Raw genomic sequence first — 57,671 nt, forward strand, 5'->3', positions numbered from 1 at the left:
CCTCCGAGCAGATCGCTCGGAGGGCGCCCCTCTCGGTGTCCCAGGCTGTCGGCCGGTCAGTGCGGGCCGGTCAGTGCGGGTCGGTCAGTGCCGGCCGCCGTTCCCATTCCCGTTGCCATTGCCATTGCCGTTCCCGCCGCCGATGATCCCCGGCGGGAAGGTGAAGCCGCCGCCGATCATCCCGCCGGCGTTGGTGGCGCCGCCGGGGTTGCCGCCCGGCTGGCCGCCGGGGTTCCCGCCCGGGGTGCCGCCACCGGCCGCGGCGGCGTCGCCCGCCGGCGGCGTGGCCGGCGCGGTCGCGTTCGGGTCGGGCTTGGGCGCCGGGTCCGGGATGTTGATGGTCTGGATCTGGTCCTTCGGCGAGCCCTTGAGCGCCTGGTTCATCGCCAGCTGCCAGATCGGGCCGGGGCCGTCGGCACCGAAGACCTCGGGGAAGTACTTGCCGCCGATGGTGATGTTCTTCATCTTCACGCCGCCGGCCGGGCCGCCGAGCCAGACCGAGGTGGCGAGGGACGGGGTGTAGCCGCTGAACCAGGCGGCCTTCTTCTCGTCGGTGGTACCGGTCTTGCCGGCGATCTGCCGGCCGTCCTCCAGGCCGAGGGCGGCCGCGGTGCCCTTCTCGGTCACGTTGAGCAGGACGGTGTTGAGGGCGTCCGCGGTCTGCTCGGAGAAGGCCTGGCTGCAGGTGGACTGCGGGACCTTGACGTCCTTGCCGTCGACCGTGCTGATCTTGTTGATCGCGATCGGGGTGCAGTACTTGCCGCGCGCGGCGAAGGTCGCGTAGACGTTCGCCATGGTCAGCGGCGAGAGCTCCTGGGTGCCGAGGACCATCGAGGGCACCTCCTGGAACGCGTCGCCCTTCGCGGACTGGGTGATGCCGAGCTTGTTGGCCATCTGCTTCATCGCGCAGAGGCCGACCTGCTGCTCCATCTGCACGAAGTAGGTGTTCACCGACAGTGCCATGGCCTGCTTGAGCTCGTACGGGCCGACCTCGGAGGTGGACTCGTTCTTCACCGTCGCCTTGGGCTTGTCGGTGTTCTTCCAGGTGCCCGCGCAGGTGGACATCGACGGGTAGTCGATCTTGTTCTCGGACGGGAACGGCTGGGTGGGGGACATCCCCGACTCCAGCGCGGCCGCGGCCAGGATCGGCTTGAAGGTCGATCCGGTCTGGAAGCCGTTGCCGCCGCCCATCGCCGCGTCGACGTTGAGGTTGACGACGGTCTGGTTCTTGTTCGGGTCCAGGCCGTAGGGGCGGGTCTGGGCCATCGCCAGGATCTTGCCGCTGCCCGGCTCCATCATGGTCGCGGCGGCCGACACCGAGTCGGTGACCTTGACCTTGGAGGTCACCGCGTTCTGGGCGGCGGCCTGCTTGTCCGGGTCCAGGGTGGTGTAGATGTTCAGGCCGCCCTGGTCCCAGAACTTCTTCCGGTCCGCGACGCTCTTGCCGAACGCCGGGTCCTGCTTGACCACGTGCCGGACGTAGTCGCAGAAGAAGCCCATGCCCGCCTGGGCGGTGATGCAGCCGTTCTGCGGGTCCTTGTACTTCAGGCCCAGCGGCGCGGCCTTGGCCTCCTTGGCCTGGTCCGCGGTGATGTGCTTGTTCTCGACCATCTTGTCGAGCACCACGTTCCGGCGTTTCACCGTGTTCTCGGGGTAGCGCACCGGGTCGTACTGCGACGGGTTCTGCACCATGCCGGCCAGCGTGGCGGCCTCGGCGACGGTGAGGTCCTTGTTGTTCTTGCTGAAGTAGCGCTGGGCCGCGGCCTCGACCCCGTAGGCCTGGTGGCCGTAGAAGGTGATGTTGAGGTAGTTGGTGAGGATCTGGTCCTTGGTCAGGTCCTCCTCCAACTTGATCGCGACCTTCAGCTCCTGGACCTTGCGCCCGAGCGTCTTGCGCTGTGCGTCGAGCACGGCGGCCTGGTCGTCGCCGGCCTTCTCCACGTTGACGTTCTTCACGTACTGCTGGGTCAGCGTCGAGGCGCCCTGGGAGGCGGTGCCGCTCTCCGCGTTCTTGCTGACCGCGCGCAGCACGCCCTTGAGGTCGACGGCGCCGTGCTCGTAGAAGCGCGCGTCCTCGATGTCGACCTGCGCCTGGCGCATGTAGGGGGACATCTGGTCCGCCGTGAGCACCGTGCGGTCGCGCTCGTAGACCTTGGCGATCAGCCCGCCCTTGGCGTCGAAGATCTGCGTGGCCTGCGTCAGCGGCGGGGTCTTGAAGTCGTCGGGGATGTCGTCGAAGCTCTCCGCCGTGCTCTTGGCGGTCAGCCCGAGCGCGCCGACGGCGGGCAGGGCCATGCCGGCCAGCAGTACTCCGGAGAGCACGCTGACCCCCAGGAACTTCACTCCGTGTCCCGCGAAGTCGAGCGGTGACCCGCGGCGCCGGCCGCTCGGAGCTCCGGGGTTGCCTGGGGGCTGGGGTGCCTGGGGGCGCTTCGGTGCCATGGGGAGAACCCTACGTCGCCGAATCCCGTACATAGGGGCAGGTGTTCGCCTAGGCTTGTCACAAGCTTGCGACAGCTTCGGTGCGTCAGCGTCACTCACTCTTGTGAGTGATGAGGATTGCCCGAATTGCCCCTCTATGGCCGGTTTTTGAGGCAGCTGTTGGCAGCTGTCCACCCCCTTTTGGTGGCTCTCCGTAACGGCTCGCGTGGCGAGAGTTCCCCCGGGTTTCTTGGCAAGGCTTGCGACCTGCGATCACTCCAACGAGTGAGCTGACCGATACCCATAGTCCGATCGGGTCATTCGAGATTGAGCCCGAAGGGGCTGTTGCAAGCTGTCGTTCTTCCGTAACGTCCTCAACTGGCAACGGTGAATATGCCGTTGCCGCCGTGGGGGAGCCTCGATTCGGGAGAGGACGGCGCCGGCATGGGCTGGGTAGACGACTGGAGTGCGCAGGCCGCCTGCCGCACTAGTGATCCGGACGAACTGTTCGTCCAGGGGGCGGCGCAGAACCGCGCCAAGGCGGTGTGCAGCGGGTGTCCCGTTCGCACGGAGTGCCTGGCGGACGCACTGGACAACCGGGTGGAGTTCGGGGTCTGGGGCGGGATGACGGAGCGCGAGCGGCGGGCGCTGCTGCGCCGGCGGCCGACCGTGATGTCGTGGCGGCGGCTGCTGGAGACGGCCCGCACCGAGTACGAGGAGTCCCTCGCCACCGGTGTGATACTGACGGACTACGCCCAGGCGGGCTGAGCGACCTACCCGGCGCTGAGCGACCTACCCGGCGCTGAGCGACCTACCCGGCGCTGAGCGACCTATCCGGCGCTGAGTGGCCGGCACGGTGCTGAGCGGCCCGCACGGCCGGGTGCGGAGCCGGCGCCCCACGGGGGCCGGCAGGTCACGGAGCCGACGGGCGCGACAGCCACCCGACGGCGGTTCACGAGCTGGACGGCAACGGTCCGGGAGCGACGCCACGGGGGAGCGGCGTCGCGGGGGCCGGTGCCGGAGCGCTACACGGCGCCGCTGAGGCGGTCGCCGATCGCGCGCAGCCCGTCCAGGTCGTGCACGTCCCCGGGCAGCGCGGCGACCTCGACGATCGGCACGTCCGGGTAGACCGAGACGAAGCGGTCACGGGTGCGGCGCTCCCGCGACATGATCTGCATCCGCTCGGCGTGCAGTCGCAGCAGTCCGGCCGCGAGCAGCTCCGCCTCGGGTGACGTGTGCTCCGAGCCGTTCTCCTCCAGGGCCTCGGCCGCCGCCAGCGCACGTTCGGCGGTGAGCTGCGGGGCGCCCGTGCGGTGCACCCGGTTGAGGACCAGCCCGGCCAGCGGCATCCGGTCGGCGGCCAGCCGGTCGACGAAGTAGGCCGCCTCGCGCAGCGCGTCCCGCTCCGGCGCGGCCACCACCAGGAACGCCGTCCCCGGCGCCTTGAGCAGCTGGTACGTCCGGTCGGCGCGCTCGCGGAAGCCGCCGAACATCGAGTCCATCGCACTGACGAAGGTCTGTACGTCGGTCAGCAGCTGGGCGCCGAAGATCTTGCCCAGGGTGCCGGTGAGCAGGCCCATCCCGACGTTGAGGAACTTCATCGCGCTGCGCCCGCCGACCTTGGCCGGGGCGGTCAGGATCCGGATCACCTTGCCGTCGAGGAAGGACCCGAGCCGGTTCGGCGCGTCCAGGAAGTCCAGCGCGGAGCGGGACGGCGGGGTGTCGACGATGATGAGGTCCCACTCCTCGGCAGCGCGGAGCTGGCCGAGCTTCTCCATCGCCATGTACTCCTGCGTACCCGCGAAGCCGGCCGACAGGGACTGGTAGAACGGGTTCTCCATGATCGCCCGGGCCCGCTCGGGCTCGGCGTGGGCCAGCACGACCTCGTCGAAGGTCCGCTTCATGTCGAGCATCATGGCCTGGAGTTCGCCCTCGCCCGTGACGCCCTTGACGACGCGGGGGGTGTTGTCCAGCTCGGTCAGGCCCATCGATTGGGCCAGCCGGCGGGCCGGGTCGATGGTCAGCACGACGACCTTGCGGCCGCGCTCGGCCGCCCGCAGTCCGAGCGCCGCGGCGGTGGTGGTCTTGCCGACGCCGCCCGAGCCGCAGCAGACGATGATCCTGGTCCCCGGGTCGTCGATCAGCCGGTCCATGTCGAGGTGGCTGCCCCGCTCGGTGCCGGTGTCCTGCCCGCTGCCCGCGCCCTGCTTGTCACCCACGCTCTGCCCGTCCTGCCCGTCCTGCCCGCCGTTCCCGCTCGCACCGCCGCTCGCACCGCCGCTCGCGCTCCCGCTCGCGCTCCCGCTCGCGCTCCCGCTCACGCCGCCCCCTGACGCTTCAGTTCGCCCGCCAGCCGGTACAGCCCGGCGAGGTCCACACCCTCGCCCAGCAGCGGGAGTTCGTAGCTCGGGAGCTTCAGCTGCTGCAGGTCGGCGCGCTGCTCGCGCTCCAGCTCCACCCGCTCGGCGTGCTCCCGGGCCTGTTCCAGCAGCGGGTCGAGCAGCGGGTCGACCGCCGCCCGGACGGTGTCCGGCTTGCGCGAGCGCCCGCCGAGGCCCGCCTCGCCGAGGGCCAGCGCGACCTCCTCGCGGTGGTCCCCGTCCACCGCGGCCACGGCCGCCGCGTCCAGCACCGGCGGCCGGACCATGTTCACCATCACCCCGCCGACCGGGAGGCCGGCCTCGCGCAGCTCGGTGAAGCCGTCGACGGTCTCCTGCACCGGCATCTCCTCCAGCAGGGTGACCAGGTGCACTGCGGTCTCCGGCGACTTCAGCACCCGCATCACGGCCTGCGCCTGGGTGTGGATCGGCCCGAACCGGGCCAGCCCGGCGACCTCGGAGTTCACGTTCAGGAAGCGGGTGAGCCGGCCGGTCGGCGGCGCGTCCATCACCACCGCGTCGTACGTGCGGCGCCCGTCCGGTGCCTTGCGCCGGGCCGCCTCGCAGGCCTTGCCGGTGAGCAGCACGTCCCGGACGCCGGGGGCGACGGTGGTGGCGAAGTCGACGAAGCCGACCTTCTGGAGCGCCTTCCCGGCCCGTCCGAGCTTGTAGAACATGTCGAGGTACTCCAGCAGCGCCTGCTCGGTGTCGATGGCCAGCGCGTACACCTCGCCGCTGCCGGACCCGGCGCCGCCCCTGCCGGGCAGCCCCAGCTGGGCGCGCGTGACGGACGCGATCCGGCGTTCCTCGTACGGCAGTGCGGCGATCCCGAACAGTTCGGCGATCCCCTGCCGGCCCTCCACTTCGATCAGCAGCGTCCGCCGCCCCTCGGCCGCGAGGGCCAGCGCCAACGCCGCGGCGAGGCTGGTCTTCCCGGTGCCGCCCTTGCCGCTGACCACGTGCAGCCGGACGCCCTCCCAGTCGGGATCACGCCGGGCCGCCTGGCCGGGGGTGCGTGCCACGCTCCGTCTCCGTCCGTCTCCGAGGGCCGAGGGGCCGTTCCGAGGGCCGCCACCGCGCAGGTGCCCTCCCGCGAGGGTAACCAGGGACCGCGCCGGATGCCGGGAGCATCGGGGAGGCCGGGCCTGAATCATGCCCGGATTGTGGGCCACCTCACACGCCGGTCCGCAGGCCGCCCCGTTCGCCCCCGCCGCTCGTCTAGAGTCTGGCCATGACCAAGTGGGAATACATGACGGCGCCCCTGCTCGTGCACGCCACCAAGCAGATCCTGGACAACTTCGGCGAGGACGGCTGGGAGCTCGTCCAGGTCGTGCCCGGCCCGAACCCGGAGCAGCTGGTGGCCTACTTCAAGCGGGAGAAGAACGCATGAGCAAGGTCGAGGAGAAGCTCGCCGAGCTCGGTCTGACCCTGCCGCCGGTGGCCGCGCCGGTCGCCGCCTACGTGCCGGCCCTGCGCTCGGGCGAGTTCGTCTTCACCTCCGGCCAGCTGCCGATGGTGGGCGGCAAGCTGCCGACCACCGGCAAGGTCGGCGCCGAGGTCACTCCGGAGGAGGCCAAGGAGCTCGCGCAGATCTGCGCGCTCAACGCGCTGGCCGCGGTGAAGTCGGTGGTCGGTGACCTGGACCTGATCGAGCGGGTCGTGAAGGTGGTCGGCTTCGTCGCCTCCGCCACCGACTTCACCGGCCAGCCCGGCGTCATCAACGGCGCCAGCGAGCTGCTCGGCCAGGTGCTCGGCGAGGCCGGTGTGCACGCCCGCAGCGCGGTCGGCGTCACCGTCCTGCCGCTGGACGCCCCGGTCGAGGTCGAGCTGCAGGTCCGGGTCAAGGCCTGAGACCGATCACGAGGGTGGGGTCGGCCCTGTCCAACCCCGCCCTCGTGCGCTTAGCATCCGGGCATGGACCAGCGAGCAACGACGCTCCCGATGCCGCCCGGCTGGCCTGCCCGGATCCGGGCGGTCGAGTCCGGCGAGGTGATCCCGCCGGAGCCCCGGCCCTCCGCCACCGTGGTGCTGCTGAGGGACACGGCGACCGGGCCGGAGGCCTATCTGCTGCGCAGGCGCAGCTCGATGGCGTTCGCGGCGGGCATGTACGCCTATCCGGGTGGCGGGGTGGACCCGCGCGACGCCGAGGCCGAGCTCGGCTGGGCCGGGCCCGGCCCGCAGGAGTGGGCCGAGCGGCTCGGTGTGGACGCCCGGACCGCGCAGGCGGTGGTCTGCGCCGCCGTCCGCGAGACGTTCGAGGAGGCCGGCGTCCTGCTGGCCGGCCCGGACGCCGACAGCACCGCCGAACCCCGGGACTGGAGCGCGGAGCGCGCCGCCCTGGAGGCCCACGAGCTCTCCTTCGCCGACTTCCTCCGTGAGCACGGCCTGCTGCTCCGCAGCGACCTACTGGCCGGCTGGGCCCGCTGGGTCACCCCGGCGTTCGAGGAGCGCCGGTACGACACCTGGTTCTTCGTCGCGGCCCTGCCGCCCGGTCAGCGGGCCGCGCTGGAGGTCGGCGAGGCCGACCGGGTCGCCTGGCTCTCTCCGGCCGAGGCCGTCCGGGGCCACGAGGACGGCGTGTTCGGGATGCTGCCGCCCACCGTGACCGTGCTGCGGGAGCTGCTGCCGGTGCGCAGCGCCGCGCAGGCGCTGGAGGCCGCGGCGGGGCGTTCGCTGCACCCGATCCTCGGCACCGCCGAGGTCCGGGGGGATCGAATGACGGTTCGATGGTCGGGGTATGAAGAGCTGACCATCGATGGAGACTTTCCCGAAGACCGCTGACGACCCGGCCTCGGGGCACCCGGGGCCCGGCCCCCGGCCTCCCGAACCTCCGAGCCGATGAACCGATGAACCGATACATCCGATGAACCGACACCGCCCGAGGAAGGATCGACGCCCGATGACCCACAACGACGTGGCTCGCCGGACGGCGCGCGCGATGCCCGCCCGCAGCCTGACCCCCCGCCCGCTCGCCTGCGAGGGCGCAGTCGTCGACGGCATACCAGGGCTGCGCGCCCTCGTCCGGGCACTGCCCGGACGCGTGCTCGACCGGACCTGCGAGGGCGGCCGACTCGGCGGGAGCGGCCGGTGAGCGGAATCCTCCCGGGTGACCCCGCCGCCGGCATCGGCGGCGAGGCCACCCCCCGGGCAGTCTGCGTGCTGGCGCCCAACCCGTCGCCGATGACGCTGGACGGCACCAACACCTGGCTGCTCTCCGAGCCCGGCTCGGACCTCGCGGTGGTCGTCGACCCGGGCCCGCTGCACGAGGGGCACCTGCGCCGGGTGATCGACACCGTGGAGCAGCAGGGCAAGCGCGTCGCGCTCACCCTGCTCACCCACGGCCACGCCGACCACTCCGAGGGCGCCGCGCGGTTCGCCGAGCTGACCGGTACCGACGTCCGCGCCCTGGACCCGGCGTACCGGCTCGGCTCCGAGGGCCTGACGCACGGCCAGCGGCTGGAGGTCGGCGGCCTCGACCTGCGGGTGGTCGCCACCCCCGGGCACACCTCGGACTCGCTGACCTTCCACCTGCCGGCCGACGGCGCGGTCCTCACCGGCGACACCGTCCTCGGCCGGGGCACCACGATGGTGGCCCACCCCGACGGCAGGCTCGGCGACTACCTGGACTCGCTGCGCCACCTGCAGAACATGGCGACCGAGCACGGCGTGCGCACGGTGCTGCCCGGCCACGGGCCGGTGCTCGCGGACGCGCTCGGCGCCGTCGAGTACTACCTGGCGCACCGGGCCGGGCGGCTCGCCCAGGTGGAGACCGCGGTCGAGGCCGGCTGCCGGACGGCGGACGAGGTGGTGGCCCGGGTCTACGCGGACGTGGACCGCGCGCTCTGGCCCGCGGCCGAGCTGTCGGTCCGGGCCCAGCTCCAGTACCTGGAGGACCACGGGCTGATCTGACCGCCGGCCGGGCCGACCGCCCGGAGCCGCACCGGACACGCGCGAGGGCCCGTCCACCGCATCGGTGGACGGGCCCTCGTCGTCGGTGGGACCGACGGCGCGCCGGGCGGGCCGGAGCGGAGGCTCCGGCCGGCCGGGTCAGCGCGAGCGGCGGGAGAGCCGCTCGACGTCCATCAGGACCACGGCGCGGGCCTCCAGCTTCAGCCAGCCGCGGCCGGCGAAGTCGGCGAGCGCCTTGTTGACCGTCTCGCGGGAGGCGCCGACCAGCTGGGCCAGCTCCTCCTGGGTGAGGTCGTGGGCGACGTGGATGCCCTCGTCGGACTGCACGCCGAAGCGGCGCGAGAGGTCCAGCAGGGCCTTGGCGACGCGCCCGGGCACGTCGGAGAAGACCAGGTCGGACATCACGTCGTTGGTCCGGCGCAGCCGGCGGGCGATGGCGCGCAGGAGTGCGATCGAGACCTCGGGGCGGGCGTGCAGCCAGGGCTGGAGGTCGCCGTGGCCGAGGCCCAGCAGCTTGACCTCGGTCAGCGCGCTCGCGGTGGCGGTGCGCGGGCCCGGGTCGAAGAGCGACAGCTCGCCGATCATCTCGCTGGGGCCGAGGACGGCGAGCATGTTCTCGCGGCCGTCCGGCGAGGCGCGGTGCAGCTTGACCTTGCCCTCGGCGACGACGTACAGCCGGTCGCCCGGGTCGCCCTCGTGGAACAGCGACTCACCGCGGGCGAGGGTCACCTCGGTCATGGAAGCGCGCAGCTCGCCGGCCTGTTCGTCGTCGAGTGCCGCGAAGAGTGCGGCGCGCCGCAGAACGTCGTCCACGTGCTTCCTCCTTCTCGGCCGCCCGGCGATCAAGCCGGTCGGCGCAAGTTCCGTACAGTGCTCTGCATCACCAAGCATGGCGCATGTCGCTCCGATCATATGAGGAGGGGGTGCGCCGAGGTGTGCTGCGCGGGGCCATTCGTACCGCCGGAGCGGCCTGCGGGCGGCACGCGCGGGCGCGCGGGGCGGCGTGGCGGGCGGTGCCGGCGGCGCGTGCGGCCGGTGTCCGGGGCCGGCGCGGTGTTCCCGCGGTGTTCGCAGGTCGGCCGGGGCGCGCGCGGTCCGGTGCGCGGGGGCGCCCGGGACGGGGGCGCCGAGGTCCATGAGGGGGTCGGGGCGGTCGCGGGCCGCCAGGATTCGGCTCCGGCTTAATCAGTGGAGCGCGGGCGGCCGGGGGCGCAGGATCCGGTCCTGACGAGTCCATGAGTCCACGAGTCCACGAGTCCACGGCCCGAAAGACGGTGACCCCGCATGTCCGCCTCCCAGTCCACCGGCACCACCACCCCCGAGCTTCGCGAGCGGGCCCTGCGGCTGCGGGCGCTCGTGGCCGACGGGGTGCTCGTCCTGCCGAACGCGTGGGACGCCGGCAGCGCCGCCGTGATCGCCTCCGCCGGGGCCGCGGCGATCGCCACCACCAGCGGCGGCGTCTCCTGGTCGCTCGGTCGCGGCGACGGCCAGCAGCTCGGCCGGGCGGACATGGCCGAGGCCGCCCGCCGGATCGCCTCCGTCGTCGACCTGCCGGTCACGGTCGATGCCGAGGGCGGCTACGGGGCGGCCCCCGCCGAGGTGGCCGAAACCGTGCGGGCGCTGGTCGGGGCCGGCGCGGCCGGGGTCAACCTGGAGGACTCGGCGGCGGCCGGCGGCCCGCTCTTCCCGGTGGCCGAGCAGGCCGCGCGGCTGGCCGCCGCCCGGGCGGCGGCCGCGGCGGCGGGCCTGCCCGAGCTGCTGGTCAACGCCCGGACGGACGTCTTCCTGTTCGGGATCGGCCCGGAGGAGGGCCGGCTGGACGAGGTGCTGGTTCGCGCGGCGGCGTACGCGCGGGCGGGTGCGGACGGCCTCTTCGTCCCCGGCCTGCTGGACCTCGACGTGCTGGCCCGGCTCTGCGCCGCGTCCCCGCTGCCGGTGAACGCGATGACGGGGCCGGGCGGGCCGACGGTCGCCGAACTCGCCGCCACCGGCGTCCGGCGGATCAGCGTCGGCACCGGGCTGGCCGAGGCCGCGTACAGCGCCGCCCACCGCGCCGCCGCCGAACTGCTCGGCACGGGCGCCGTGACCGGGGCGCCCGGCGCGCTGGGCTACGGGGAGCTGGACGCGCTGTACCGGCGCTGACCGGCAGGAGCTCACCGGCACGCACAGGGGAGGTGCCGGTGGCCCGGGCCGGGCGGCCTCAGTGGTCGTCCGGCTCCGGGAGCGGGGCCAGCTCGGGCGGCCCGTCGACCGCGGCGGGCAGCCCGAGCAGGCGCCGCATCGCCCGCCGGGTGCGGGCGGCCGCGGCCGCGTCCCGGTAGAGCCGGCGGGCGTGGTTGAGCGCCAGGACCTGCCCGGTCAGTTCGAAGACCACCTGCTCGGCGTCCGGCTCGGCGGGCAGCTGACCGGCGGCGATCGCCAGCTCGGTCTGCCGGCGCAGCTCGCGCTGCCAGACGGCGTTCCGGGCGGCCACCGCCGACCGGACCGGCCCGCGCTCCCGGTCGTCGAACTCGGAGGTCACGGCGGTGAAGAAGCACCCGCCGGGCAGCAGGTCGCGTTCCAGGTAGGAGACCCAGGCCTCGCACTGGACGAGCAGCCGCGGCAGCCCGGGCTCCGCGCCGGCGGCCGCCGCGCGCTGCACCACCTCGCGGACGAACAGGGCGACGGCCTCGTCGACCACGGCGAGCTGCAGGGTCTCCTTGGTGCCGAAGTGGCCGAGGACGCCGGACTTGCTCATCGACAGGTCGGTGGCGAGCCGGCCGATGGTCAGCCCCTCCAGGCCCTCGACCGAGGCGAGGTCCAGCCCCCGGCGCAGGATCGCGGTGCGGGTCCGGCGGGCGTCGGCGACGGATCTTCTCGGGCTCACCGGGCCAGTGTAGCCAGCCTCGGGCCTTTAGAGTCCGACCGTTCGGACGCTATAGTCCCGGCGTGACATCCCCTCACGGAGGAGCAGACATGTCGGGATCCCGGATCGCGGCCCTGGGCCACCACCAGCCCGCCCGAGTCCTCACCAACGACGACCTCGCCCGGCTGGTCGACACCAGCGACGCATGGATCCGGCAGCGCACCGGCATCGTCACCCGGCGCATCGCCGACACGGAGTCCGTCACCGACCTCGCCTCCGCCGCCGCCGGCAAGGCCCTCGCCTCGGCGGGCCTGGCGCCGGAGGAGATCGACATGGTGGTGGTCGCCACCTGCTCGGCCAGGGACCGCTGCCCGAGCATCGCCACCCAGGTCGCCGGCCAGCTGGGCATCCCCTCGGCCGTCGGCTTCGACGTCAACAACGGCTGCGCGGGCTTCTGCACCGCGCTGGCCACCGCCGACCACGCCGTCCGGGCCGGGGCCGCCCGGCACGCCCTGGTGATCGGCGCCGAGCGGATGAGCGACGTCACCGACTGGACGGACCGCTCCAGCTGCGTCCTGCTCGGCGACGGCGCCGGTGCGGCGGTCCTCAGCCACGATCCGACCGGTCGGGGCGTCGGGCCGGTGGTCTGGGGCTCCGACCCGACCCGGGGCCACGCCGTCCGGCTGGACGACGGCTGGCAGCCGAAGTTCCGTCAGGAGGGCCAGACCGTCTACCGCTGGGCCACCACCGCGCTGGCCCCGATCGCCGAGGAGGCCTGCCGGCGGGCCGGGATCACCCCCGCGGACCTCGGCGCGGTGGTCACCCACCAGGCCAACCTGCGCATCATCGAGGCGGTGGTGGACCGGCTCGGCGTGCCCGGCGCGGTGGTCGCCCGCGACGTCGTCGAGTCCGGCAACACCTCGGCCGCCTCCGTCCCGCTCGCGCTGTCCAAGCTGGTCGAGCGCGGCGAGGTGCCCGCGGGCACCCCCACCCTGCTGCTCGGTTTCGGCGGCGGCCTCTCCTGGGCCGGCCAGGTCGTCGGCTGCCCCTGACCGCGCCGGTGGCGGCCGTCCGGAGCGGCCGATACGGATCTTACGAACGGGCCGCCTCGGGCCTACGGTCCGTCATATGACCTCGACGGCACCCTCCCGGACCGCGCCCGGCACCCGCCCCCGGCTGGTCACCCGGCCGCTGCTGCTGCGCTTCGTGTCGATCCTCGGCGCTTCGACCGGGTTCAACCTGCTGCTCTCCGTCGTCCCGCTCTACGCCGAGGAGTCCACCGGGGGCGGCAACGCGGCCGGGCTCGCGACGGGCGCGCTGATGCTGACGACCGTTCTGGGCGAACTGGCCACACCCCGGCTGGTGGTCCGCTTCGGCTACCGCTCGGTGCTGGCGGTCGGCCTGTTGCTGCTCGGGGCGCCCGCGCTGGTGCTGACCGCCGTCGACGGCGGCCTCGTCTGGATCACGGCGGTCTGCCTGGTGCGCGGGCTGGGCTTCGCCTTCACCATCGTCGCCGGCGGCGCGCTGACGGCGGCCCTGATCCCGGCCGAGCGGCGCGGCGAGGGGCTGGCGCTGGTCGGCGTGGTCTCGGGCGTGCCCTCGCTGCTGGGCCTGCCGCTGGGCGTCTGGCTGGCGGCCCACGTGGGCTACACCCCGGTGGCCGTGACCGCCGGCGCCGTGGCGCTGGCCGCGATCGCCGCCGTCCCCGGGCTGCCGGACCGCGAACCGTCCGCCGAGCCGGCGGTGGGGGTGGTGGCCGGCTTCCGGTCGGCCGGGCTGCGCCGCCCGACCGTGGTCTTCGGCGCCACCGCGCTGGCCGCCGGGATCATCGTGACCTTCCTGCCGCTGGCCGTCCCGACCGGGTCCGCGGGCCTCGCCGCGGTGGCCCTGTTCGTCCAGCCGGCCTCGGCGACGGCGGCCCGCTGGGCGGCGGGCCGGTACGGCGACCGGCACGGACCGGAGCGGCTCGTGCTGCCCGCGCTGCTGCTCTGCGCCGCGGGCACCCTGCTGATCGCGCTGACCGGCAGCGCGGTCGCCGTGGTGGCCGGCGCGGCGGTGTTCGGCATCGGCTTCGGCGCGGCCCAGAACGCCACCCTGACCCTGATGTACGCGAGGGTCTCCAAGGCCGGCTTCGGCGCCGTCACGGCGTTGTGGAACGTCGCCTTCGACGCGGGGATGGGCGTCGGCGCAGTGGCCTTCGGCGTCCTCGCCGGTCCGCTGGGCTACCCGTCCGCCTTCGCCGTGACGGCCGCGGTGATGCTCGGCGCCCTCGCCCCTGCCCGCCGCGACCGCCGCGCCGCACCGGCCGTGGCGGCCGCACCGGCGGGGCCCGCGGTGCCTCCCGCGCCCACGGCGTCGCCGGCGCCGCGCACGCCGGCGGACCAGCCCTGCGGGCCGTCCTGACCGGGCGCCGCGCAGGGGGCGTCGGAACCGTCCGCGGCCCCGCGTCGATGGCTGATCGCCCGCGGGGTCAGGGCTGTTCGGCGTAGCCTTCCTGCATGGCAGAGAGCAAGGTCCGGAAGGCCGCAGCCAAGCCGGCGGTGAAGGTGGCTGTGAAGCCGAGGAAGCCGGAGTCGCAGCTGGCGATGGTGCGGCGGGCCCGGAGGATCAACCGGGAACTGGCGGAGCTGTACCCCTACGCGCACCCCGAGCTGGACTTCGACAACCCGTTCGAGCTGCTGGTGGCCACCGTGCTGTCGGCGCAGACGACGGACCTGCGGGTGAACCAGACGACGCCCGCGCTGTTCGCGAAGTACCCGACGCCGGAGGACATGGCGGCGGCGGTGCCGGAGGAGCTGGAGGAGGTCATCCGGCCGACCGGGTTCTTCCGCAACAAGGCGAAGTCGCTGATCGGGCTCTCGATCGCGCTGCGGGACGAGTTCGGCGGCGAGGTCCCGGGCCGGCTGGCCGACCTGGTCACCCTCCCCGGCGTGGGGCGCAAGACGGCGAACGTGGTGCTCGGCAACGCGTTCGGCGTGCCCGGGATCACCGTGGACACCCACTTCGGGCGGCTGGCCCGGCGGTTCGGGTGGACGGCGGAGGAGGACCCGGTCAAGGTCGAGGCGGCCGTCGCGGAGATCTTCCCGAAGTCGGAGTGGACGATGCTCTCGCACCGGGTGGTCTTCCACGGGCGGCGGATCTGCCACTCCCAGAAGCCGGCCTGCGGGGCCTGCCCGATCGCGCCGCTCTGCCCCTCCTACGGGGAGGGCGAGACGGATCCGGAGAAGGCGAAGAAGCTGCTCAAGTACGAGATGGGCGGCCACCCCGGCCAGCGGCTGAGGCCGCCCGCGGACTACCCGGGCGAGGCGGCGGCACGGGCCGACGCCGCCGCCCACCAGGGCAAGGTCGCGGACCTGGCGGTGGCCGAGTGACGGCGCACGGCCACGACCGGGGGCCCGGGCAGGCCCTGCCGGGACGGATCGAGCGGGACGGCCTGCCGTCCTGGCTGGAGCCGGTCCGGGACGCCGCCGAGCGGGTGCTGCCCGAGCAGCTGAGCCGCTTCCTGCCGCCCGCCGAGGGCGGTCGCGCCGCGGCCGTCCTGATGCTCTTCGGCGAGGGCGGGACCGGCCCCGACGTGCTGCTGATCGAACGGGCCCGGTCGCTGCGCTCGCACGCCGGGCAGCCTTCCTTCCCCGGGGGCGCGCTGGACCCGGAGGACGGCGACCCCGAGGGCTCCGGCCCGGTCGTGGCGGCGCTGCGGGAGGCCTGGGAGGAGACCGGCCTGGACCCGTCCGGGGTGCAGGTCTTCGCCGCCCTGCCCGCCCTCTACATCCCGGTCAGCCGCTTCGTGGTCACCCCCGTGCTCGGCTGGTGGCGCGAGGAGTCACCGGTCCGTCCGGTGGACGCGGGCGAGACCGGCGCGGTGTTCCGGGTGCCGATCGCCGAGCTGACCGACCCGGCCAACCGGGTCCGGCTGCGCCACCCGTCCGGACACCTGGGGCCGGCCTTCGCGGTCGGCGGCCGGCTGGTCTGGGGCTTCACCGCCGGGGTGATCGACCGGGTGCTGCACCACAGCGGCCTGGAGCTGCCCTGGGACCAGACCCGGATCGTCGACCTCTCGGACGAGGCGCTGGCGCTGGTGCAGGGTGACCGCGACCGCTCCCGGGCGCTGCTGGGCGGCGACGCCAGGACCACGTGAACGCCCGACTGTGTGGCCCCGGCGCCCGCCGTGGGAGGGTGTCGGAGTGAACGTCCTGGATCTGCTGCTGATCGCCGCCGCCGTGGGATTCGCCGTGTCGGGCTACCGGCAGGGCTTCGTGGTCGGCGTGATGTCGGTCCTCGGCTTCCTCGGCGGCGGCCTGATCGCCGTCCAGCTGCTCCCGCTGCTGCTCGACCACCTCAGCCCCGGCACCACCGCCTCGGTGGTGGCCGTCGTGGTGGTCATCGTGCTCGCGGCGGTCGGCCAGGCGGTCACCACCCACTTCGGCTGGAAGCTGCGCGGCCACATCGACCGCCGGCCGGCGAAGGCGCTGGACGCCGCCGGCGGCGCGGTGGTCAACGTGATCTCGATGCTGCTGGTGGCCTGGCTGATCGGCTCCGCGCTCGCCGGCACGTCCCTGCCCACGGTCTCCAAGCAGGTCCGCACCTCGGCGATCCTCGGCGGCGTCCAGGACACGCTGCCCTCGGACGCGCCGAACTGGTTCTCCGACTTCTCCAAGGTGCTCGCCCGCAACGGCTTCCCGCAGGTCTTCAACCCCTTCGAGCACGAGCCGATCACCCAGGTCGACACCCCCGATCCGGCGCTGGCCGCCAGCCCGGCCGTGGCCAAGGCCAAGCAGAGCCTGGTCAAGGTGGTCGGCACCGCCACCGCCTGCAGCAAGACCCTGGAGGGCAGCGGCTTCGTGTTCGCGCCGCACCGGGTGATGACCAACGCCCACGTGGTCGGCGGGGTCGACGAGCCCACCGTGCAGATCGGCGGCGTCGGCCAGCTCTACGACGCCACCGTCGTCCGCTACGACTGGCAGCGCGACATCGCGATCCTGGACGTGCCGAAGCTGAACGCCCCCGCGCTCTCCTTCGCGGGCGAGGCGAAGACCAACGACAACGCGATCGTGGCCGGCTTCCCCGAGAACGGCGCCTTCAACGTCCAGCCGGCCCGTATCCGCGGCCGGATCCAGGCCAACGGCCCGGACATCTACCACCGCGGCCAGGTCGTCCGCGACGTCTACTCGGTGCGCTCGCTGGTCCGCCAGGGCAACAGCGGCGGCCCGCTGCTCACCCCCGACGGCCAGGTCTTCGGCGTGGTCTTCGCCAAGTCGCTGGACAGCGCGGACACCGGGTACGTGCTGACCGCGGCCGAGGTGCGCGAGGACGCCGAGAAGGGCAGCACCGCGGCGACCCGGGTGGACACCCAGGGCTGCGCGCTCTGACGCGGCCGGCCGTCGCTCTCGTGTCGGCCGGCCAGGACCTGCCCGCTCCGATCCGGCCGCTGCGATCCGGCCGCTGCGATCCGGCCGTTCCGATCCAGCCGCTGCGACCTGGCCGTTCCGACCCGGCCGGTCCGACCTGGCCGCGCGGACTCGGCTGGCCCGCCCCGCCCGACTTGGTCGACCCGCCCGATCCGACCTGGCCGTGGGCCACCGGTGTGTCCGATGTCCGCCGCGTTGTCGGCCCCGGCTGGTAGCGTCGGCCGCGCTCACCCGTTCGGCTCAACCGGGGGCCGTCCCGGGGTGGGCCGAGCGGAGGTCGGCGGCGTCCGATGATGGGTCACTCGCACGCGGTCAGCGGGGCGATGCTGTACGCGGCCTCGGCACCGTTCCTGCCGCCGCTGCTGCTCGACACCACCCTGCAGCCGGCGGACATCCTGATGGGCACGGTGCTCTGCGCCGGCGCCGCCCTGCTCCCGGACCTCGACCACCACGACGGGACGATCGCCAACTTCCTCGGCCCGGTCTCCCGGCTGCTCTGCCGCCTGGTGTCCTGGATCTCCGGCGGACACCGGCACGCCACCCACTCGCTGCTGTTCGTCGCGCTGATGGGGGGCGGCACCTGGGCCGGCGTCACCTACCTGGGCCGGAACTTCACCCTGGGCATGACGTTCTTCCTCCTGGCGCTCGCGATCCGCGCCCTGCGGCTGCACCCGCCGGGCGACGGCCCGACGGCGTGGATCACCATCATCGGCCTCGCCGCGCTGGGCACCGCCGGGATGAACAGCTGGATGCCGAACGCCCCCGGCTGGCTGCCGTACGCGGTGGCGCTGGGCGCGCTGGCGCACCTGCTGGGCGACTGCCTGACGAAGAAGGGCGCGCCGCTGCTCTGGCCGCACAAGGAGCGCTACGAGGTGGTGCTGATCAAGCGCAGCGGCAACAGCGTCGAGACGAAGGTGCTGGTGCCGATCATGTCGGTGGCGACCTTCGTGCTGCTCTGGTTCACCGCGGTGTCACCGACGTGGGTGAACTGACCCGGGCGGGCCGACCGCCGCGCCGGTCCGGTCGCTGAACCGGACCGGCCGCGGGGTCGCCGGTCGCTCGGACTGTCGGGTCGGGTCGGGTCGGGCCGCGCCCGGCCCCGGTTCTCGTTCGCGCCGCCCCGGCGCGGAGGCTCAGCTCTCGCGCCGTAGTCGCGCGCCCACCCAGCGGGCGCGGCGGCCGAGGATGCGCGGGATGCCGAGCTGCCGCTGCGCTGTGCTCCGGCGGCGGTCGGTGCCGTCGTGACCCAGGTCGTCCGCCCAGTCGGGGCGGTGGCCGGACCTCTGCGAGCTGTTGTGGCGTCGGCTGCGCGGAGCGCTGCCGTGATCGGGCATCCAGGTCATACCGCAATGGATGCCCCTGGGTCGGCCGGGATAACCGCCCGGGGTGTCGTCAACATGGCCTATGCGTTTGTCATATGAGCTCAATATGAAGGGAGTTGGGCTCCGCTTCCGTGCCCGGATGCGGAGGCTCTCAGTCCTTGTGGCGGCCGATCCAGTCCAGCAGCTCGGCGGTGAACTCCTCCGGCGCCTCCTCATGCGGGAAGTGCCCGATCCCGGGCAGCAGCCGCCACCGGTACGGAGCGGCCACGTACTCGCCGCCGCCCAGCGCGGTGTGCGACAGCAGCACCGGGTCGGCGGCGCCCTGGACGTGCAGGGTGGGCGCGGTGATCGGCTTCTTCATCCGGCGGGCGAACTGGATGCCGTCCGGGCGGGCCATCGACCGCAGCAGCCAGCGGTACGGCTCGATCGAGCAGTGCGCGGTGCTGGGGATCTGGATCGCCTGCCGGTACGCGGCCACCGCCGTCCGGTCCAGCTGGTTCGGTCCCGTCCAGGCGTCCAGGTAGCGGCCCACCAGCGCGGCGTCATCGGCGACCAGGCGGCGTTCCGGTATCCACGGCCGCTGGAAGCCCAGCACGTGCTCGAAGGCGGCCATCTGTCGGCGGTCCGTCAGCAACGCCCGGCGGAGGTCCCGGGGGTGCGCGGCGGAGACCACGGTGAGGCTCTGGATCACCGACGGCCGCATCACCGCCGCCACCCAGGACAGCGTGCCGCCGGAGGCGTGGCCCACCAGGTGCGCCCGGCGCTCGCCGAGCGAGCGGATCACGCCGGTGATGTCCAGCGCGAGGTTGCCCGGGTCGTAGCCGCGGGGGGTGCGGTCGCTGCCGCCGATGCCCCGCAGGTCCAGCGCGACGGCCCGGTAGCCGGCCTCGGCGAGCGCGGTCAGCTGGTGGCGCCAGGCCCACCAGTACTCGGGCCAGCCGTGCACCAGCAGGACCAGCGGGCCCTCGCCCAGCTCGGCGATGTGGAACCGGGCACCGTTGGCCGCCAGGTCGCGGTGCTTCCACGGACCCGCCTGCCGGACGTCCCAGGGCGCCGCGGGCGCGGCCCCGGTGGAGCCGTCCTCGCCCGCCCCTGGCGCCTCGACGGCCTCCTCGGCGGCGTCCTGACCGTGGTCGACGCCGTCCTGACCGGGCGTGCGGTCGGGGCCGGAGCTGGCGGACGGCTGCGCGGGCACGGGCTTCTGGTCGAGCGGCATACCGAGAGCGTGTCACATCGGCGCGCCGGGTACGTGCTCGGCACTCGCACCCGGGGCGTCCCGACCGCACCGGACGGGACCGGAGCGGACCGCACCGGACGCGCCCCGGCCACCGGGCGCGGGGTGGATGAGCGCGAGGTGGCCGGGGGCGCGGGGCGTTTCGGTCGGTGCCTACGGGATGCGGCCGAGGGCCCGGTCGATCTCCTCCTGGGTGGCCGGGCGGGGGCGGGCGTTCTTGAGCACGTCCGCGGTCTTCTGGGCGCCCTCGATGGTGCGGTGCGGCTTCTCGATCCGCTTGAACGAACGCAGCGCCAGCAGCCCGAGCAGCAGCGCCAGCAGCAGGTACGCGCCGGCCACGATCAGGAACGACCAGCCGAGCGACAGGCCCAGGGCGTGGATCCCGTACGCCGCCGCCGCGCTCAGCATCGGCACCGCGGCCAGCGCCACCACGCCGGCGACCGTCAGCGACACACCCCCGGAGACGCCGCGCTTGACGTCCGCGCGGAGCTCCGCTTTCGCGAGCGCGATCTCGTCGTGGACCAGGGCGGACAGGTCGGTGGTGGCCGCCGCGAACAGCTGCCCCACCGAACGCTCGCCCTCGTAGGGCGCCCGGCCGTTGCTGGACGGGTCTGCGGCTCCTGCGGGCATCAGCGGTTCTCCTCTGCGGCTGTGCGGCACGACGCCGCCGGGCGGTGCGGCTCCCGGTCGTTCCGGGGGCCGTCATCGGGGACCGCTCCGGGGATCGGGGCGGCCGGCGGCGTCTGTGGACTGTCGACAGCTCAGAATCATGCCCCTACCGGTCAGTCGCACACCACTCCGGGGCCCCGCCCGGGGTACGTGTCCCGTTCGGGGGGGAGCGCGCCCGGCCGTGGCGGGCGCGCTCCGTCGGGCGGGGCGGGCCGCCGGCGTGGTGCCGGGGGCCACCGCCTTCGGCCTCGCCGCCTCGTACCCGTCGGCGGGCCGTCAGCGGGCGGCGCCGGAGCCGGGTCCCGGTCCGGTGCCGCCGGGGCCGCTCTCGGCCGACCGGCGGGCCGCCTCCGCCACCCGGGCCTGCCAGGCCGGATCGTCCTGCTGGTAGACGTCGGGGATGCCGTCGCCGTCCACGTCGCGGTCCTCCTCCTCGCAGAGCTCCCGGTAGTGCCGGTCGCGCAGCTTCAGCAGCACGGTGGCGACCAGCGCGCAGAGCAGCGAGCCCACCAGCACGGCGGCCTTGGAGAGGTCGGCGAGGTCGGCGTCGTCGGGGAAGGCCAACTCGCTGATCAGCAGGGACACGGTGAAGCCGATCCCCGCGAGCACCGAGACCGCGAACATGTCGGCCCACTTGAGCTGCGGATTCAGCTCGGCGCGGGTGAAGCGGGCGGCCAGCCAGGTGCCGCCGAAGATGCCGACGGTCTTGCCGACCAGCAGACCGAGGACGATCCCGAGCGGGGTGGCCTGCGTGAACACGTCGGCGAGCGCCGACCCGGAGATCGCCACCCCGGCCGCGAACAGCGCGAACACGGGGACGGCGAACCCGGCCGAGAGCGGTCGGACGAGGTGCTCGATGTGCTCGCCGGGGGAGTACTTCTCGTCGCCCACCCGGTGGCAGCGCAGGATCAGGCCCATCGCGACGCCCGCCACCGTGGCGTGCACGCCGCTCTCGTGCATCAGCGCCCAGATCACGAAGGCGAGCGGGACGAACAGGTACCAGCCGTGCACACCGCGCCGGTGCAGGAACCAGAACAGGACCAGGCCGGCGAAGGCCAGCCCCAGCGCCCAGAACTTGATGCCGGAGCTGTAGAAGACGGCGATGATCAGGATCGCGATCAGGTCGTCCACCACGGCGAGGGTGAGCAGGAAGGCCCGCAGCGCGGAGGGCAGATGGGTGCCGACCACGGCCAGCACGCCGAGTGCGAAGGCGATGTCGGTCGCGGTCGGGATCGCCCAGCCGCCCGGGTGGCCGCCACTGCCGGAGTTGGCGAGGGCGAAGATGATCGCGGGCAGGGCGACGCCGCAGACCGCGGCTATGACCGGCAGCATCGCGGCACTGGGACTGCGCAGCTCGCCCGCCACGAACTCGCGCTTGAGCTCGATGCCGGCGACGAAGAAGAAGATGGTCAGCAGACCGTCCTTGGCCCAGGAACCCAGGCTGAGGTCCAGGTGGAGCGGCGTGGACGGCCCGATCGTGTAGTCGAGGACGCTCTCGTACGCGGCCGGCCAGACGTTGGCCCAGATCAGTGCGACGACGGCAGCGATCAGCAGCAGCACGCCACCGACGGTCTCGGTGCGCAGGGCGTCGGCGATGTAGGTCCGCTCGGGGAGGGGAAGTCTGCCGAGGAACTGGCGTCGCCGGGCCGGCTCGTTGACGGGCTGCTGGTCGGTCACGCGGGGACCTCCTCGGGCGGGGGAACGGTGTACGGATGCACCTGTGGTGCAGTGCCGACCAGACTTCCCGGCGCGCCCTGTGACGCGACCGATTCCCGGAGGAGATCTTGTTGCGTCTTTGACAGTCTAGCCGGAACCGGAGTGGGATATCCGCATTGTCATAATTCAGGACGTACGCCTTGGTGTCCCGTGCTGCACTCGGCCGCGGCACCCGAATGGAGTCGGCCGCATGCAGACGGGTGAACGCCTCCCTATCGTCGATCGCAGTGCCACCCGATCGGGTGGCGCGATTCCCCGTTGCCCTCCTGTGGAGACCTGACGATGCCCAGACCGCCCCTCTTACTGGCCCCTGCCGTCCGACCGACCGCTCCGCAGGAGCGCTGACCGGTGAACGGCTCCACGTACGCCCCCGCCGCCGCCGACCCCGTTGTCGCCGCCGCTGCTCCGGCCACCGCCACCGCCACCGAGCCCGGCCCCGAACTCGGTCGTCTGCTCCGCCCGTTGTTCCGTGCCGCCGCTCCGGGCAGCGGCTCCGCCGTCGTGGTGATCCGCGGCGATGAACGGTCCGTCGCCTGCCGCGGCCACTCCGACCGCTCCAGCGAGCGCCCCGTCCGCGCCGACACCCGGTTCGCGCTCGGCTCCGTCACCAAGACCTTCACCGGACTGCTGCTCGCCGAGATGGCCGCCCGCGGCGAGGTCGGCTACGACGACCCGATCGACCGTTACCTCCCCGCCGGCGCCGCGCCTGGGTACCCGCGCGAGCGGCCGATCACCCTGCTCCACCTGGCCACCCACACCTCGGGACTGCCCCGGCTGCCGGTCGGACTGCTGCCGGCGATGGCCCCCCGGTGGTTCACCAGCCCCTACGCCACGTTCGGCCCGGCCCACCTGCTCGGGGCGCTGCCCCGCACCCCGGTCCGCGGTACTCCGGGCGCGCAGGTGCGCTACTCGAACCTCGGCTTCGGGCTGCTCGGACTGCTGCTGGCCAACGCGGCCGGGCAGCGCTACGAGGACCTGCTGGAGGCCAGGGTCTGCGGGCCGCTCGGCCTGGTGGACACCTCCTGCGGCCCGGGCCGCGAGGACGCCGCCGGATACCGGCGCGGCCGGCGCGTCCCGTCCTTCCGGCTGCCCGCGCTGCCCGGCGCCTCGGCGCTGCGCTCCACCGCGGACGACATGCTCCGCTATCTGCAGGCGCATCTGGCGCTGGACGCCGTCCCGCTGCCCGCCCGGGCCGACGCTTCGGTGCTGCGGACGGCGCTGGGCGAGGTCCGGCGCCCGCGAGTGGATCGGCGGCGGGGAGGGGCACGGATCTGCCTGGGCTGGAACCACCGCTCGGTCCCGACGGCTCCGGAAGCGGGCCGCCCGGCGGCCGAACCGGCCGGCAGCCCGTTGGGCGACGACCCACGTGGCGGTTCGGGCGACGACCTGCGTGACGGTCTGCGCGGCGTCACGGGTGGTGGCGTCGGTGGTGTCGGTGGTGTCGGTGGTGTCGGCGACGGTATCGGTGCCATGGTGGCCGCTGCCACGGGTGGCACCGACCGGGAGTTCGACGACGAGGTGGTCTACCACGCCGGAGTCACCCGGGGGTTCACCACCTTCGTCGGATTCAGCCCGCGTGCGCAGGTGGGGCTGGCGGTGATGGCCGGCACGCTGCCGCTGCGCAGCCGGAGCTTCGCCCAGAGCGCGTACGACACCCTGCGCACGCTGGCCACCGAGCGCCGGTCGCAGGGGGAGTGATCCTGCCGAAGCGGATCCGTGCGAAGCGCCGTGAGGTGCGGGAGGTTCCGCGCCGCCGGTAGCGGACAGCGGTGCCCCGGGCGGTCACGACCGCCCGGGGCACCGCGTCGTTCGACGGGGTGTCAGCCCTCGCTGCCCGCGGGCGGCAGCTGGGACTGGATCAGGCTCATCACCGAGCTGTCGGCCAGCGTGGTGGTGTCGCCGACCTCGCGGCCCTCGGCGATGTCGCGCAGCAGGCGGCGCATGATCTTGCCGGAGCGGGTCTTCGGCAGCTCGCCGACGACCTTGATCTGCTTCGGCTTGGCGATCGGGCCGAGCGTGCGGCCGACGTGCGCGCGCAGTTCCTCGACCAGCTCGGGGCTGTCGGTGGCGGTGCCGCGCAGGATGACGAAGGCGACGATGGCCTGGCCGGTGGTGGCGTCGGCGGCGCCGACCACGGCGGACTCGGCGACGGCCGGGTGGCCGACCAGGGCCGACTCGACCTCGGTGGTCGAGATGTTGTGGCCGGAGACGAGCATGACGTCGTCGACCCGGCCGAGCAGCCAGATGTCGCCGTCCTCGTCCTTCTTGGCACCGTCACCGGCGAAGTACCGGCCCTGGAAGCGCGACCAGTAGGTGTCGATGTAGCGCTGGTCGTCGCCCCAGATGGTGCGCAGCATGGACGGCCAGGGCTCGGTGAGCACCAGGTAGCCGCCGGAGCCGTTGGGAACCTCGTTGGCCTCGTCGTCGACGACGGTGGCGGCGATGCCCGGCAGGGCGCGCTGGGCGGAGCCCGGCTTGGTCTCGGTGACGCCCGGCAGCGGGCTGATCATCATGGCGCCGGTCTCGGTCTGCCACCAGGTGTCCACGATGGGGGCCTTGCCGCCGCCGATGTGCTCGCGGTACCAGACCCACGCCTCGGGGTTGATCGGCTCGCCGACGCTGCCCAGCACCCGCAGCGAGGAGAGGTCGAACTTCGCGGGGATGTCGTCGCCCCACTTCATGAAGGTCCGGATCGCGGTGGGCGCGGTGTAGAGGATGGTCACGCCGTACTTCTGGACGATCTCCCAGAACCGGCCCTGGTGGGGGGTGTCCGGGGTGCCCTCGTAGATGACCTGGGTGGCGCCGTTGGAGAGCGGGCCGTAGACGATGTAGGAGTGTCCGGTGACCCAGCCGATGTCGGCGGTGCACCAGTAGACGTCGGTCTCCGGCTTGAGGTCGAAGACGGCGTGGTGGGTGTAGCTGGCCTGGGTGAGGTAGCCGCCCGAGGTGTGCAGGATGCCCTTGGGCTTCCCGGTGGTGCCCGAGGTGTAGAGGATGAAGAGCGGGTGCTCGGCGTCGTGCGCCTCGGGGGTGTGCTCGGTGGACTGACGCCCGGTGATCTCGTGCCACCAGACGTCGCGGCCCTCGGTCCAGGAGACCTCCTGGCCGGTGCGGCGGATCACCAGGACGTGCTCGACGCCGTCGGCCTTGGTCAGGGCCTCGTCGATGGCGGGCTTGAGCGCGGACGGCTTGCCGCGGCGGTAGCCGCCGTCGGCGGTGATGACCAGCTTGGCCTGGGCGTCCTGGATCCGGGAGGCGACGGCGTCGGCCGAGAAGCCGCCGAAGACCACGGAGTGGGTGGCGCCGATCCGGGCGCAGGCCAGGATCGCGACGACCGCCTCGGCGATCATCGGCAGGTAGATCGCCACCCGGTCGCCCTTGGCGACGCCGAGCTCCAGCAGCGCGTTGGCGGCCTGCGAGACCTCGTCCTTGAGCTGGGCGTAGGTGATCGAGCGGCTGTCGCCGGGCTCGCCCTCGAAGTGGATCGCGACCCGGTCGCCGTTGCCCGCCTCGACGTGACGGTCGACGCAGTTGTACGCGACGTTGAGCTTGCCGTCCGCGAACCACTTGGCGAACGGCGGGTTGGACCAGTCGAGCGTCTCGGTGGGCTCCACGGCCCAGGTGAGGCGGCGGGCCTGCTCGGCCCAGAAGCCCAGGCGGTCCTCGGAGGCCTGCGCGTACGCGGCCGCGGTGACGTTGGCGGCGGCGGCGAGCTCTGCCGGCGGGGCGAAGCGCCGCTCCTCCTTGAGCAGGTTGGCCAGGCTCTCGTTGCTCAACGCGCACTCCTCATCGAGTCATGATCGGGGTCAATCCCGTGCGTGGGGATTGTCCCGTGTGTCCCAGCGCACAGCTCACCAGGCGAAGTGGTCGGTTGACAAGAGGCGCCGGGTAATTGGTGTAGACCTTTGACCGAGAGTCGAACGGCAGGCCGAGGGAGGAGAGCCTCGGTGGCGGTACGGAGAACCGGGCCCGTGCCCCGGCCCGCCCCGGCGGGACACGGGCCCGGCTCTCAGGCGGCCAGCCGGGGGTCGCCCCCGGTGGCGGCTGCCGTGGCGAGGTCCGCGCCGGCGGCGGAGACCTCTTCGATTTCACTCATTCGCCCGGGCGTGTCGCAGGGCGCCGGGCCCGCCGTGCCGCCCAGCGCCTCGACCGGACTGAACCGGCCGCTCTCCCGGTCGAGCACGTAGGCCTGGGCGGTGGCGAAGTCGAAGTACATCCCCACCAGCCGCAGGCTCCCCTCGGCGACCCGGCGCTCCACGGCGGGGTTCGCCATCAGCTGGTCCAGCTGCTGGACCACGTTGGTGATGCAGAGCTGCTCCACCACGTCGGCCGCCGGGCGGGTGGCGAACTCGGCGGGCACGCGGCGCAGCCGGTCGAGCGAGCCGCGGCCGTTGCGCAGCCAGCGGGTGAGCGCGGTCGGCGGGCCGGGGCGGTCGTGGACGCCGTCCAGCAGGGCCTTCATGGCCCCGCAGCCGGAGTGCCCGCAGATCGTGATGGAGCGCACCTCCAGTACCTCGACGGCGTACTGCACCGCGGCGGCCACCGAGTCGTCGGCGGCGCCCGGCTCGAACGGCGCCGGTACGAGGTTGCCCACGTTGCGAACGGTGAACAGGTCGCCCGGCCCACTGTTGGTGATCATGCTGGTGACCAGGCGCGAGTCGGAGCAGGTCAGGAACAGCTGGGAGGGCGTCTGCCCCTCCCGGGCGAGCCGGGCGAGCTCGGGGCGGACCAGCGGAGCGGTGTGCAGCTGGAACACCCGGACGCCGTCCAGGAGCCGGCCGTGCGGATCCTCCTGCTGGTCGATGCAGTGGTGGCCGACCCAGGGCGTCCAGGCACGGCAGCGGTGCGGGCCGGAGGAACTGCCCGCCCGGACGGTGCCGTCGGGATCGAGGACCTCGTCGTCCTGGCGCCGCGTCACCATGGACACCTGGCCGCCGGCCGCCTGGCGGCCCGTCCGCCAGCTGTGCAGCGTCTCGTACGCGGCGTGGTCCAGGAAGGAGCCGTCGTGGACGACCGCCACGTCGGCGGCGGCGGGGATGCCGGCCAGCGCCCGGCTCAGCCGGGGCACGGCGGTGAAGGTGAGCGGCCCGTGCGTCTGCACCGTGAAGGAGCCGTCGGGGCCGGCCAGGACGTCCACATGGGCGCGGGTCAGGCGGTAGAGCGCGAGCAGGACGGCCGTCGCGGCGCCCAGCGCCACCCCGAGCAGGACGCCGAGCAGCACCACGCCGAGCACGGTGGCGAGGTAGACCGGGAACTCGCGGTGCCGGTGCACCTTGCGGATGTGCGCGAAGCTGACCATCTGCAGACCGACCACCAGCACGAGCGCGGCCAGCGCGGCGAGCGGGATCCGGCGGAGCCCGCCGGTGAGCGCCAGCGCGGCCGCGAGCACCCAGACGCCGTGCAGGATCGAGGACCACCTGGTCTGTGCGCCGGCCCGGACGTTGGCCGTGCTGCGCACCGCGCCGCCGGCGATCGGCAGCCCGCCGAGCAGGCCGCTGATCATGTTGGCGAGGCCCTGGCCCCGCAGCTCGCGGTCGAGGTCCCCGGTGCGGTGGGCCATCCGGTCGATGGCGACGGCGGAGAGCAGCGACTCGACGCTCGCCACGGCGGTGACGGTCAGCACGGCGGCCACGATCGCGGCGAGCGGCCCGTGCGGCAGGTCGGGGACGAGATCGTGCGGCTCCCAGGCGGGCAGTTCGACCCGGGCGAGCTGCAGCCCGAGGGTCATCGCGAGCGCGGTGGCGGCGCCGACGGCGACCAGCGGGCCCGGCACCTTGGTCAGTCGGGCACCGAACGCCCCGGCCCTGCCGGGGAGTCGGCCGAGCCTGGGCCAGCCGAGCAGGACGGCGGCGGTGACCGTGCCGACGACCAGCGCGGACGGGTGCGGGCCCGCCAACTGGCTCGGCAGCGCGCGCAGATTGGCCAGTGCGGAGCTCTGCGGGGATCCCCCGAGGACGACGTGCAACTGGGCGATGGCGATGGTGAGGCCGACGCCGGCCAGCATGCCGTGCACGATGGCGGGCGAGACGGCGAGCGCCGTCCGGGCCACCCGGCGGACGCCGAGCAGGAGCTGGAGCAGCCCGGCGGCGAGCGTGATGGCGCAGGTGGCCTGCCAGCCGTACTGGGTGATCAGCCCGGCGGTGATCACGGTCAGCGCCGCGGAGGGGCCGCTGACCTGGAGGGGGGTGCCGCCGAAGAAGCCGACCACGATACCGCCGACGGCGGCCGCGGCGAGCCCGGCGGTGAGCGGGGCGCCGGTGGCCAGGGCGATGCCGAGGGAGAACGGCACCGCGATCAGGAAGACCACCAGGGAGGCGGAGAGGTCCTGCACCCAGTGACCGCGAGAGGGGCGTCCGGGCGGGGCGTGGTCGTTGGTGTCGGAGGCGATGGGTGCGCTGGAGATGTCGAGGGTCATTGTCTTCCCGTCTGTCCGGGGGAACGAACGCAGTCAGGTCCGGTAGTGAGTCCGGTCGTGGGGGCTCGGGGAGTCGGATCGGCTGTCGTGGGTCGCGACGGTGTGGCGGGATGGCGTGGGGCGCGGCGGGGATTGCGGGTGTCACCGGCCGGGCCGTGGACCATCAAGGGGCCTCGAAGAAGCCGGGGAGGACCGGGCCGCAGAGAGGACCATCAAGACTCGGTAAACCGAGGGTAATGAAAGCTTTGCACAGCGTCATCTCGGGCGGTAGGTCCAACGCCCTCGATTCACCCCATTGGGTGGTGTTCGAACGGATGGAAATCTGCTGGTGGCACCCGTGACGGCGTCGAACACGCGCAAATGGACCGTGGCTTCCCCGGAGCGGGGAAGCCACGGCCCATGGGCGGCGGCGGGGCGGGCGTGCGACCGGGAGGCGCTCCGGCGCGGCGTCCGAGGGTGGAGCGGGATCGGCCGTCAGGCGTGGGCGCCGGCCGGGGCGGGCCGCTGGCCGCCGAGCACGAAGGCGCGGTCCACCTGGGTGGCGAGGTCGATGCCGACCTTGGCGTTGGCCCAGCTCTCCGCGTTGCGGAGGTGGAAGAGGACGGCCTGCTCGGTGTAGCGGAGGGCGTCCCGCCGCTCGTGGGCGGCGTCGGCCTCGGCGCGCAGCTGCTCCAGCACGGCGCGGTTGCCCGGCTCCAGGGCGCGCAGCGGAGGCTCGGCGCCGCGCTCCAGCCGGCGCACCCAGTCGGACTGCCCGAAGGTGGTCAGCAGGTCGTCGCCGACCTCGGCGCGCAGGAACTCCAGGTCCTCGGCGCTCTGCACCTTGTTGCCGACCACGCGCAGCCGGACGCCGAAGTCCCGGGCGTAGTCCTTGTACTGGCGGTACACCGAGACGCCCTTGCGGGTCGGCTCGGCCACCAGGAAGGTCAGGTCGAAGCGGGTGAACAGCCCGGAGGCGAACGAGTCCGAGCCCGCCGTCATATCGGTGACCAGGTACTCGTCCCGGCCGTCCACCAGGTGGTTGAGCAGCAGCTCGACCGCGCCGACCTTGGAGTGGTAGCAGGCCACCCCGAGGTCCTCCTCCGTGAAGGCGCCGGTGGCCAGCAGTCGTACGGACCCCTCGTCGAGCGCGATCGGACGGGCGCAGGCCGCGTACACCGGGTTCTCCTCGACGATCCGCAGCAGGCGCGAACCGCGGCCGGGCGGCGTGGTCTTGATCATCTCCTCGGCGGACCGGATCAGCGGATTGTCGCCGCGCAGGTACTCCTTGATCTCCGGCAGGTGGGCGCCGAGCGACGGCAGCTCCGCCGCCTGAGCGTCCGTCAGGCCGAGGGCGGGGCCGAGGTGCTGGTTGATGTCGGCGTCGACGGCGATGACCGGGCGCCCCGCGGCGGCCAGGTGGCGGATGAACAGCGAGGACAGCGTGGTCTTGCCGCTGCCGCCCTTGCCGACGAAGGCGATCTTCAACTGGGACTCCCGCTCTCGCTCTGGGGCCCGATCTCGGGGCCGCCTGCTCGGGGCCTCTGCCGGGCCGCTCCGCGCGCCCCTTCCGGGTCGCGTCCACGCTGCGCCGAGGCCGACGATCTCCTGAATTGGAAATCGTTATCGTCTCCGATAGCGGCCATGCTATCCGTGGTTTCGGGTTCACCGGGGGAGGGAAGTGAGGATTGCCTCTAACGGGTGATGCGGGGTTGCTGTTCCGGGAGGGGGCCCTCGTTCATTACTCTCGGGTAGGTGAGCACAGGAACAGATCCCCTCGCCCCGCTGGCCCAGCTCCCCGGGGTACCCGACGCGGTGGCCGAGGTGCGCAAGGCCGTCGACCGGCTCTACGGCCACCGGGTGATGCGCCGCCGCGCGGCCGAGGTCACCTCCGAAGCCGCGCTGCGCGGGGCCCGCGCCTCGGCGGCGCTGGCCGGGGCGGACTGGCCGCTGGAGGAGGTCCGGCGCCGCAGCGACTTCAGCGCCGACGAGGAGTCCCGCACCGTCGGCGCCGCGCTGCGGATCGCGGCCGAGGCCGGTCAGCTGCTGAGCATCTGGCGGCACTCGCCGCTCCAGGTGCTGGCCCGGCTGCACCTGCTGGCGGTCGGGGACGCCGACCCCGCGGCTGGTCGGCCGAGGCGGGCCGGGGAGGGTGTGGAAGACCTGTTCCCGCTGGAACTCAAGCCGGTGGAGAGCGTCGAGGTGGAGGCGGCTCCGGCCGGGCCGGCGGTCGAACCGCCACCGGCGCCCGGGGCCGAGGAGGTCGCCGCCCGGCTGGACCAGCTCTCCCGGCTGCTGATCGCCCGTGCCGAGGGCCAGGGCGTCGGGACGCCGGCCCTGGTGGTGGCCTCGGTGGTGCACGGGGAGCTGTTGGCGCTGCGTCCGTTCGGCTCGTACAACGGTGTGATCGCGCGTGCCGCGCAGCGGATCGTCCTGATCGCCGAGGGGCTCGACCCGAAGTCGATCTGCCCGGCCGAGGTCGGTTTCGCGGAACTCGGCACGGACACCTACCGGCGCGCGCTGGCCGGCTACCTGGCGGGCACGCCGGACGGCCTGGCGGCCTGGATCGGCCACTGCGGCCGGGCGCTGCGGCTGGGCGTGCGGGAGAGCACGGCGGTCTGCGAGGCGATGCAGCGCGGCATGGTCTGACCGGTCCGGGGGCGCGGTCCGGCCGGGCGCGCGTCCTGGGCCGGACCCGGCGGGGTCGGGCGGCTTCGGCGACGCAGGCGGTTCGGCGGGCGGTGAGAGCAAGGATGCGGCGGCACCCGATCCTGCCTGGGTGCCGCCGCTGGTACAGGTGCCGGGTGACCATGCATGCACCGGAAGTGCCCATCAGACGGGGATCCTGCCCGTTCGTCTGGTGCGGCGGCCCGACAGCGGGTCGGCTGCATGTGGGTGCTCGACTATCTGTACGTGCGGTCCGTGGGGCCTGAACTGCGTTGTCGGTTTGACCTCTTCGGTCCTGTACCGGGTCTCGCGGGCCGTGCTTCCTTTGTATCGCGTTTCGGGGGAAAGGGGAACCCGAATCGAGAAGTCTTCGGCTTTTGCCCGTTCTATCCGAAGGGCCCGGTTAAGTAACTCTTTGGGGGGAGCTGCCTTCGGCAGGCCAAGGGACGGCGCGAGCGGCAGGCGCCCGGCGCAAGGGCCGAGTGTCAGCCCACCCGGTGCGCCGGCCGCCGGCCACGCGCCCTCAGGCTGCCGGACGGCGGCGGCGCGCCACGTACCAGATCACACCTGCGGTCAGTGCTGCGGCGCCGACCGCCACCGCCGTCAGCACCGAGCCGCTGGGCGCGGAGAATTCCGGGAGCCGGCGCCGCAGTTCCACCGGACGGTCGAAGACCAGCACCGGCCACTCGCGGGCCACCGCCTCCTTGCGCAGTGACCGGTCCGGGTTGACGGCGGACGGGTGGCCCACGGCCTCCAACAGCGGCAGGTCCGTCGAGGAGTCGCTGTAGGCGTAGCACTGGGCGAGGTCGTACCCCTCGACCTCGGCCAACTCCCGGATGGCGGCGGCCTTGTTCTCGGCATAGGCGTAGTAGTCGATCTCGCCGGTGTACCGGCCGTCCTCGATCTTCAGCCGGGTGGCGATCACGTGGTCCGCGCCGAGCAGTGCGCCGATCGGCTCGACCACCTCGGAGCCGGAGCTGCTGACGATGACCACGTCGCGCCCGGCGGCATGGTGCTGCTCGATCAGCGAGGCGGCCTCGTCGTAGATGATCGGATCGATGAGGTTGTGCAGGGTCTCGGCGACGATCTCGCGGACCTGCTGGACGTTCCAGCCCCGGGTGAGCGCGGAGAGGTACTCGCGCATCTTCTCCATCTGGTCGTGGTCCGCGCCGCCGACCAGGAAGACGAACTGGGCGTAAGCACTGCGCAGGACGGCCCGACGGTTGATCAGACCGCCCTGGTAGAAGGGCCGGCTGAAGGCCAGGGCGCTCGACTTGGCGATGATGGTCTTGTCGAGGTCGAAGAAGGCGGCAGTCCTGGGGCCCGCCGGGCGCGTGCGGGTGACCGGCAGGCCGGTCGCCGCGGGAGCGCCGGGCTCCTCGGTCGCGGTGGCGCCGTCCTGCTCGGCCGCCGCGGAATCCGGGACGGCGCCGGAGTTCCCGCGATTCCCCTCCGCCGCCTTCCCGTCCGCCGCGGGGTTGTCGCTGCTCTCGACAGCCGCCCCCTTGGTCCCGGTGGCCGCCGAGGACTTCGAGGACGCCGCGGTCCCGGTCGTCCCGGCGGACTCCGCGGACTCCGCGGACTCCGCGGACTCGATGGTCTCGGCGATCTCGGCAGTCTCGGCAGTCTCGGCGGTGGAGTCCGGGGACTCGTCGGCGTACTCGTCGGCGTTCTCGGTGGTGTCCACGGGAACCGAGGATAGAGGGCGCTGGAAAACAGCCCGCCATTCGGCGTACGCATGGCCGCGCGGGTTTGTGTTTCTGGCCGCTCGGGTACACCATGGAAGTCACGGATCGTTCGCGACCGTGCTAACCCGGTCCGGCTCCTCCCCCCCGAGTCGGGCTGTGGATAGACGACCCCCGCTCTCCCCCCCGGCGGGGGTCGTCGCACGTCCGGGGCCATTTTCAGGGCTTGAACGGCTGCTGCGGAGGATTCCGCGCCCGGCCCGGTGGCGATCTACAAGGGGTGTCGGATCGAGGATGCACCGGTCCGCTCTCATCACTCTCGGTAGTCAGTTGCTCAGGGTTGCCATGCGCTGGCCCTGCCTCTGAAGACGCCCTCGGGGCGCTTCGAAGAGCGCGCGAAGAACCCCGGAGCGTGTTCGGGAGGCCTCGGTGGAGGCCGGGTCGATCAGCCTCGGCGTGATGTCCCGTCTCTTCTCGGGGAGCCCGTTTCGTCAATTCATTGCTCAATACCCCCCCTGTCCGAGTGAACGAAGTTATCCACAGCCCCGAGTTGTCCACAGGGAATCGGAACGGGGCTGACGGAATCCGGATCACCCCCCACCGTGATGCACGGCAGCGGTTGCCGGTCGGGCCCCACGGGGCCGGCCGCGCGGTCGCCCGCCGCGTCCATCCGGATGCGCGCCCGTACCGCTCAGCGTGAGCGGTACGGGCGCCGTACAGGGGAGACCGTCATGTCGACACCACTCACCGACCACGCCGCCGCGGACGGCCCGGCGACCACCGGCCCGCTCGTCGTCACCGAGGACGACGGCCTGGCCGAGCACCTGCTGCGGCTGTGCGCGGCCGCCGGTACCGAGCCGCAGCTGATCCGGGGTGCCCCGCCGACGCGCGGGCTCTGGGAGAGCACACCGCTCGTACTCGTCGGGGACGACCAGGCCGAGCGCTGTGCCGGGCTCCCCCGCCGCACCGGGGTACTGCTGCTCGGGCTGGATCTGGACGACCCGGGCATCTGGGTCAGGGCCGTCCAACTCGGCGCCGAGCACGTGCTGTTCCTGCCGGACGCCGAGGCCTGGCTGCTCGACCGGATCGCGGACGCCACCGAGGGCATCGGCACCTCGGCGCTCACCGTCGCCGTCCTCGGCGGCCGGGGTGGGGCCGGTGCCTCCACCCTGGCCTGCGCGCTCGCGGTCACGGCGGCCCGCACGGGTCGGCGGACCATACTCGTCGACGGCGATCCGCTGGGCGGCGGGCTCGACATCCTGCTCGGCGGTGAGACGGCCGGCGGCCTGCGCTGGCCCGACCTGGCCGGTTCTCGGGGCCGGGTCAGCGGCGCCGAACTCGCGAAGGCGCTTCCGGTGCTCAAACGGCTGACCTCGCTCTCCTGCCTGTCCTGGGACCGCGGCGACACGCTCGCCGTGCCACCCGAGGCCATGCGCAGCGTGCTGGCCGCCGCCCGGCGCAGGGGCGGACTGGTCGTGGTCGACGTGCCGCGCCGGCTCGACCCGGCCGCCGGCCAGGCGCTGGAGCAGTCCGACCTGGCGCTCCTGGTGGTGCCGGCCGAACTGCGCGCGGTCGCGGCCGCCGACCGGGTCGCGGCATCCGTCCGGATGCGGCTCCACGACGTACGGGCCGTGGTGCGCCCGCTGCGGCCCTTCGGGCTCCCGGCCCACCGGATCGCGCAGGGGCTGCGGCTCCACCTGGCGGGGGAGTTGGAGCCGGAGCCCGGGCTGGCCGCCGACGCCGAGCAGGGCGTACCGCCGGGGATCCGTACGGAGGGCCCGCTGGCGCGTTTCTGCGAGACCTTCCTGGACGAGGTGCTGCCGCCGGTGCCGGCGGTGGGCGGAGGTGTGTACTGATGGTTCGTCTCGGAGGTACGGGAAGGGCGAACGCCACCGGGCGGAGCCTCGGTGCGCGGGAGCGCCGGCCGCTGCGCAGCGTGGTGACGGCGGCCGGGCCGGCGGAGACCGGCCGGCAGCCCGAACCGCCCCCCTACGGGCGGACGGCTCGGGAGGAGCGGACGGCGGCGCTGGTCGACGCGGTGCGGCTCAGGTTGGCCGAGTCGGGCGCCGCGCCGACCGCCGGGTCCGTCGCGGCGGTGCTCCGGGCGACCCGGCCGCCGCTCGGCGGCGACGAAGTCCTCGACACCGTGCGCTCGCTGCGCGCCGAGCTGGTGGGTGCGGGCCCGCTGGACCGGCTGCTGTCGGCGCCCGATGTCACGGACGTACTCGTCAACGGGCCGGACGAGGTCTGGGTCGACCGGGGCGGCGGTCTGCGCAGGGCCACCGGTGTCCGCTTCGCCGACGCCGAAGCGGTCCGTCGGCTGGCCCACCGGCTCGCCACGGCGGCCGGGCGCAGGCTCGACGACGCGCGGCCCTGGGTGGACGCCCGCTTGCCGGACGGCACCCGGTTGCACGCGGTGCTGCCGCCGATCGCGGCCGGGTGCACGCACATCTCGCTGCGGGTCTGCCGGCCCCGCCCGTTCACGCTCGACGAGTTGGTGGCCGGTGGCGCGCTTCCCGCCGCCGGGGCCGAACTGCTGGCAGGCATCCTGCGGGCCCGGCTCTCCCTGCTGATCAGCGGCGGAACCGGCACGGGCAAGACCACGCTGCTGGCGGCGTTGCTCGGGCTGGCGGGGCCCGGCGAGCGCATCGTCGTCGTCGAGGACTCCGCCGAGCTGCGACCGGCCCATCCCCATGTGGTCCGGCTGCAGAGCCGGCCGCCCAACCAGGAGGGGCTCGGTGAGCTGACCCTGCGGGATCTGGTCCGCCAGGCGTTGCGGATGCGGCCCGACCGACTGGTGGTGGGGGAGGTGCGCGGAGCCGAAGTGTCCGACCTGCTGGCCGCCTTGAACACCGGACACGAAGGCGGCTGCGGCACTGTGCACGCGAACGCCGCGGCGGACGTCCCGGTCAGGCTGGAGGCGCTCGGCTCGCTCGCGGGGCTGGACCGGGCGGCGCTGCACAGCCAACTCCGGGCCGCGCTGGACGTGGTGGTGCACCTGGTGCGGGAGCCGGCCTCCGGGAGGCGCCGGGTCGCTGAGATCCACACGCTGTCCGGTGACCGCGACGGGCTGGCCGTCACGACTGCGGCGGTGGCGTTCACGGCGGGCGGGGCCACCGTGCCCGGAGCCGGCCGGGACCGGCTTCTGCGGCTGCTCGCGGCCCGCGGGGTGGCGGTGGGCGCGGCGCTCGCGGGAGGACCGTCGTGATCCCGGGGGCGGTCGAGGTGGCGTTCGGCCTGTTGGTCTGCGGGTGCGCGGTGGGTGCGGCCGGGCTGCTGGGGTTGTGGCGCGGCAAGGGCGAACGGCGAAAGGAGTGAGCGTGATGACGAGAGATCAGGTCGAGCTGTGCTGGGTGGCGATGCTCTGTGTGGTGGCCACGGTGGGGTGGAGCGCTCTCCAGCGCCAGGTGGTGGGAGTCAGGCGGTCCAGGCTCCTGTTCGTCGGTGGGACGGGTGGGGGAGGGGGTGGGAGCGATGGCGTGCCGATGCCCCGGTGGCGGTGGCCCTGGTCGAGCCCCGAGGCGGTCGGATCCGGTTCGGCCGCGCGGCCGCGACGGCCGGAGTGGCTGACGCCGGAGTTGCTCCTCCTGCCCGGCGGGCTGGGAGTCGCCCAGGTGACGGCTTCGCCCGTGCCGGTGCTGGCCGCGGGCTTGGCCTTCCTTCCCTTGCGGCGCCGACGGCTGCGTCGCGCGGTGGAGGCGGAGGCCGGTCAGCGGGCCGCCGCAGTGGTGGACCTCTGCGCGGCACTGGCCGGGGAGTTGCGCAGCGGCGCCACGCCCGAGCAGGCGCTCCACCTGGTGACCACGCGTCTCGCCGAGGACGGCGAGGCCCTGCACCGGATCGGCCTGGAGCCGGTGGCCCGGCTCGCGGCCGGCCGGTACGGCGGAGATGTGCCCGGTGCCTTCGAGTCGCTGGCGGAGTTGCCGGGGGGCCGCGGGGCGACCGCGATCGCCGCCTGCTGGCGCGTCACGTCCGACGGCGGCGCGGGGCTGGCCGCCGGGCTGGACGGGGTCGCCGAGGCACTGCGGGCCGAACGGGCGCTGGTGGAGGAGATCGCGGCCGAGCTGGCCGCGCCGAGGACGACGATCGCCGTCCTGGCGGCGCTGCCCGTCGCCGGGCTGCTGCTCGGCGCGGCGCTCGGGGCCCGGCCGCTGACCGTCCTGCTGCACACTCCGGCCGGGCTCGCCTGCCTGGCGGGCGGAGCGGCGCTGGAGGGGCTCGGCGCGGCCTGGACGGCCCGGATCGTCCGGGCTGCCTCCCGGGGTGCCCTGGAGGGTCCTCTGGGCGGCGGAGGCTCGGCCGCCGGGGCCACGGTCGGGTCCGGGGTCGTGGCCGAGCCCGGAGGCGGCGGCGCAGTCGGCGACCGGCCGGACGGTGGGTGGCGGTGCGGCATCTCCCGTACGCGGGCCCGGCCCGGTCGGCCGAGCGGTTCGTTCCGTGCCGAGACGGCTTCGGCGTGACGCCCGGTACCGAGCGGCTCGCCCTCCTGGCAGGGCTGGGAGGGGGAGCGCTGTTTCTGCGTCGGTGGTCGAGGGGCCGGACCGGCCGCCGGAGGGCGGTCGCGTTGCTCCGTTCCTGCGGCTTCCGGTCCAGTGCTCGCTCCCGGCCCCGTCGGCCGGGCCGGCCCACGGCGCTGGGGCGTCGGCCGACCTTGCCCGGGCGCCCGGCCGGCGGGGGAGAGTGCCACCTCCGGAGCGCCGGGTCCGCCGCACCGGGCATCGCCGCACCGGGCATCGCCGCGATGGGGCGTGCGCAACGGGCCGTGGTGGCGGCCTGCGCCGGGACGGCCATGGCCGCCGTGCTCGGCGGTGGGCCAGGCCTGGGGGCGGGCGTCCTGCTGGCCGTGGGTCTGCACCGGTGGCTGACCAGGGTGCGGTCCCCGGCGGAGCGGCTGTCCGCGTGGGAGGAGGACCAGCTCGCCCGGCAACTCCCGTTCGCCGCGGAGCTGCTCGCGGCCTGCCTCGGGTCGGCCGCCTCGCCCGCCGCGGCGGTGGCGGCGGTCGGCCGGAGCGTCGCCGCGCCGATGGGGCCACGACTGGCGACGATCGCGGCCGAACTGGCTCTGGGGGCACCACCGGAGCTCTGCTGGAGACGACTGGGTGAGGAGCACCCGGCCCTGGCACCGCTGGCGCGCTGCCTGATCCGGACGAGTCTGAGCGGGACCCCGGCGGCCGGGCCGCTGGTCGGGCTGGCGCAGGCCCGTCGGACCGCCGCCGCCCGCACGGCGCACGCCCGCGTCCGCCGTGCCGGAGTGCTCGCCACGGCGCCGCTGGGGCTCTGCTTCCTTCCCGCGTTCGTACTGATCAGCGTCGTCCCGGTGGTCATGGGGCTCACCGCCGGCTTCGCCCGGTCGATCTGAATCGACGACCTCACAACCTCCGCTGTCGAACTCGAAGCACCGCCCGGGCCGCGAGTCGGTCCTGAGCGGCAAGGAACCCAAGGAGAGAATCCATGACTGCAGTGATCGCGCACCGGCCCGCCGACAACGGCCGACCGTACCGGCGCCTGCTCGGGGTGTGTCGCCGGCGGAGTCGCTGGGCGGCCGTCCGGATCCGACGGGCAGCTCGCGCCCGGGGCAGGTCGGACGCCGGAATGACCACCGCCGAATACGCCGTGGGCACGGTCGCCGCGTGCGCGCTGGCCGCCGTGCTGTACAAGGTGGTGACCAGCACGGCCATCGTCGAAGCGCTGACCGAGGTCATCACCCGGGCGCTCCATGCGTCGTGACGGCCGGTGGGCCGACAGCCTGCCCAGGGCATTCGGGGCAGCCAGGGCATTCGGGGCAGCCAGGGCAGCCGGGGCAGCCGGGGTGACCCGGCTCCGTCGCCGGGACGCGGGCTTCGTCACCGCCGAGACGGCGGTGGCGATGCCGGCCCTGGTCCTGCTCGCCGTGATGCTGATCTGGGGAGTGCTCGCGGCGGCCGCGCAGATCCGCTGCGTCGACGCGGCGCGGGTGGGTGCCCGGGCGGCCGCGCGTGGCGAGGTGGACGCTGCCGCGATCGCCCAGGCGGCGGCCCCGCCCGGGGCGGCTGTACGGGTGGCCGTCGAGGCGGACACGGTTCGGGTCACGGTGGACGCGCCCTCGGCGGCCCCGGGCCGGCTCGCCGGCCTGCTCTCGGTACGGCTCGGCGCGGCCGCGGTGGCGGCGCGGGAGGACACCCTGACGGGCGGCGGGGGTGCGGGTCCATGGCCCTCCTGATCCCTGGGGCGGCCGTGATGGGCAGGGTGGCCAGGGCCCGGGGCGCCCGTGCGGCGGTCGGGCGCCCGACCGACGGCGGATCCGCGACGGTCTGGCTGGTCGCGTTCGCGGTGCTCGGCTGCACGACGTTCGCCGCGGTCCTCTCGGTCGGCGCGGTGGTGGGCGCCCGCCACCGCGCCGAGTCCGCCGCCGACCTGGCGGCCCTCGCGGCGGCCGACCGGCTGCTGCTGGACCTGGACGGCGGGTGCGCCCGGGCCGCCGGGATCGCACGGGCACAGGCGGCCGCCCTGGTGTCCTGCACGGTGGACCGGGAGGCGGACGCCGTCGAGGTGGTGGCGGAGGTGTCGATCGGCCGCCTTCCGGTGGATCTGCCGATCGGGCCGGCGCGGGCCCGTTCCCGAGCCGGGCCTATCCGTGCCGCGGCTGCTGCTACGGCTGCTGCCGCGGACGAGGGCGTCAGTGCGACGGCAGGCGGCTCATGAGCCTTCGGCGGAGGGCTCGGCCGTCCCGGCCTCGGCCCCCGGGCCGCCGTCGCCCTGAGGCTCATGAGGCGTCCGGCCCCCGTCCCCGTTGCGGTCCCCGTCCCCGTCCCCGTCCCCGCTCGGGGCCTCGGCCTCGGCCCCGTCGGCCGCCGGTGCTCCGGCGAGCAGGATGTCCAGCAGTCGGACGGCGGCCGCCTTGTCCAGCGGTTCGTTGCCGTTGCCGCACTTGGGCGACTGCACGCAGGACGGGCAGCCGCGTTCGCACTCGCAGGCGGCGATCGCCTCCCGGGTGGCCGTCAGCCACTGGACGGCGCGTTGGAAGCCGCGTTCGGCGAACCCGGCCCCGCCCGGGTGGCCGTCGTAGACGAAGACCGTCGGCAGCTCGGTGTCGGGGTGCAGCGGCACCGAGACACCGCCGATGTCCCAGCGGTCGCAGGTGGCGAAGAGCGGCAGCAGGCCGATGGAGGCGTGTTCGGCGGCGTGGGCGGCCCCGGGCAACTGGTCGAGCGGGATGTCCGCGTCGAGCAGCTGGTCCTCGGTGACGGACCACCAGACCGCCCGGGTCCGCAGGGTCCGGGGCGGCAGGTCGAGTTTGGTCTCGCCCATGATCTCCCCGGTGGAGATCCGTTTGCGGAGGTAGCCGACCACCTGGTTGACGACCTCCACCGAACCGAAGCTGAGCCGGCCCTCGCCCCAGGCGAGGGAGGTGTCGGTGGAGAGCACCGAGATGGAGGTGATGTCCCGGGCGGCCGTCGTGTACGGCGGGTCGGCCGGCTCGACCAGGGCGACGGAGCTCTCCAGGTCGAAGTCCCGGACGAGGTAGCTGCGCCCCCGGTGGATGTGGACGGCCCCGGTGTGGACGGTGGTGTGGGCGGCGGAGGCGTCCACGGTGCCCAGCAGCCGGCCGGTCGGGGCCTCGACGATCTGCACCGGGCTGCCACCGCTGCCACGCAGGTCGACGGCGTCGGCGGCGCGTTCGCGGCGGGTCCAGTACCAGCCGCCACCGCGGCGGCGGAGCAGCCCGCGCCGCTCCAGGACGGGCAGCAGCGGGCCCGCGGAGGGGCCGAACAGGTCCAGGTCGCTGTCCGTGAGAGGGAGTTCGGCGGCCGCCGCGCACAGGTGCGGGGCGAGGACGTGCGGATTGTCGGGGTCGAGCACGGTGGCTTCGACGGGCGTGGCGAAGAGCGCCTCCGGGTGGTGCACCAGGTAGGTGTCCAGCGGGTCGTCGCGGGCGATCAGGACGGCCAGGGCGCCCTGGGCCTCGCGCCCGGCCCGCCCGGCCTGCTGCCAGAGCGAGGCCCGGGTGCCGGGGTACCCGGCCATCAGGACGGCGTCCAGACCCGAGATGTCGACGCCCAGTTCGAGAGCGGAGGTGGAGGCGACGCCGAGCAGCCGGCCGGACTGCAGATCGCGTTCGAGGGCCCGGCGCTCGTCGGCGAGGTAACCGCCGCGGTAGGCGGCGACCCGGTCGGCGAGCGGTCGGCCGAGCTGGTCCTGGGCCTGGAGCGCGACGAGTTCGGCCGCCCGGCGGGAGCGGACGAACACGACGGTGCGGGTCTGCCGTTCGACGAGGTCGGTCAGCAGGTGGGCGGCCTCGGCGGTGGCCGTCCTGCGGACCGGGGCCCCGTGCTCGCCGACGTTCTCGGTGAGCGGCGGTTCCCAGAGCCCGAACACCATCGGACCGCGCGGCGAGGCGTCCTCGGTGACGGCTTCGGCGGGCAGCCCGGTGAGCAGCCGGGCGGTGGCGCCCGGGTCGGCGGTGGTGGCCGAGGCCAGCAGGAAGGTCGGGGAGGAGCCGTACCGGGCACAGATCCGGCGCAGCCGGCGCAGCACCTGGGCGACGTGCGAGCCGAACACGCCCCGGTAGCTGTGGCACTCGTCGACCACCACGTAGCGCAGCGTCTTGAGGAAGGAGGACCAGCGCGCGTGCGCGGGCAGGATGCCGCGGTGCAGCATGTCGGGATTGGTGAGCACGTAGGAGGCGTACTGGCGGACCCACTCGCGTTCCTCGGGCGGGGTGTCGCCGTCGTAGAGGGCGGGCCGGACCCTGGGCGGGGCGAGTTCGGCGGCCCGTCGCCGCTGGTCGGCGGCGAGCGCCTTGGTCGGGGCCAGGTAGAGCGCGGTGGCGCCACGGCCGTTGCGGGCCTCGGTCCCGTCCAGCAGGTCGCTGAGCACCGGCGCCAGATAGCCGAGCGACTTGCCCGAGGCGGTTCCTGTGGCGATCACCACAGTATGGCCGCTTTTGGCCAGGTTCATCGCTTCTGCCTGATGGGCCCAAGGACGTTCCACGCCCAGCTCCCGGGCGGAGGCGACGATCTCGGGTCGGATCGAGTCGGGCCAGGGTGAATAACGTGCTGGTCGGGCGGGAAGGTGCTCCGTATGGGTGAGCCGGTCCGACCGCCCCCGGGTGGTGGACAGGGTCGTGAGCAGTGCCTCGGGCAGGCTGTGACGGGGCGGCATGAGGACCCAGTGTGTCACCGGCGTGACGGAGAATCGTCGTAAGCCATCGTGCGGTCATGGTCGCAGGTGGTTGAATGTGGCCGTGACGGCCGTACGGCCGGGGGTCGCAGCGCTGAGGCTCGCCACGCGTGATGGGGCGCGTCCGGGGTACGCGACCATGCGGTGACGGCCGTCCGGCCGAAGATCGCAATGACGTAGCAAGGCAAGGTGCTGGAGGTTCCGTGGACCTGTCCCTGTCGACCCGTACAGTCGGCGATCGCACGGTCGTCGAGGTTGGCGGCGAGATCGATGTGTACACCGCCCCGAAGCTGCGTGAGCAGTTGGTCGAGCTCGTCAACGACGGCAACTACCACCTCGTCGTCGACATGGAGGGCGTGGACTTCCTCGACTCGACCGGTCTGGGCGTGCTGGTGGGCGGTCTGAAGCGAGTGCGGGCCCATGAGGGTTCGCTGCGCCTGGTGTGCAACCAGGAGCGCATTCTGAAGATCTTCCGTATCACCGGCCTGACCAAGGTCTTCCCGATCCACACCTCGGTGGACGACGCGGTCAACTCGACCGACTGACCAGGCCGGGCCGGCCTCGTGTCGACCCGTCCGATCCACGTGTCCGGCGTGCCGGGGCCCCTGTGGCTCCGGCCCGTCCGGGCCCGCCCCGGAGCCGGTGGGACCGGTTCGCAGGGGCCCGCATGCCCGGCCCCGGCCGGACACCCCGAGGGGGAGAGATGGCAACCGTCGAACTTCGATTCAGCGCGCTTCCCGAGCATGTCCGTACGGCCCGGCTGGTCGCCGCGGCTGTGGCAAGACGAGCCGGGGTCGATGAGTCGGTGCTCGACGAAGTCCGGCTCGCCGTAGGTGAGGCGTGCTCCCGTGCGGTCGGCCTGCACCAGCGCGGTGGCATCACCGGTGCGGTCCGGGTCGCTCTCACGGACCAGGAGAAGCGTTTCCTCATCGAGGTCGAGGACGAGGCGGGCCCCGCCGCCGTGCCGGCCCCGGGTGCTGCCGAAGGCGATCCGGACGAGGACACCCTGGGTCTCGCCGTGATCACCGGACTGGTGGAGGAGCTGGAGGTCACCAGCGGAGCGAGCGGTGGCCTGATCCGGATGAGCTGGCCGGTCTCGGTCGACGCGATGGCACTCTGACCGGCGACTGCCGACGGCCGACCGGTCCCGGTCCCTCCCGTCCGGCCGGTTCCTGCTGCCCGCCGACTACGGCGGTGGCCGCTCTCGTGGTCACTCGCGCGCCGTTGCGGCCGCGCCGCCGTCGTGACGGCCGAGCGGTTGCCGCACGCGTCCCTCACGTCACACCACGGCCGCAGCCGGGGAGTCCACCTGGCGGGAGCGCATTGACAAACTGTTGAATCCAGCGGTTCCCTGCTCTCGGCACGACCGGCCCCGATCGGTGATCGGGTCTGTCGTAGAAGAGGGAACCCATGCGGATTCGCATCCTGTGGCCCGCCGGTCAGGCGCTCGCCACGCTCGCGGCCACCCCCACCGCCCAGGCGCTCTGGGGTGCGTTGCCGATCAGCTCGTCGGCCAGTACCTGGGGCGAGGAGGTGTACTTCGGGACGCCGGTCAGCGTGCCCAGGGAGGACGACGCCCGGCAGGTCGTCGAGCCGGGCACCGTGGCGTTCTGGACGGACGGTGACAGCCTCGCGCTGCCCTTCGGGCCGACGCCGATCTCCCGGGACGGCGAGTGCCGGCTGGCCAGCCCCTGCAACATCCTCGGCTCCCTGGACGGGGATCCCGAAGTGCTGCGCACCGTCCGCCCGAACGACCCGGTCAGGGTCGAGCGGGCCTGACCCCGGTCCGCCTGGGTTCGGTCGGCCTGCGTTCGGTCGGCCTGGCTTCGGTCGGCCTGAGTCCATATCCCGGGCCCGATCCGCCCGGGCCCGGTACGCCTCCCGCCGTGAGGGACCTCCCGGAGGCCGGGGAAGGCCGTCCGGAGGAGGGAGCGACCCATCCAGGCCGGGGGAGACCGGTCGGAGCCGGTACGGGCGGGAACCAGGGGCCGGGTGGCGGCCGTGTAGGTTCGCAGTTCAACGACCGAAACCGAAAGGGCTTCTCCCGGTGAACAAGCGACTGCTGGCCGTACCCGCGCTCGGCGCGCTGCTGGCGTTCGGCGCCGTCGGCTGCGGCGACGACAACAGCAAGCAGCTGGAGTCCTGGGCGGCGAACGTCTGCGGCGCGGCCAAGGACCCGATCGCCCAGGCGCAGACCGCTCTGGCGGACACCGGCCAGGTCAAGACCGGTGAGGCCCCGGCCGATCTGCAGAAGCGCCTCTCCGCCGACATCGGGCGGCTGGCCAAGACCAACCAGGAGATCGCCGCCGCCATCGACTCCGCCGGTGCGCCCAAGGTCGACGAGGGCGGGAACCTCCAGAAGGACACCGTCTCCGAGCTCAACAAGGCGGCCGACCTGTACCTCGACGTCCAGAAGAAGCTGGACGCGCTGCCCAACGACGAACAGGCGAAGTTCGCCGACGGGCTGCGCAGCGTCGCCGACCAGGTGCAGAAGCTGGCCTCGCTCTCCACCCAGGCACAGGCCAAGCTGCAGCGCGGCGACCTCGGTGCCGCGATGGCCAAGCAGGAGGGCTGCAAGCCGGGCTCGGCCGCCGCGGCGCCCACCGCCGGAGCGAGCGGGACGCCGACGGCCGGTGGCAGCACCGGCACCCCCGCGCCCGGCGCGACGGACGGCGCGAGCCCGGCGGGCAGCCAGGCCGCGACGGACCCGGCCGCGACCTCGGCCCCGCCCGCCCCCGCCCCCGCCGCGTCCAGCCCCGCGCCCACGGCGAGCTGACCCGACCGGTCCGGAGCCGACCCCGTCCGGAGCCTCGTCCCCGTCCGGAGCCGGTCCCGCCCGGCCGTGCCCGGCGCGGGCGGGTCGGCGGTCCGGCCCCGGCGCGGGCGGCCCCGGCGGGAAGCGGGCCCGGCGGCCGGGGGGACAATGGCGGGGTGATCAGTAGCCCCGTTCTCGACCCGACCCGCCTCCCCAAGTTCCGTGAGGCGCTGCTCGCCGCCGCGTACACCGCCGACGGCTGCCTCGACCTGCTCGGGCCCACCGGCTACGCGGCGCTGGCGCGCAGCGAGGCCGTCCCGGCGCTGCGCGCCACCCGTGGCGGCAGCCCGCTGGAGACGCTGGTGCGGCTGTTCCTGCTGCAGCAGCCCGTGCCGTACAAGGCGGCCGCCGCCGCGCTGCCGGTCGAGGACTGTCTGACCGACGGCTGGCTGCGCGCGGACGGGGACCAGGTGCGCGCCACCGTGGACGTCCGCCCGTACGCCAACGAGGTCTCCGGTCTGCCCAGTTCGGACGCCTGGGTGGTCTCCGACCTGGGCTGCGCGGTCGGCGGGGCGGGCGGGATCGGCTCCGGCGAGACCGCGCACGGCGTGGCCCGCAAGGACCTGGTGCTCGGGGTGGGGGGCGCCTCCACGACGCTGGCCAACATCACCGTGCGCCGCCCGGTCCGGGCCGCCCTGGACCTCGGCTCGGGCTCCGGAGTGCAGGCCCTGCACGCCGCCCGGCACGCGCAGCGGGTCACCGCCACCGACCTCAATCCGCGTGCGCTGCGGTTCACCGAGCTGACGCTCGCGCTCTCCGGCTTCGACAACACCGACGCCGCCGCCGGCAGCCTCTTCGAGCCGGTCGGGGAGCGGAAGTTCGACCTGATCGTCTCCAACCCGCCGTTCGTGATCTCGCCCACCGGCCGCTTCACCTACCGCGACGGCGGCATGGCCGGCGACGACCTCTGCCGCAGCCTGGTCCGTTCCGCCGCCGCGCACCTGGAGCCGGGCGGCTACTGCCAGTTGCTCGCCAACTGGCAGCACGTCAAGGGCGAGGACTGGCACGACCGGCTGGCCGGCTGGGTGGCGGGTACCGGCCTGGACGCCTGGGTCGTCCAGCGGGAGGTCCAGGACGTCGCCCAGTACGCCGAGTTGTGGCTGCGTGACGGCGGTGACCACCGCGGCGCCGGCGGTGACTACCAGGCCCGGTACGGCGAGTGGCTGGACGCCTTCGAGGCGGGCCGGGTCGAGGGCATCGGCTTCGGCTGGATCACGCTGCGGGCGAGCGGCGCCGAGCGGCCGACCGTCCGGGTGGAGGAGTGGCCGCACCCGGTCGAGCAGCCGCTCGGCCCGCACATCGAGGAGTGGTTCGACCGGCAGGACTACCTGCGCACGCACGACGACGCGGGGCTGCTCGCGGCCCGGTACGTGCTGGCCGACGAGGTGGTCCAGGAGCAGGTCGGCGCACCCGGGGCGGAGGACCCGGAGCACGTGATCCTGCGCCACAACCGCGGCATGCGGCGGGCCACCAAGGTGGACACGGTGGGAGCCGGGTTCGCCGGGGTCTGCGACGGGACGCTGTCGGCCGGCGAGATCGTGGACGCCATCGCGCAGCTGCTCGGCGAGGACCGGGTGGTCCTGCGGGACCGGGTGCCGGAGTCGTTGCGGCTCCTCACCGAGCAGGGGTTCATCCGACCGATCGAGTAACGGCCCCGGAGCTGCCCCGCGGGCCCCTCGCCCCGCGGGCCCGCTGCCCTGCGGCCCGGCCGGCCCGCAGGTCCGCCGCCCTGCGGGTCCGCCGCCCCCGGCGCCCGGTCGGCCGCCCACCCGCGGCCGACACCCGGTGTCCGTCCGCCACCCGCCGGTGCCCTCGTTCGTTCGGCTCGCGTCGAAGCCCGAAGGCGGCCCCGCCGCGACCTGCCGTGGCTCGAAACGGCCTGCCGTGACCCGGCACGGCCCGGCGCGGTCCGACGGCCCGCCACGGCCCGCCACGGCTCGGTCCGGCACGACCCGATTCGGTCCGAACGGGCCGGGTCGGGCCCCTGCCGGTTCATCTCCCGGTGTCTCCTGGTTCGCCAGCCGGTCGCCGAACGGCTGTCCCGCGTTGGCCCCGGACTGTGAGGCTCTGTCCACAGGCTGTGGACAGAGCTGGGGGCAAGGGGTGGACACGACGACGGCCACGGCGGGCGGCGCGGTGCTCGCGCTCTTCGGCGGCGCACTGCTGCTCTGGTGCGCGTCCGAAGTGCGCCTTCGCCACCTGGTGCGACGCCGTGGCGTGCCGGCGGTGGCCACGGTGGTCGCCGAGGCCGACGCCCACGGTGAGCTGGACAGCGCACCGCTGCTCTCCTTCTCCGCACCGGCCGTGACGGGCGCCGCCGGCCCGGGGCGATGCGCCGAGCTGGTGATCACCCGCCCGCGCGGCCACACCCCGCTGCGCCGGCCGGCCTGCTTCGCGCCCGGGGCGTCCGTCCGTATCTCCTACGATCCTCGGCGGCCGAGCCGCGCGGTCCTGGCGGCGACGGAAACCGGCCGGGCGGCGGTGGCCGATCTGCTCTGGACCTCGCTCGGCACCGGCTGCGTGACCGCGGGGGCGGTACTGATCGCCGCCGGCCTCGCGGGCTGAGCCCCGTCCCACCGCCGCTGCGCCCGCCGCGCGGTGTCGATTTTCCGTTGACAGATTTTGAAATCCGTCATTCCATCCTTCGAAACCCGCCGAAGCCCCCCTCCACGGGGCGCGATCCTCCATCATCGGGTTACCGTTCGAGTGGCGTCGGTCGGCCTTGCCGGTGAAAAAGCAGGATCCTTCCGTTTGACAAGGGTGGCCGGGGTACGGTCACACTCCGCTGGTGGGGTCGTCGTGCAGCGGCGCCCCCGGGACGGTGGAGGGGTCGGGCGGAGCGCAGCCTGTGCTGCCGGCGCCGACCAGCTCACGTAACGACCGGGAGAGAAGAGCGAAGGTGTCCCCGAGCAGCGAGACCGCGCACGGACAGCGACTCGTCATTGTCGAGTCGCCGGCCAAGGCGAAGACGATCAAGGGCTACCTTGGCCCCGGCTACATCGTCGAGGCGAGCGTCGGGCACATCCGGGACCTGCCCAGCACAGCGGCCGAGGTCCCGGACAAGTACACCGGCGAGGTGCGCCGCCTCGGCGTCGATGTCGACCACGACTTCGCGCCCATCTACGTGGTGAACGCGGACAAGAAGTCGCAGGTCAGCAAGTTGAAGTCGCTGCTGGCCGAGTCCGACGAACTCTTCCTCGCCACCGATGAGGACCGCGAGGGCGAGGCCATCGCGTGGCACCTCCAGCAGGTCCTGAAGCCCAAGGTGCCGGTGCACCGGATGGTGTTCCACGAGATCACCAAGACCGCGATCCAGGAGGCGGTGGCCAATCCGCGCGAGCTGAACCAGCGCCTGGTCGACGCCCAGGAGACCCGCCGCATCCTCGACCGCCTCTACGGCTTCGAGGTCTCGCCGGTGCTCTGGAAGAAGGTCATGCCGAAGCTGTCGGCCGGCCGCGTCCAGTCCGTCGCGACCCGCCTGGTGGTCGAGCGGGAGCGCGAGCGGATCGCCTTCCGCAGCGCCTCCTACTGGGACCTGGTCGCCACCTTCGGCACCGGCCGCACCCCGGCCGACGCCGCCAACCCGGAGACCTTCGGCGCCCGGCTCTCGGCCGTCGACGGCAAGCGGATCGCCAGCGGCCGCGACTTCGGTTCGGACGGCCGGCTGAAGGCCGGCAGCGTCAACACCCTGCACCTGGACGAGCAGGCCGCCCGCGCGCTGGCCGCCGCCCTGGAGCAGACCTCGTTCGGTGTCCGCAGCGTCGAGTCCAAGCCGTACCGCCGCTCGCCGTACGCGCCGTTCCGCACCACCACGCTCCAGCAGGAGGCCAGCCGCAAGCTGGGCTTCGGTGCCAAGCGGACCATGCAGGTGGCCCAGAAGCTGTACGAGAACGGCTTCATCACCTATATGCGTACCGACTCCACCACGCTGTCGGAGACCGCGATCTCGGCCGCCCGGGCGCAGGTCACCCAGCTCTACGGGGCCGACTACCTGCCGGACGCGCCGCGCACGTACGCCAGCAAGGTCAAGAACGCCCAGGAGGCGCACGAGGCCGTCCGCCCCTCCGGCGACCGCTTCCGCACCCCGGCCGAGACCGGCCTGAGCGGCGACGACTTCCGGCTCTACGAGCTGATCTGGATGCGCACCGTCGCCTCCCAGATGAAGGACGCGGTCGGCCAGTCGGTGACCGTGAAGGTCGGCGGCCGCTCCGCGGACGGCCGGGACGCCGAGTTCTCCGCCTCGGGCAAGATCATCACCTTCCACGGCTTCCTCAAGGCCTACGTCGAGGGCGCCGACGACCCGAACGCCGAGCTGGACGACCGCGAGCGCCGGCTGCCGCAGGTGACCGAGGGCGACCCGCTGTCCGCCGAGCAGCTCACCCCGGAGGGCCACGCCACCAAGCCGCCGGCCCGTTACACCGAGGCCTCGCTGGTCAAGGAGCTGGAGGACCGGGAGATCGGCCGCCCGTCCACCTACGCCTCGATCATCGACACCATCATCGGGCGCCGCTACGTCTTCAAGAAGGGGACGGCGCTGGTGCCGTCGTTCCTCTCCTTCGCCGTGGTGAACCTGCTGGAGAAGCACTTCGGCCGGCTGGTCGACTACGACTTCACCGCGCGGATGGAGGACGACCTCGACCGCATCGCCGCGGGCGAGGCGCAGTCCGTGCCGTGGCTGAAGCGCTTCTACTTCGGTGAGGGCGAGGGCCACGCCACCGGCGGCGCCGCCGAGGCGGGCAACGGCGACGGCGACCACCTGGGCGGTCTGAAGGAACTGGTCACCGACCTCGGCGCGATCGACGCCCGGGAGATCAGCTCGTTCCGGATCAGCGACGACCTCACCCTGCGGGTCGGCCGTTACGGCCCGTACGTCGAGCGCGCCTCCACCGTGGAGGGCGAGCCCGGCCGGCGCGCCGACATCCCGGACGAGCTGCCGCCGGACGAGCTCACCGTCGAGCTGGCCGAGGAGCTGCTGGCCAAGCCCAGCGGTGACTTCGAGCTCGGCCAGGACCCGGTCAGCGGCAACCAGCTGGTCGCCAAGGACGGCCGGTACGGCCCCTACGTGACCGAGATCCTGCCCGAGGGCACGCCGAAGACCGGCAAGAACGCCGTGAAGCCGCGCACCGCGTCGCTGCTCCAGTCGATGTCGCTGGACACCGTCACGCTCGACGACGCGCTGAAGCTGCTGTCCCTGCCGCGCGTGGTCGGTCTCGATGAGGAGGGCGTGGAGATCACCGCGCAGAACGGCCGCTACGGGCCGTACCTCAAGCGCGGCACGGACTCCCGCTCGCTCACCAGCGAGGAGCAGATGTTCACGGTCACCCTGGAGGAGGCCCTGGCCATCTACGCCCAGCCCAAGCAGCGCGGCCGGGCCGCGGCCGCGCCGCCGCTCAAGGAGCTGGGCACCGACCCGGTCAGCGAGCGTCCGGTGGTGGTCAAGGACGGCCGGTTCGGTCCGTACGTCACCGACGGCGAGACCAACGCGACGCTGCGCAAGGACGACGAGGTCGAGACCATCACTCCCGAGCGCGGCTACGAGCTGCTGGCGGAGAAGCGGGCCCGCGGGCCGGTGAAGAAGACGGCCAAGAAGGCCCCGGCGAAGAAGGCGGCGGCCAAGAAGACCGCCACCAAGAAGACCACCACCACCAAGACGGCCGCGGCCAAGACCACGGCCAAGAAGACGACGACCAAGGCCGCCGCGAAGAAGACGGCGACCAAGAAGGCCGCCGCGAGCAAGACCGCCGCCGTCGACGAGGGCTGACCCTCCACCAGCGGCACCGGGCCCGCGCCCTCTTCGGAGGCGCGGGCCCGAGGTCTGTGGACGACCGGTGCGCGGCACGGCGCGCGAGCACCTCCGGCGCGGGGTGGCGAGCGTGTGCGCGGCGCGTCACAACCCTGCAATGACGGGCATCCGGAAGCCCGCACCCCTCTTTTCCGACCGGTGCCGACCGCTACGCTGACCGTATGACGAGCGAGGAGCAGCCCACCCCCGGCACCGGCGGTGCCGCCAGAGCCGGCACGCCCGACCTGCCGGAGGTCGCGCCCGCCGGAACCCCCGGTGAGCGCGCCCGGGCACTGTTGCGGCTGCGCCCCTACCGCCGCCTCTGGACCACCCAGCTGATCGGCGGCACCGCCGACCGGCTCGGGCTGCTGGTGCTGCTCGCGCTGACGGTGATCGCGGCCGCCCTCGGCGGGCAGTTCGGCGACCTGCCGCGCAGCCTCGCCTTCGCCGTCGCCGCGGTCTTCGCGGCCCGGCTGGCCGCCACCCTGCTGGTCGGCGCCGCCCTGCTCGGCCCGGTGCACGGGCTGCTCAGCGGCCGCCTGGACCGGCGCTGGACGCTGCTTGGCGTCGACGCGCTGCGGGCCGTGCTGATCGGCGTCGCGCCCTGGTGGATCGTCTGGCTGGGCTCCGACTCCGGGCCCTCCGGCGCCGCGACCTACGTACTGCTCGCCACCGTCTTCGTGACCGGTGCGGCCGAGCGGGTCTGGGCGATCGCCAAGGGCGCCGCCGTACCCGGCCTGCTGCCGCCGGCCAACCCCTTCGCGCCCCCCGGGGAGCAGCGTCCGTCCGCGGCCAACCTGGAGAGCGTGCGGACGCTGGACCGCCGCACCGGCTGGGCCACCGTGCCGCTCGCGGCAGCCGTCCTGGTCGCGCTCACCCTGGTCAACAACGTCTTCGCGGCCCTCGGCTCGGACTGGCTGCGCGTCCACCAGACCACCTTCGCGGCGCTCGGCGCGGCCGCCCTGTTCACGGTCTCGGCCGTCCGGGCGTACCTCCAGCAGCTGCCCGGCGGTCCGACGGCGGCCCCTCCGCACTCCCCGCTGCGGAGCCTGCGCGCGCCGACCGACGCCACGCCCGGTCCCGCGCTGAGCAAGGGCCGCACCGGCGCCGCCCCCTACTTCACCTTCTCGGTCGCCGCCGCCTTCGCCTCGATGGCGGGCGTCGCGGCGCTCGCGCTGCTGACCGCCGCCGAGCACCGGGCCGGGCCGATCGGCTACGGCCTGCTGGTGCTCGCCGCCGTCGGCACCCCGGCGCTCGGCTCCCGGCTCACCCGGGCCACCCTGCCCGCGCTCTCCCGCCGCCGGCTGCTCGCACTGGCGCTGCTGACCGAGGGCGTCGCGCTGATCCTGGCCGGTCTGGTGCTGGACTTCGTCCTGGTGCTGCTGCTGACCGTGCTGGCCGGCCTGGCCGCCGGGATCGTCGTCTCGGCCGGGCGCTCGCTGCTCGCCCAGGAGGTCGAGGAGGCGCGGCTCCCGACGGTCGACGAGCACCTGTACGCGGTGCTGCGGGCCGTGGTGGGCGGCGCGCTGATCGTCGTCCCGCTGATCGCCGCTGCCTACGGCGAGGTCGAGTACGGCACGGTCGAGCCCGGCTCGTTCACCTTCATCCACGGCGGCGCGGCCCTCGCGGTGGCCACCGCCGGGCTGCTGACGCTGGTGCTCGCGGCCGTCGTGCTGCTCAAGACCGACGACCGGCGGGGCACCGCCCCGTTCGGCCGGGACCTCGTCGACGCCGTGCGCGGCGCCGCCGGTCCGGCCCCGCACCGCACCACCGGTACCGGCTTCTTCATCGCCCTGGAGGGCGGCGACGGCGCCGGCAAGTCCACCCAGGCCCAGGCGCTCGCCGAGTGGATCCGGGGCAAGGGCCACGAGGTGGTGCTCACCCGTGAGCCCGGCGGAAGCCCGGTCGGGCAGCGGCTGCGCGGCCTCGTGCTGGACGTCGGCAACACCGGTCTGTCGCACCGCGCCGAGGCGCTGATCTACGCCGCCGACCGGGCCGAGCATGTCGAGAACGTCATCCGCCCGGCGCTGGCCCGCGGCGCGGTGGTCATCACCGACCGCTACATGGACTCCTCGATCGCCTACCAGGGCGCCGGGCGCGACCTGGCCGCCACCGAGGTGGCCCGGATCTCGCGCTGGGCGACCGGCGGGCTGGTGCCCGACCTGACCGTCGTCCTCGACGTCGACCCGACCAGGGCCCGGGAGCGGTTCACCGAGGCACTGGACCGGCTGGAGTCCGAGCCGACCGAGTTCCACCAGCGGGTCCGGTCCGGCTTCCTCTCGCTGGCCGCCGCCGACCCGGCCCGGTACCTGGTCGTGGACGGCAGCCAGCAGCCCGGCTTCGTCACCACCGCGATCCGCCACCGGCTCGACCGCGAGCTGCCGCTCTCCGAGCAGGAGAAGGCCGCCCGGGTCGAGCAGGAGCGGCTGGCCCGCGAGGAGGCCGAGCGCCGCGCCGCCGAGGAGGCCCGCCGGCGCGCGGCCGAGGCGGAGGCCGAGCGCAAGCGGTTGGAGCTGCTGGAGCAGCTCCGCGCCGAACAGGCGGAGAAGGAGCGGCTGGCCAAGGAGGAGGCCGAGCGGGTCGCCGCCGAGGCGGCGCGCAAGGCGGCCGAGGAGGCCCGGCGCAAGGCGGAGGAGGAAGCCCGCCGGCGGGCCGAGGAGGAGGCCAGGCAGCGTGCGGCCGAGGAGGCCCGACTCGCCGCCGAGGCCGCCGAGCGCCGGCGGCTCGCCGAGGAGGCGGCCGCCCAGGCGGAGCTCCAGCGGCAGCGTGAGCTGCAGCGCGAGGAGCAGCGCCGGCGCGCGGAGGAGGCGCTGCAGCGGGCCGAGGAGGCCCGGCTGGCGCAGGCCGCCGCGCTCGCCGCGGCCGCTGCCGCCGCCGAGAGCGCGGCCGACCGGGCGGACCGGCCCGCTCCGCCGGCCGACGACGTGACCACCGAGCTGCGGATCGTGCCGGAGCCCGAGGACGCGACCCAGGAGATCTCCGAGCGGGACCGCCGGGCGGCCGTCCGGGCGGCCGAGGCGGCCGGCGCCGCGGGAGCCGGTGGCGCTCCGGCGTCCCGGGCTCCGGAGGCCGACGCGACGGCGAAGCTGCCGGTCGTCCCCACCGCTCCGGCGGACGAGACGGCGGTGCTGCCCCGAGTCCCTTCGGCGGACCCCGACCGGACGGGTGCCGGGCGGCGCGACCACGCCGACCGGACGGAGGTGCTGCCGCGGGTCGAGCCGACCCGTCCGGCGGACCGGACGGAGGTGCTGCCGCGGGTGGAGCCGACCCGTCCGGCCGGCCCGGCCGGGCGGGAGACGCCGGTCGACAGCACCCGCGAGCTCCCGGCGGTGGAGGAGCAGCCCGCCGCCGAACCGCGCCCCCGGCCCTCCTGGGCCGAGGAGACGCCGATGGACGACCTGCCGAGCCTCACCGACACCCTGCTGGGCTCGCGCGACGAGTGGGCCCGCTGGGAGCAGGGCGGCCCCGCCGACCCGGCGCCGCAGGACCCGCGCGGTGGCGCGGCCGCTCCTCCGGCCGGCCCCGGCGGGCCGGAGAGCCGTGGCAGGACGGACGCCCAAGGCGGGTCGGACGACCGGGGCGACGGCAAGGGCAAGGGCCGGCGCTGGGGGCGCCGGAGCTGATTCGGTCCCGACCCGCGGTCCCACGCGGTCCACCCCGTCCACCCCGTCCACATGGCCCACGCGGCCCACTCGGCCTGGTGGGCCGACTGGGCAGGGGCGGGGCAGGGGCCTGAAGGACGGTGGGCGGTGCGGCCGGGGCGGTGCTCCGGCGGCACCGCCCGCCGTCGTACCGGCCACGTATGCTCGACTCCGGGAAACCGTGCCCGGAGCGCCGTCCGCCGCCCGGGTGACGGGCGCCGGCGCAGTCCGTACCGAGCTTGGGAGCAGCAGTGGCCGTCTGGGACGACCTGGTGGGCCAGGAGCGGGTGGTCGAGCAGCTGAGCGCCGCGGCCCGGGCGGCCTGGGCGACGGCCGCCGCCGGCCGCGGGGCTGCGCCGGAGCCGGGCGGCAACGCCTCGCTGATGACGCACGCCTGGCTGTTCACCGGCCCCCCCGGAGCCGGCCAGATCACCGCGGCCCGCGCCTTCGCCGCCGCCCTCCAGTGCACCAGCCCGGATCTCGCGCTCGGCGGTACGCCGGGCTGCGGGTTCTGCGACGGCTGCCACACCGTGCTCGCGGGCAGCCACGCGGACGTGAAGTACGTGCGCACCGACGGCCTGTCGATCGGCGTCGGCGACATGCGCGCCCTCGTGCTGCGGGCGTCCAGCTACCCGACCGGCGGCCGCTGGTCGGTGATCCTGGTCGACGCCGCCCACCGGCTCACCGAGGCCGCCGCCAACGCCCTGCTCAAGGGGGTGGAGGAGCCCTCCCCGCGCACCGTCTGGCTGCTCTGCGCGCCCTCCGTGCAGGACGTCCTGCCCACCATCCGCTCGCGCTGCCGCCTGCTGGTGCTGCGCCAGCCCGCCGCCGAGGCCGTCGCCGACATGCTGGTGAACCGCGACGGTGTCGACCCCACGACGGCCCGGATGGCCGCGCTCGCCGGCCAGGGGGACATCGAGCGCTCCCGCCGGCTGGCCGTCGACGACCAGGCCCGCACCCGGCGCACGGACGTGCTGCGGATCCCGCTGGAGGTCGGTGACATCGGTGGTTGCCTGGCCGCCGCCCAGCGGCTGGTCGACACGGCGAAGGCCGATGCCGAGGCGCTCGCCGAGACCCAGGACGCCAAGGAGACCGGCGACCTCAGGGCCGCGTACGGCGCGGCCGAGGGCAGCAAGGCTCCGCGGGGCATGGCCGGCGCGGTCAAGGAACTGGAGAAGCGGCAGAAGAGCCGGGCCACCCGGACCCGCCGGGAGACGCTCGGCGTCGCCCTGCTCGACCTGCTGAGCTTCTACCGGGACGTGCTGGCCCTCCAGCTGGGCTCCACCGGCGCGCTCTCCAACGAGGACCAGCGGCAGGCCCTGAACCGGGTCGCCCAGGCCGGCCCGCCGGAGGGCACGCTGCGGCGGATCGAGGCGGTGCTCGCCTGCCGGCAGGCGCTGGACCGCAACGTCGACCCGCTGCTCGCCGTCGAGGCGATGACCGTCGCCCTGCGCGCGGGCTGAGTCGGCGGACGCGGATGGCGGCCGGGGCGGGGCCGTCACCGCTAGGACCGCCGGTGGGGCCGCCGGTAGGGCCTCCCGCGCTACCCGGGTGTCCCACCTTCGAGTGAACGGGCCGTACGCGCCGGGGACACCTGCGTGTGACGGCCGGATCGCCCTGCACGCTGGGGCCGACTGCGCCCCGACGCCGGGGCCGTCGCGTCCCGTCCGGCACCGGCCCCCACCGGTCGTCCGGCCCTCCTCCCGAGGCGGTGCGTCCCATGGTCCGTTCGCTCCTCGTCGTCCCCCTGCTGGCAGCCGCCTCGGGCGGGATCTGGCTCGCCCGAGGCGCCCTGCTGCGCTGGCGCGACCTGCGGTCCGCCGAGACCTACGAGCTGACCGGTGATCAGCGGCCGATGCTGCTGCGCGCGGCCGGCGCGATGGTCTGCGGCATCTGCGTGACGGCACTGACCGTGTTGACGGCCCTGGGCACCTTCGGCACCTTCGGCGGACCGGCCTCGCGGTCCGACTCCGCGGAGCTCACCGCCGACAGCACGGGCCAGGGCGGGAGCCGGCAGGCCGCGCCGCCCGCCGACGAGGCACCCGCTCCGGTCGCCCCGGCTGTCGCGCCCGCGCCCGCTCCTGCTCCCGCCCCCGCCCCCGCGCCGGCACCGGCCGCCAGCCGGTTCGACAACGTCGGCCACCCGGGCGGTGGCGAGCTGCTGCAGTCCGCCGTCCCCGGCCCGGACGGCCACCCCCGCAACGTCCGGGTCTGGCTGCCCGCCCAGTACGCCAAGGACCCGAACGCCCGCTTCCCGGTGGTCGTGATGCACGCCGCCACTCCCCGGATGACCGCCGACACCGAAGTCCCGGACGTCTTCGAGGGCCTCGGCTCCGCCGTCCAGACCGGCAAGGCCCGCCCGTTCATCCTGGTGGCCCCCGAGGCGCCGAACGGCACCGCGCACCCGTGCGAGCTGGTCGCCGCCGCCCCCCAGGCCATCGCCGACGACGCCGCGCTGCGCACCACCATCGCGGCCACCTTCCGCACCCTGCCGCCCGGCCCGGCCTCCTGGGGCACGCTCGGCGTCGAGGCGGGCGCGCCCTGCGCGGTGGCCGCCGGGCTGGCCCGCCCCGACCTGTACGGCGCGGCCGCCGCGGTCTCCGGCCGGTACGACACCGTCGCGCTGACCCGGACGGGGGCCGAGGCCCCCGCCAACGCCGCCCCGAAGCTGCTCCTGGCCGCCGCCAAGGCCGACGCCGCGGGCCTGGACGCGGCCCGCAAGCTGCAGACCGCGCTGCACGGCGGCGCCGGCGCGTCGGCCCGTGCCGACGTCCGGATCTCCGAGAACGTGCAGGACTACACGGCCGACCGGGAGCGGCTGCGGCTGGTCCGCCAGGCGGTCCAGTACCTGGCCGAGACGCTGGCGAAGGCGTCCTGACCAGGGTGTCCGCGGAGGCTACGCTTCGCGGTACCCAGGGCGCCGGCAGCGGCCGCGCCCCAGCACCTGAGAGGGACCGGATGAGGTCGGAGCGGGGCATGCGGGCGCGGGCGGTGGCCGCGGCACTGGCGGTCGCGGGGTTGTTGGTCGGCGGGTGCAGCTCCTCCTCGTCCACCCCCGGGGCGGCCTCCTCGGACACCGCCGCGCCCGGCGCCGCCCCGTCCGGGTCTCTCGCCTCCGGGGGGCCGGCGGCGGCCGACGCCCGTCCCGGTGTCACTCCGCTGGAGCCGCTCCCCGCCGCCGTTCCCGCCGCGCTGGCGCCGTACTACGCCCAGCGGCCCGCCTGGCAGCCCTGCGACGACGGCTTCGAGTGCACCACCTTCACGGTGCCGCTGGACTACGACCGCCCGGGCGGCGGCGACCTCACCCTCTCGGCGGTCCGGGCCGTCGCCGTCCCGGCGGACCCGGACCAGGGCGGGGCCCCCGGCGCGGCCGGCGGCCGGCTCGGGTCGCTGCTGCTCAACCCCGGCGGCCCCGGCGGCTCGGCGATCGAGTACGTGGAGGCCGTCGCCAAGACCTACGACAGCGCCGTGCGCGCCCGGTACGACCTGGTCGGGCTCGACCCGCGCGGCGTCGGCCGCAGCAGCCCGGTGACCTGTCTGACCGGCGAGCGGATGGACGCGTACACCGCCGCCGACATCACCCCCGACGACCAGGCCGAGATCGACGCCCTGGTGGCCGCGGACCG

47 protein-coding genes (1 of these 47 running past the window's edge) are annotated in these 57,671 nt (G+C 74.3%); 33 read left to right on the top strand and 14 right to left on the bottom strand.

What is annotated here, in order from left to right; all coding sequences use genetic code 11:
- Positions 1–84: 84 nt before the first annotated feature.
- Positions 85–2,343, bottom strand: coding sequence for a transglycosylase domain-containing protein (locus ACFWA9_RS02415; RefSeq protein WP_380382436.1), 2,259 nt, complete (start codon positions 2,341–2,343; stop codon positions 85–87).
- Positions 2,344–2,865: 522 nt separating this feature from the next.
- Here ACFWA9_RS02415 and ACFWA9_RS02420 point away from each other — a divergent pair.
- Entirely contained in the window at positions 2,866–3,189 is a 324-nt protein-coding gene (locus tag ACFWA9_RS02420) for a WhiB family transcriptional regulator (protein ID WP_033333275.1), read from the top strand.
- 257 nt (positions 3,190–3,446) lie between these two features.
- Here the strand turns inward: ACFWA9_RS02420 and ACFWA9_RS02425 are convergent, their stop codons facing one another.
- Together ACFWA9_RS02425 and ACFWA9_RS02430 are read right to left on the bottom strand one after the other, a co-directional pair.
- Positions 3,447–4,574 carry an ArsA family ATPase gene (locus ACFWA9_RS02425; RefSeq protein WP_329492159.1) on the bottom strand — a complete coding sequence of 376 codons (1,128 nt, stop codon included), beginning with the start codon at positions 4,572–4,574 and terminating at the stop codon, positions 3,447–3,449.
- Between the two features lie 164 nt (positions 4,575–4,738).
- Complete coding sequence (locus ACFWA9_RS02430) at positions 4,739–5,821, bottom strand: ArsA-related P-loop ATPase (RefSeq protein WP_359804119.1); 1,083 nt, start codon at positions 5,819–5,821, stop codon at positions 4,739–4,741.
- A 209-nt stretch (positions 5,822–6,030) separates the two neighbouring features.
- Between ACFWA9_RS02430 and ACFWA9_RS02435 the strand changes: the two genes are divergently transcribed.
- From ACFWA9_RS02435 to ACFWA9_RS02455, 5 genes are all read left to right on the top strand, one after another.
- Positions 6,031–6,189: a DUF4177 domain-containing protein gene (locus ACFWA9_RS02435; protein WP_094743074.1), complete on the top strand. Its 159-nt coding sequence runs from the start codon at positions 6,031–6,033 to the stop codon at positions 6,187–6,189.
- Entirely contained in the window at positions 6,186–6,650 is a 465-nt protein-coding gene (locus ACFWA9_RS02440) for a RidA family protein (RefSeq protein ID WP_380382439.1), read from the top strand. Before ACFWA9_RS02435 ends, ACFWA9_RS02440 begins: the two co-directional genes overlap by 4 nt.
- A gap of 63 nt (positions 6,651–6,713) precedes the next feature.
- Positions 6,714–7,580: an NUDIX hydrolase gene (locus ACFWA9_RS02445; protein WP_359804120.1), complete on the top strand. Its 867-nt coding sequence runs from the start codon at positions 6,714–6,716 to the stop codon at positions 7,578–7,580.
- Between the two features lie 118 nt (positions 7,581–7,698).
- Positions 7,699–7,890, top strand: a complete 192-nt coding sequence (locus ACFWA9_RS02450; RefSeq protein WP_380382441.1) for a hypothetical protein — start codon at positions 7,699–7,701, stop codon at positions 7,888–7,890.
- Positions 7,887–8,708, top strand: coding sequence for an MBL fold metallo-hydrolase (locus ACFWA9_RS02455; protein ID WP_352291070.1), 822 nt, complete (start codon positions 7,887–7,889; stop codon positions 8,706–8,708). The genes ACFWA9_RS02450 and ACFWA9_RS02455 overlap by 4 nt, the downstream gene beginning before the upstream one ends.
- A 138-nt stretch (positions 8,709–8,846) precedes the next feature.
- Here the strand turns inward: ACFWA9_RS02455 and ACFWA9_RS02460 are convergent, their stop codons facing one another.
- Positions 8,847–9,521, bottom strand: a complete 675-nt coding sequence (locus tag ACFWA9_RS02460; RefSeq protein WP_030392646.1) for a Crp/Fnr family transcriptional regulator — start codon at positions 9,519–9,521, stop codon at positions 8,847–8,849.
- Between the two features lie 471 nt (positions 9,522–9,992).
- Between ACFWA9_RS02460 and ACFWA9_RS02465 the strand changes: the two genes are divergently transcribed.
- Entirely contained in the window at positions 9,993–10,850 is an 858-nt protein-coding gene (locus ACFWA9_RS02465; RefSeq protein ID WP_380382444.1) for an isocitrate lyase/phosphoenolpyruvate mutase family protein, read from the top strand.
- Positions 10,851–10,908: 58 nt separating this feature from the next.
- On the opposite strand, the gene ACFWA9_RS02470 is transcribed toward ACFWA9_RS02465, so the two are convergent.
- The gene (locus ACFWA9_RS02470) at positions 10,909–11,574 is read right to left on the bottom strand and encodes a TetR/AcrR family transcriptional regulator (RefSeq protein WP_359804123.1); all 666 of its coding nucleotides are present in this window, start codon (positions 11,572–11,574) and stop codon (positions 10,909–10,911) included.
- Positions 11,575–11,663: 89 nt separating this feature from the next.
- On the opposite strand from ACFWA9_RS02470, the gene ACFWA9_RS02475 reads away from it, so the two are divergent.
- The 6 genes from ACFWA9_RS02475 to ACFWA9_RS02500 all read left to right on the top strand — a co-directional run bounded on the left by ACFWA9_RS02475 (position 11,664) and on the right by ACFWA9_RS02500 (position 17,953).
- A complete protein-coding gene (locus tag ACFWA9_RS02475; protein WP_380382446.1) occupies positions 11,664–12,605 on the top strand; it encodes a beta-ketoacyl-ACP synthase III in 942 nt (313 codons plus the stop codon).
- 76 nt (positions 12,606–12,681) lie between these two features.
- Entirely contained in the window at positions 12,682–13,956 is a 1,275-nt protein-coding gene (locus ACFWA9_RS02480) for an MFS transporter (protein WP_380382448.1), read from the top strand.
- Positions 13,957–14,051: 95 nt separating this feature from the next.
- Positions 14,052–14,924 (top strand): endonuclease III, encoded by an 873-nt coding sequence (gene nth, locus ACFWA9_RS02485; protein ID WP_380382450.1) that lies wholly within the window; start codon positions 14,052–14,054, stop codon positions 14,922–14,924.
- Positions 14,921–15,691: an NUDIX hydrolase gene (locus tag ACFWA9_RS02490; RefSeq protein ID WP_380382452.1), complete on the top strand. Its 771-nt coding sequence runs from the start codon at positions 14,921–14,923 to the stop codon at positions 15,689–15,691. The genes nth and ACFWA9_RS02490 overlap by 4 nt, the downstream gene beginning before the upstream one ends.
- A gap of 46 nt (positions 15,692–15,737) precedes the next feature.
- Positions 15,738–16,922: a MarP family serine protease gene (locus tag ACFWA9_RS02495; RefSeq protein WP_329488518.1), complete on the top strand. Its 1,185-nt coding sequence runs from the start codon at positions 15,738–15,740 to the stop codon at positions 16,920–16,922.
- A gap of 329 nt (positions 16,923–17,251) precedes the next feature.
- Positions 17,252–17,953, top strand: coding sequence for a metal-dependent hydrolase (locus ACFWA9_RS02500; protein WP_352291062.1), 702 nt, complete (start codon positions 17,252–17,254; stop codon positions 17,951–17,953).
- A 141-nt stretch (positions 17,954–18,094) separates the two neighbouring features.
- Here the strand turns inward: ACFWA9_RS02500 and ACFWA9_RS02505 are convergent, their stop codons facing one another.
- The 4 genes from ACFWA9_RS02505 to nhaA form a co-directional block, all read right to left on the bottom strand.
- Positions 18,095–18,304 (bottom strand): hypothetical protein, encoded by a 210-nt coding sequence (locus ACFWA9_RS02505; RefSeq protein ID WP_329488515.1) that lies wholly within the window; start codon positions 18,302–18,304, stop codon positions 18,095–18,097.
- A 130-nt stretch (positions 18,305–18,434) separates the two neighbouring features.
- Positions 18,435–19,499: an alpha/beta fold hydrolase gene (locus ACFWA9_RS02510; RefSeq protein WP_380382454.1), complete on the bottom strand. Its 1,065-nt coding sequence runs from the start codon at positions 19,497–19,499 to the stop codon at positions 18,435–18,437.
- Positions 19,500–19,670: 171 nt separating this feature from the next.
- A complete protein-coding gene (locus ACFWA9_RS02515) occupies positions 19,671–20,147 on the bottom strand; it encodes a phage holin family protein (RefSeq protein WP_329488513.1) in 477 nt (158 codons plus the stop codon).
- A gap of 315 nt (positions 20,148–20,462) precedes the next feature.
- Complete coding sequence (nhaA, locus tag ACFWA9_RS02520; RefSeq protein WP_380382456.1) at positions 20,463–21,863, bottom strand: Na+/H+ antiporter NhaA; 1,401 nt, start codon at positions 21,861–21,863, stop codon at positions 20,463–20,465.
- A 387-nt stretch (positions 21,864–22,250) separates the two neighbouring features.
- Between nhaA and ACFWA9_RS02525 the strand changes: the two genes are divergently transcribed.
- Positions 22,251–23,600, top strand: a complete 1,350-nt coding sequence (locus ACFWA9_RS02525) for a serine hydrolase domain-containing protein (RefSeq protein ID WP_380382457.1) — start codon at positions 22,251–22,253, stop codon at positions 23,598–23,600.
- Positions 23,601–23,722: 122 nt separating this feature from the next.
- On the opposite strand, the gene acs is transcribed toward ACFWA9_RS02525, so the two are convergent.
- The 3 genes from acs to ACFWA9_RS02540 all read right to left on the bottom strand — a co-directional run bounded on the left by acs (position 23,723) and on the right by ACFWA9_RS02540 (position 29,784).
- A complete protein-coding gene (gene acs / locus ACFWA9_RS02530) occupies positions 23,723–25,678 on the bottom strand; it encodes an acetate--CoA ligase (protein WP_352291058.1) in 1,956 nt (651 codons plus the stop codon).
- Positions 25,679–25,911: 233 nt separating this feature from the next.
- The gene (locus ACFWA9_RS02535) at positions 25,912–28,317 is read right to left on the bottom strand and encodes a SulP family inorganic anion transporter (RefSeq protein WP_380382459.1); all 2,406 of its coding nucleotides are present in this window, start codon (positions 28,315–28,317) and stop codon (positions 25,912–25,914) included.
- Positions 28,318–28,791: 474 nt separating this feature from the next.
- On the bottom strand, positions 28,792–29,784 hold the full coding sequence (locus ACFWA9_RS02540; protein ID WP_352291056.1) for an ATP-binding protein: 993 nt from the start codon (positions 29,782–29,784) through the stop codon (positions 28,792–28,794).
- A gap of 267 nt (positions 29,785–30,051) precedes the next feature.
- On the opposite strand from ACFWA9_RS02540, the gene ACFWA9_RS02545 reads away from it, so the two are divergent.
- Positions 30,052–30,945, top strand: a complete 894-nt coding sequence (locus ACFWA9_RS02545) for an oxidoreductase (RefSeq protein ID WP_359834021.1) — start codon at positions 30,052–30,054, stop codon at positions 30,943–30,945.
- A gap of 541 nt (positions 30,946–31,486) precedes the next feature.
- Here the strand turns inward: ACFWA9_RS02545 and ACFWA9_RS02550 are convergent.
- Complete coding sequence (locus tag ACFWA9_RS02550; RefSeq protein ID WP_380382583.1) at positions 31,487–32,314, bottom strand: HAD family hydrolase; 828 nt, start codon at positions 32,312–32,314, stop codon at positions 31,487–31,489.
- Positions 32,315–33,379: 1,065 nt separating this feature from the next.
- Here ACFWA9_RS02550 and ssd point away from each other — a divergent pair.
- From ssd to ACFWA9_RS02585, 7 genes are all read left to right on the top strand, one after another.
- Positions 33,380–34,504: a septum site-determining protein Ssd gene (gene ssd, locus ACFWA9_RS02555; protein ID WP_380382462.1), complete on the top strand. Its 1,125-nt coding sequence runs from the start codon at positions 33,380–33,382 to the stop codon at positions 34,502–34,504.
- Positions 34,504–35,856, top strand: coding sequence for a TadA family conjugal transfer-associated ATPase (locus ACFWA9_RS02560; RefSeq protein WP_359834022.1), 1,353 nt, complete (start codon positions 34,504–34,506; stop codon positions 35,854–35,856). Before ssd ends, ACFWA9_RS02560 begins: the two co-directional genes overlap by 1 nt.
- Positions 35,857–36,262: 406 nt before the next feature.
- Positions 36,263–37,108, top strand: a complete 846-nt coding sequence (locus tag ACFWA9_RS02565; RefSeq protein ID WP_380382464.1) for a type II secretion system F family protein — start codon at positions 36,263–36,265, stop codon at positions 37,106–37,108.
- Positions 37,109–37,389: 281 nt separating this feature from the next.
- Positions 37,390–38,007: a type II secretion system F family protein gene (locus ACFWA9_RS02570; protein WP_380382466.1), complete on the top strand. Its 618-nt coding sequence runs from the start codon at positions 37,390–37,392 to the stop codon at positions 38,005–38,007.
- A gap of 92 nt (positions 38,008–38,099) precedes the next feature.
- Positions 38,100–38,375: a DUF4244 domain-containing protein gene (locus ACFWA9_RS02575; protein WP_380382468.1), complete on the top strand. Its 276-nt coding sequence runs from the start codon at positions 38,100–38,102 to the stop codon at positions 38,373–38,375.
- Positions 38,376–38,457: 82 nt separating this feature from the next.
- A complete protein-coding gene (locus tag ACFWA9_RS02580) occupies positions 38,458–38,847 on the top strand; it encodes a TadE family type IV pilus minor pilin (RefSeq protein WP_329488501.1) in 390 nt (129 codons plus the stop codon).
- On the top strand, positions 38,835–39,329 hold the full coding sequence (locus ACFWA9_RS02585) for an Rv3654c family TadE-like protein (RefSeq protein WP_380382470.1): 495 nt from the start codon (positions 38,835–38,837) through the stop codon (positions 39,327–39,329). Before ACFWA9_RS02580 ends, ACFWA9_RS02585 begins: the two co-directional genes overlap by 13 nt.
- Here the strand turns inward: ACFWA9_RS02585 and ACFWA9_RS02590 are convergent.
- A complete protein-coding gene (locus ACFWA9_RS02590) occupies positions 39,324–41,789 on the bottom strand; it encodes a DEAD/DEAH box helicase (RefSeq protein WP_380382472.1) in 2,466 nt (821 codons plus the stop codon). The two genes, ACFWA9_RS02585 and ACFWA9_RS02590, sit on opposite strands and share 6 nt — an antisense overlap.
- A gap of 221 nt (positions 41,790–42,010) precedes the next feature.
- On the opposite strand from ACFWA9_RS02590, the gene bldG reads away from it, so the two are divergent.
- From bldG to ACFWA9_RS02645, 11 genes are all read left to right on the top strand, one after another.
- Positions 42,011–42,352 carry an anti-sigma factor antagonist BldG gene (gene bldG, locus ACFWA9_RS02595; protein WP_148644090.1) on the top strand — a complete coding sequence of 114 codons (342 nt, stop codon included), beginning with the start codon at positions 42,011–42,013 and terminating at the stop codon, positions 42,350–42,352.
- Between the two features lie 158 nt (positions 42,353–42,510).
- Positions 42,511–42,927, top strand: a complete 417-nt coding sequence (locus ACFWA9_RS02600; RefSeq protein WP_380382474.1) for an ATP-binding protein — start codon at positions 42,511–42,513, stop codon at positions 42,925–42,927.
- Between the two features lie 290 nt (positions 42,928–43,217).
- Positions 43,218–43,586, top strand: coding sequence for a cyclophilin-like fold protein (locus ACFWA9_RS02605; protein ID WP_380382476.1), 369 nt, complete (start codon positions 43,218–43,220; stop codon positions 43,584–43,586).
- Between the two features lie 268 nt (positions 43,587–43,854).
- A complete protein-coding gene (locus tag ACFWA9_RS02610) occupies positions 43,855–44,583 on the top strand; it encodes a hypothetical protein (RefSeq protein WP_380382478.1) in 729 nt (242 codons plus the stop codon).
- Positions 44,584–44,738: 155 nt separating this feature from the next.
- Positions 44,739–46,271 (top strand): methyltransferase, encoded by a 1,533-nt coding sequence (locus ACFWA9_RS02615; protein WP_380382480.1) that lies wholly within the window; start codon positions 44,739–44,741, stop codon positions 46,269–46,271.
- A 454-nt stretch (positions 46,272–46,725) separates the two neighbouring features.
- The gene (locus tag ACFWA9_RS02620; protein ID WP_380382482.1) at positions 46,726–47,187 is read left to right on the top strand and encodes a DUF3592 domain-containing protein; all 462 of its coding nucleotides are present in this window, start codon (positions 46,726–46,728) and stop codon (positions 47,185–47,187) included.
- A gap of 334 nt (positions 47,188–47,521) precedes the next feature.
- On the top strand, positions 47,522–50,383 hold the full coding sequence (topA, locus tag ACFWA9_RS02625; protein ID WP_380382484.1) for a type I DNA topoisomerase: 2,862 nt from the start codon (positions 47,522–47,524) through the stop codon (positions 50,381–50,383).
- Between the two features lie 203 nt (positions 50,384–50,586).
- Positions 50,587–54,027 carry a dTMP kinase gene (gene tmk, locus ACFWA9_RS02630; protein ID WP_380382486.1) on the top strand — a complete coding sequence of 1,147 codons (3,441 nt, stop codon included), beginning with the start codon at positions 50,587–50,589 and terminating at the stop codon, positions 54,025–54,027.
- Positions 54,028–54,296: 269 nt separating this feature from the next.
- Positions 54,297–55,508 carry a DNA polymerase III subunit delta' gene (locus ACFWA9_RS02635; RefSeq protein WP_329492156.1) on the top strand — a complete coding sequence of 404 codons (1,212 nt, stop codon included), beginning with the start codon at positions 54,297–54,299 and terminating at the stop codon, positions 55,506–55,508.
- Between the two features lie 257 nt (positions 55,509–55,765).
- Positions 55,766–56,923: a hypothetical protein gene (locus ACFWA9_RS02640; protein ID WP_380382488.1), complete on the top strand. Its 1,158-nt coding sequence runs from the start codon at positions 55,766–55,768 to the stop codon at positions 56,921–56,923.
- Positions 56,924–57,003: 80 nt separating this feature from the next.
- Positions 57,004–57,671: the 5' portion of an alpha/beta hydrolase gene (locus ACFWA9_RS02645; RefSeq protein ID WP_380382489.1), read on the top strand. Its footprint extends 997 nt past the window's final position; only the first 668 of its 1,665 coding nucleotides appear in the window; its start codon is at positions 57,004–57,006; its stop codon lies beyond the right edge, outside the window.

This window comes from Kitasatospora sp. NPDC059973 (genome assembly GCF_042737525.1).
Lineage (GTDB): Bacteria > Actinomycetota > Actinomycetes > Streptomycetales > Streptomycetaceae > Kitasatospora.

Bases quoted from the DNA above. Each gene is read 5' to 3' on its own strand.
- ACFWA9_RS02420 (WP_033333275.1), top strand. From the start codon at position 2,866: ATGGGCTGGGTAGACGACTGGAGTGCGCAGGCCGCCTGCCGCACTAGT.
- ACFWA9_RS02425 (WP_329492159.1), bottom strand. From the start codon at position 4,574: ATGGACCGGCTGATCGACGACCCGGGGACCAGGATCATCGTCTGCTGC.
- ACFWA9_RS02435 (WP_094743074.1), top strand. From the start codon at position 6,031: ATGACCAAGTGGGAATACATGACGGCGCCCCTGCTCGTGCACGCCACC.
- ACFWA9_RS02440 (WP_380382439.1), top strand. From the start codon at position 6,186: ATGAGCAAGGTCGAGGAGAAGCTCGCCGAGCTCGGTCTGACCCTGCCG.
- ACFWA9_RS02445 (WP_359804120.1), top strand. From the start codon at position 6,714: ATGGACCAGCGAGCAACGACGCTCCCGATGCCGCCCGGCTGGCCTGCC.
- ACFWA9_RS02450 (WP_380382441.1), top strand. From the start codon at position 7,699: ATGACCCACAACGACGTGGCTCGCCGGACGGCGCGCGCGATGCCCGCC.
- ACFWA9_RS02465 (WP_380382444.1), top strand. From the start codon at position 9,993: ATGTCCGCCTCCCAGTCCACCGGCACCACCACCCCCGAGCTTCGCGAG.
- ACFWA9_RS02475 (WP_380382446.1), top strand. From the start codon at position 11,664: ATGTCGGGATCCCGGATCGCGGCCCTGGGCCACCACCAGCCCGCCCGA.
- ACFWA9_RS02480 (WP_380382448.1), top strand. From the start codon at position 12,682: ATGACCTCGACGGCACCCTCCCGGACCGCGCCCGGCACCCGCCCCCGG.
- nth (WP_380382450.1), top strand. From the start codon at position 14,052: ATGGCAGAGAGCAAGGTCCGGAAGGCCGCAGCCAAGCCGGCGGTGAAG.
- ACFWA9_RS02500 (WP_352291062.1), top strand. From the start codon at position 17,252: ATGATGGGTCACTCGCACGCGGTCAGCGGGGCGATGCTGTACGCGGCC.
- ACFWA9_RS02505 (WP_329488515.1), bottom strand. From the start codon at position 18,304: ATGACCTGGATGCCCGATCACGGCAGCGCTCCGCGCAGCCGACGCCAC.
- ACFWA9_RS02510 (WP_380382454.1), bottom strand. From the start codon at position 19,499: ATGCCGCTCGACCAGAAGCCCGTGCCCGCGCAGCCGTCCGCCAGCTCC.
- ACFWA9_RS02515 (WP_329488513.1), bottom strand. From the start codon at position 20,147: ATGCCCGCAGGAGCCGCAGACCCGTCCAGCAACGGCCGGGCGCCCTAC.
- ACFWA9_RS02535 (WP_380382459.1), bottom strand. From the start codon at position 28,317: ATGACCCTCGACATCTCCAGCGCACCCATCGCCTCCGACACCAACGAC.
- ssd (WP_380382462.1), top strand. From the start codon at position 33,380: ATGTCGACACCACTCACCGACCACGCCGCCGCGGACGGCCCGGCGACC.
- ACFWA9_RS02560 (WP_359834022.1), top strand. From the start codon at position 34,504: ATGGTTCGTCTCGGAGGTACGGGAAGGGCGAACGCCACCGGGCGGAGC.
- ACFWA9_RS02570 (WP_380382466.1), top strand. From the start codon at position 37,390: ATGGGGCGTGCGCAACGGGCCGTGGTGGCGGCCTGCGCCGGGACGGCC.
- ACFWA9_RS02575 (WP_380382468.1), top strand. From the start codon at position 38,100: ATGACTGCAGTGATCGCGCACCGGCCCGCCGACAACGGCCGACCGTAC.
- ACFWA9_RS02585 (WP_380382470.1), top strand. From the start codon at position 38,835: ATGGCCCTCCTGATCCCTGGGGCGGCCGTGATGGGCAGGGTGGCCAGG.
- ACFWA9_RS02590 (WP_380382472.1), bottom strand. From the start codon at position 41,789: ATGCCGCCCCGTCACAGCCTGCCCGAGGCACTGCTCACGACCCTGTCC.
- ACFWA9_RS02600 (WP_380382474.1), top strand. From the start codon at position 42,511: ATGGCAACCGTCGAACTTCGATTCAGCGCGCTTCCCGAGCATGTCCGT.
- ACFWA9_RS02605 (WP_380382476.1), top strand. From the start codon at position 43,218: ATGCGGATTCGCATCCTGTGGCCCGCCGGTCAGGCGCTCGCCACGCTC.
- tmk (WP_380382486.1), top strand. From the start codon at position 50,587: ATGACGAGCGAGGAGCAGCCCACCCCCGGCACCGGCGGTGCCGCCAGA.
- ACFWA9_RS02640 (WP_380382488.1), top strand. From the start codon at position 55,766: ATGGTCCGTTCGCTCCTCGTCGTCCCCCTGCTGGCAGCCGCCTCGGGC.